This is a genomic window from Dyadobacter linearis, from assembly GCF_907165045.1.
GTDB classification, from domain to species: Bacteria; Bacteroidota; Bacteroidia; order Cytophagales; family Spirosomataceae; genus Dyadobacter; species Dyadobacter linearis.
Window position 1 is genome coordinate 288,357 of record NZ_CAJRAU010000004.1, and the last position, 57,671, is coordinate 346,027.

General features: G+C 45.9%; 49 protein-coding genes and 1 tRNA gene (2 of these 50 cut by a window edge). 19 read left to right on the forward strand and 31 right to left on the reverse strand.

Features of this window, described 5'->3' with window-relative positions; genetic code table 11:
- Together KOD92_RS15790 and KOD92_RS15795 are read left to right on the forward strand one after the other, a co-directional pair.
- Positions 1 to 199, forward strand: partial view of a xanthine dehydrogenase family protein molybdopterin-binding subunit gene (locus KOD92_RS15790; RefSeq protein ID WP_215234544.1) — the final stretch only. Its footprint begins 2,048 nt before the window's first position; only the last 199 of its 2,247 coding nucleotides appear in the window; its start codon lies off the left edge, out of view; it ends in the stop codon at positions 197 to 199.
- Between the two features lie 30 nt (positions 200 to 229).
- On the forward strand, positions 230 to 736 hold the full coding sequence (locus KOD92_RS15795) for a cupin domain-containing protein (protein ID WP_215234545.1): 507 nt from the start codon (positions 230 to 232) through the stop codon (positions 734 to 736).
- A gap of 8 nt (positions 737 to 744) precedes the next feature.
- On the opposite strand, the gene KOD92_RS15800 is transcribed toward KOD92_RS15795, so the two are convergent.
- The 8 genes from KOD92_RS15800 to KOD92_RS15835 all read right to left on the reverse strand — a co-directional run bounded on the left by KOD92_RS15800 (position 745) and on the right by KOD92_RS15835 (position 7,572).
- Positions 745 to 1,767 (reverse strand): chemotaxis protein CheB, encoded by a 1,023-nt coding sequence (locus tag KOD92_RS15800; protein WP_229254698.1) that lies wholly within the window; start codon positions 1,765 to 1,767, stop codon positions 745 to 747.
- A 174-nt stretch (positions 1,768 to 1,941) separates the two neighbouring features.
- A complete protein-coding gene (locus KOD92_RS15805) occupies positions 1,942 to 2,334 on the reverse strand; it encodes a response regulator (protein WP_215234546.1) in 393 nt (130 codons plus the stop codon).
- 19 nt (positions 2,335 to 2,353) lie between these two features.
- Positions 2,354 to 4,963 (reverse strand): PAS domain S-box protein, encoded by a 2,610-nt coding sequence (locus tag KOD92_RS15810; RefSeq protein WP_215234547.1) that lies wholly within the window; start codon positions 4,961 to 4,963, stop codon positions 2,354 to 2,356.
- Positions 4,964 to 5,006: 43 nt separating this feature from the next.
- Positions 5,007 to 5,450 carry a response regulator gene (locus KOD92_RS15815; protein ID WP_215234548.1) on the reverse strand — a complete coding sequence of 148 codons (444 nt, stop codon included), beginning with the start codon at positions 5,448 to 5,450 and terminating at the stop codon, positions 5,007 to 5,009.
- A 7-nt stretch (positions 5,451 to 5,457) separates the two neighbouring features.
- Positions 5,458 to 6,501, reverse strand: a complete 1,044-nt coding sequence (locus KOD92_RS15820; protein ID WP_215234549.1) for a sensor histidine kinase — start codon at positions 6,499 to 6,501, stop codon at positions 5,458 to 5,460.
- Between the two features lie 150 nt (positions 6,502 to 6,651).
- Positions 6,652 to 6,855: a hypothetical protein gene (locus KOD92_RS15825; protein ID WP_215234550.1), complete on the reverse strand. Its 204-nt coding sequence runs from the start codon at positions 6,853 to 6,855 to the stop codon at positions 6,652 to 6,654.
- A gap of 154 nt (positions 6,856 to 7,009) precedes the next feature.
- Positions 7,010 to 7,306 (reverse strand): hypothetical protein, encoded by a 297-nt coding sequence (locus KOD92_RS15830; RefSeq protein WP_215234551.1) that lies wholly within the window; start codon positions 7,304 to 7,306, stop codon positions 7,010 to 7,012.
- A 192-nt stretch (positions 7,307 to 7,498) separates the two neighbouring features.
- Positions 7,499 to 7,572: transfer RNA gene (locus KOD92_RS15835), tRNA-Ile, on the reverse strand.
- 185 nt (positions 7,573 to 7,757) lie between these two features.
- Between KOD92_RS15835 and KOD92_RS15840 the strand changes: the two genes are divergently transcribed.
- The 4 genes from KOD92_RS15840 to lpxA all read left to right on the forward strand — a co-directional run bounded on the left by KOD92_RS15840 (position 7,758) and on the right by lpxA (position 12,360).
- Positions 7,758 to 8,990 (forward strand): HD domain-containing protein, encoded by a 1,233-nt coding sequence (locus tag KOD92_RS15840; RefSeq protein ID WP_215234552.1) that lies wholly within the window; start codon positions 7,758 to 7,760, stop codon positions 8,988 to 8,990.
- An 81-nt stretch (positions 8,991 to 9,071) separates the two neighbouring features.
- Entirely contained in the window at positions 9,072 to 10,112 is a 1,041-nt protein-coding gene (lpxD, locus tag KOD92_RS15845; RefSeq protein ID WP_215234553.1) for a UDP-3-O-(3-hydroxymyristoyl)glucosamine N-acyltransferase, read from the forward strand.
- Between the two features lie 50 nt (positions 10,113 to 10,162).
- On the forward strand, positions 10,163 to 11,554 hold the full coding sequence (locus KOD92_RS15850; RefSeq protein ID WP_215234554.1) for a bifunctional UDP-3-O-[3-hydroxymyristoyl] N-acetylglucosamine deacetylase/3-hydroxyacyl-ACP dehydratase: 1,392 nt from the start codon (positions 10,163 to 10,165) through the stop codon (positions 11,552 to 11,554).
- Positions 11,551 to 12,360 carry an acyl-ACP--UDP-N-acetylglucosamine O-acyltransferase gene (gene lpxA, locus KOD92_RS15855; RefSeq protein WP_215234555.1) on the forward strand — a complete coding sequence of 270 codons (810 nt, stop codon included), beginning with the start codon at positions 11,551 to 11,553 and terminating at the stop codon, positions 12,358 to 12,360. The genes KOD92_RS15850 and lpxA overlap by 4 nt, the downstream gene beginning before the upstream one ends.
- Positions 12,361 to 12,408: 48 nt before the next feature.
- Here the strand turns inward: lpxA and KOD92_RS15860 are convergent, their stop codons facing one another.
- Together KOD92_RS15860 and tsaD are read right to left on the reverse strand one after the other, a co-directional pair.
- Positions 12,409 to 13,206, reverse strand: a complete 798-nt coding sequence (locus KOD92_RS15860) for an MOSC domain-containing protein (protein WP_215234556.1) — start codon at positions 13,204 to 13,206, stop codon at positions 12,409 to 12,411.
- A 30-nt stretch (positions 13,207 to 13,236) separates the two neighbouring features.
- On the reverse strand, positions 13,237 to 14,235 hold the full coding sequence (gene tsaD / locus KOD92_RS15865) for a tRNA (adenosine(37)-N6)-threonylcarbamoyltransferase complex transferase subunit TsaD (RefSeq protein WP_215234557.1): 999 nt from the start codon (positions 14,233 to 14,235) through the stop codon (positions 13,237 to 13,239).
- Positions 14,236 to 14,307: 72 nt separating this feature from the next.
- Here tsaD and KOD92_RS15870 point away from each other — a divergent pair, with 72 nt between their 5' ends.
- On the forward strand, positions 14,308 to 18,906 hold the full coding sequence (locus tag KOD92_RS15870) for a translocation/assembly module TamB domain-containing protein (protein ID WP_215234558.1): 4,599 nt from the start codon (positions 14,308 to 14,310) through the stop codon (positions 18,904 to 18,906).
- Between the two features lie 4 nt (positions 18,907 to 18,910).
- Here the strand turns inward: KOD92_RS15870 and KOD92_RS15875 are convergent, their stop codons facing one another.
- On the reverse strand, positions 18,911 to 19,303 hold the full coding sequence (locus tag KOD92_RS15875) for a hypothetical protein (protein ID WP_215234559.1): 393 nt from the start codon (positions 19,301 to 19,303) through the stop codon (positions 18,911 to 18,913).
- 156 nt (positions 19,304 to 19,459) lie between these two features.
- Here KOD92_RS15875 and KOD92_RS15880 point away from each other — a divergent pair, with 156 nt between their 5' ends.
- From KOD92_RS15880 to pafA (KOD92_RS15890), 3 genes are all read left to right on the forward strand, one after another.
- The gene (locus tag KOD92_RS15880) at positions 19,460 to 22,243 is read left to right on the forward strand and encodes a M16 family metallopeptidase (protein ID WP_406566170.1); all 2,784 of its coding nucleotides are present in this window, start codon (positions 19,460 to 19,462) and stop codon (positions 22,241 to 22,243) included.
- A 124-nt stretch (positions 22,244 to 22,367) separates the two neighbouring features.
- Positions 22,368 to 24,038 carry an alkaline phosphatase PafA gene (gene pafA, locus KOD92_RS15885; RefSeq protein ID WP_215234561.1) on the forward strand — a complete coding sequence of 557 codons (1,671 nt, stop codon included), beginning with the start codon at positions 22,368 to 22,370 and terminating at the stop codon, positions 24,036 to 24,038.
- Positions 24,039 to 24,091: 53 nt separating this feature from the next.
- Positions 24,092 to 25,738, forward strand: a complete 1,647-nt coding sequence (gene pafA, locus KOD92_RS15890; RefSeq protein ID WP_215234562.1) for an alkaline phosphatase PafA — start codon at positions 24,092 to 24,094, stop codon at positions 25,736 to 25,738.
- Between the two features lie 65 nt (positions 25,739 to 25,803).
- Here pafA (KOD92_RS15890) and KOD92_RS15895 read toward each other — a convergent pair whose 3' ends face one another.
- The 3 genes from KOD92_RS15895 to KOD92_RS15905 form a co-directional block, all read right to left on the reverse strand.
- Entirely contained in the window at positions 25,804 to 26,238 is a 435-nt protein-coding gene (locus KOD92_RS15895; RefSeq protein ID WP_215234563.1) for an NfeD family protein, read from the reverse strand.
- 1 nt (position 26,239) lies between these two features.
- Entirely contained in the window at positions 26,240 to 27,157 is a 918-nt protein-coding gene (locus tag KOD92_RS15900; protein ID WP_229254699.1) for an SPFH domain-containing protein, read from the reverse strand.
- 122 nt (positions 27,158 to 27,279) lie between these two features.
- A complete protein-coding gene (locus tag KOD92_RS15905) occupies positions 27,280 to 28,446 on the reverse strand; it encodes an acyl-CoA dehydrogenase family protein (RefSeq protein WP_215234564.1) in 1,167 nt (388 codons plus the stop codon).
- A 211-nt stretch (positions 28,447 to 28,657) separates the two neighbouring features.
- On the opposite strand from KOD92_RS15905, the gene KOD92_RS15910 reads away from it, so the two are divergent.
- On the forward strand, positions 28,658 to 29,974 hold the full coding sequence (locus KOD92_RS15910; protein WP_215234565.1) for a UDP-glucose dehydrogenase family protein: 1,317 nt from the start codon (positions 28,658 to 28,660) through the stop codon (positions 29,972 to 29,974).
- A gap of 36 nt (positions 29,975 to 30,010) precedes the next feature.
- Positions 30,011 to 31,003 (forward strand): UDP-glucuronic acid decarboxylase family protein, encoded by a 993-nt coding sequence (locus KOD92_RS15915; RefSeq protein ID WP_215234566.1) that lies wholly within the window; start codon positions 30,011 to 30,013, stop codon positions 31,001 to 31,003.
- Between the two features lie 87 nt (positions 31,004 to 31,090).
- Here the strand turns inward: KOD92_RS15915 and KOD92_RS15920 are convergent, their stop codons facing one another.
- From KOD92_RS15920 to KOD92_RS15955, 8 genes are all read right to left on the reverse strand, one after another.
- Complete coding sequence (locus KOD92_RS15920; protein ID WP_215234567.1) at positions 31,091 to 31,468, reverse strand: hypothetical protein; 378 nt, start codon at positions 31,466 to 31,468, stop codon at positions 31,091 to 31,093.
- Positions 31,469 to 31,768: 300 nt separating this feature from the next.
- The gene (locus tag KOD92_RS15925) at positions 31,769 to 33,010 is read right to left on the reverse strand and encodes an MFS transporter (protein WP_215234568.1); all 1,242 of its coding nucleotides are present in this window, start codon (positions 33,008 to 33,010) and stop codon (positions 31,769 to 31,771) included.
- Positions 33,011 to 33,158: 148 nt separating this feature from the next.
- Positions 33,159 to 33,929 (reverse strand): 3-ketoacyl-ACP reductase, encoded by a 771-nt coding sequence (locus tag KOD92_RS15930; protein WP_215234569.1) that lies wholly within the window; start codon positions 33,927 to 33,929, stop codon positions 33,159 to 33,161.
- Entirely contained in the window at positions 33,926 to 35,071 is a 1,146-nt protein-coding gene (locus KOD92_RS15935) for a Gfo/Idh/MocA family protein (RefSeq protein ID WP_215234570.1), read from the reverse strand. Before KOD92_RS15935 ends, KOD92_RS15930 begins: the two co-directional genes overlap by 4 nt.
- 41 nt (positions 35,072 to 35,112) lie before the next feature.
- Complete coding sequence (locus tag KOD92_RS15940) at positions 35,113 to 35,937, reverse strand: sugar phosphate isomerase/epimerase family protein (protein ID WP_215234571.1); 825 nt, start codon at positions 35,935 to 35,937, stop codon at positions 35,113 to 35,115.
- A gap of 286 nt (positions 35,938 to 36,223) precedes the next feature.
- Complete coding sequence (locus KOD92_RS15945) at positions 36,224 to 37,609, reverse strand: glycoside hydrolase family 88 protein (RefSeq protein WP_215234572.1); 1,386 nt, start codon at positions 37,607 to 37,609, stop codon at positions 36,224 to 36,226.
- A gap of 87 nt (positions 37,610 to 37,696) precedes the next feature.
- Positions 37,697 to 38,623, reverse strand: a complete 927-nt coding sequence (locus tag KOD92_RS15950) for a helix-turn-helix domain-containing protein (RefSeq protein WP_215234573.1) — start codon at positions 38,621 to 38,623, stop codon at positions 37,697 to 37,699.
- Positions 38,620 to 39,180 carry a DUF4126 domain-containing protein gene (locus KOD92_RS15955; RefSeq protein ID WP_215234574.1) on the reverse strand — a complete coding sequence of 187 codons (561 nt, stop codon included), beginning with the start codon at positions 39,178 to 39,180 and terminating at the stop codon, positions 38,620 to 38,622. The genes KOD92_RS15950 and KOD92_RS15955 overlap by 4 nt, the downstream gene beginning before the upstream one ends.
- Positions 39,181 to 39,318: 138 nt before the next feature.
- Here KOD92_RS15955 and KOD92_RS15960 point away from each other — a divergent pair, with 138 nt between their 5' ends.
- Complete coding sequence (locus KOD92_RS15960) at positions 39,319 to 41,094, forward strand: ABC transporter ATP-binding protein (RefSeq protein WP_215234575.1); 1,776 nt, start codon at positions 39,319 to 39,321, stop codon at positions 41,092 to 41,094.
- Here KOD92_RS15960 and KOD92_RS15965 read toward each other — a convergent pair.
- The 3 genes from KOD92_RS15965 to KOD92_RS15975 all read right to left on the reverse strand — a co-directional run bounded on the left by KOD92_RS15965 (position 41,091) and on the right by KOD92_RS15975 (position 45,736).
- Positions 41,091 to 43,637 carry a penicillin-binding protein 1A gene (locus tag KOD92_RS15965; protein WP_215234576.1) on the reverse strand — a complete coding sequence of 849 codons (2,547 nt, stop codon included), beginning with the start codon at positions 43,635 to 43,637 and terminating at the stop codon, positions 41,091 to 41,093. The two genes, KOD92_RS15960 and KOD92_RS15965, sit on opposite strands and share 4 nt — an antisense overlap.
- 78 nt (positions 43,638 to 43,715) lie before the next feature.
- Positions 43,716 to 44,111 carry a peptide-methionine (R)-S-oxide reductase MsrB gene (msrB, locus tag KOD92_RS15970; RefSeq protein WP_215234577.1) on the reverse strand — a complete coding sequence of 132 codons (396 nt, stop codon included), beginning with the start codon at positions 44,109 to 44,111 and terminating at the stop codon, positions 43,716 to 43,718.
- Positions 44,112 to 44,188: 77 nt separating this feature from the next.
- Positions 44,189 to 45,736, reverse strand: a complete 1,548-nt coding sequence (locus KOD92_RS15975; protein WP_229254700.1) for a DUF5723 family protein — start codon at positions 45,734 to 45,736, stop codon at positions 44,189 to 44,191.
- Positions 45,737 to 46,089: 353 nt separating this feature from the next.
- On the opposite strand from KOD92_RS15975, the gene KOD92_RS15980 reads away from it, so the two are divergent.
- Positions 46,090 to 47,520: a circularly permuted type 2 ATP-grasp protein gene (locus KOD92_RS15980; protein WP_215234578.1), complete on the forward strand. Its 1,431-nt coding sequence runs from the start codon at positions 46,090 to 46,092 to the stop codon at positions 47,518 to 47,520.
- A gap of 118 nt (positions 47,521 to 47,638) precedes the next feature.
- On the forward strand, positions 47,639 to 48,370 hold the full coding sequence (locus tag KOD92_RS15985) for an esterase family protein (protein WP_215234579.1): 732 nt from the start codon (positions 47,639 to 47,641) through the stop codon (positions 48,368 to 48,370).
- Positions 48,371 to 48,409: 39 nt separating this feature from the next.
- Here KOD92_RS15985 and pheS read toward each other — a convergent pair whose 3' ends face one another.
- Complete coding sequence (pheS, locus tag KOD92_RS15990) at positions 48,410 to 49,450, reverse strand: phenylalanine--tRNA ligase subunit alpha (protein ID WP_215234580.1); 1,041 nt, start codon at positions 49,448 to 49,450, stop codon at positions 48,410 to 48,412.
- Between the two features lie 341 nt (positions 49,451 to 49,791).
- On the opposite strand from pheS, the gene KOD92_RS15995 reads away from it, so the two are divergent.
- Complete coding sequence (locus KOD92_RS15995; RefSeq protein WP_229254701.1) at positions 49,792 to 50,190, forward strand: LytR/AlgR family response regulator transcription factor; 399 nt, start codon at positions 49,792 to 49,794, stop codon at positions 50,188 to 50,190.
- Positions 50,191 to 50,354: 164 nt separating this feature from the next.
- On the opposite strand, the gene KOD92_RS16000 is transcribed toward KOD92_RS15995, so the two are convergent.
- Positions 50,355 to 51,065, reverse strand: coding sequence for a porin family protein (locus KOD92_RS16000; RefSeq protein ID WP_215234581.1), 711 nt, complete (start codon positions 51,063 to 51,065; stop codon positions 50,355 to 50,357).
- Between the two features lie 165 nt (positions 51,066 to 51,230).
- Here KOD92_RS16000 and radA point away from each other — a divergent pair, with 165 nt between their 5' ends.
- Complete coding sequence (gene radA, locus KOD92_RS16005) at positions 51,231 to 52,601, forward strand: DNA repair protein RadA (protein ID WP_215234582.1); 1,371 nt, start codon at positions 51,231 to 51,233, stop codon at positions 52,599 to 52,601.
- 2 nt (positions 52,602 to 52,603) lie between these two features.
- Here the strand turns inward: radA and KOD92_RS16010 are convergent, their stop codons facing one another.
- From KOD92_RS16010 to KOD92_RS16020, 3 genes are read right to left on the reverse strand one after another with little or no spacing between them, the layout of a single operon-like run.
- On the reverse strand, positions 52,604 to 53,758 hold the full coding sequence (locus KOD92_RS16010) for a hypothetical protein (RefSeq protein WP_215234583.1): 1,155 nt from the start codon (positions 53,756 to 53,758) through the stop codon (positions 52,604 to 52,606).
- A gap of 50 nt (positions 53,759 to 53,808) precedes the next feature.
- Positions 53,809 to 54,723, reverse strand: a complete 915-nt coding sequence (locus KOD92_RS16015) for a DUF58 domain-containing protein (protein WP_215234584.1) — start codon at positions 54,721 to 54,723, stop codon at positions 53,809 to 53,811.
- 15 nt (positions 54,724 to 54,738) lie between these two features.
- Positions 54,739 to 55,194 (reverse strand): septal ring lytic transglycosylase RlpA family protein, encoded by a 456-nt coding sequence (locus tag KOD92_RS16020; RefSeq protein WP_215234585.1) that lies wholly within the window; start codon positions 55,192 to 55,194, stop codon positions 54,739 to 54,741.
- A 237-nt stretch (positions 55,195 to 55,431) separates the two neighbouring features.
- Between KOD92_RS16020 and KOD92_RS16025 the strand changes: the two genes are divergently transcribed.
- Together KOD92_RS16025 and ychF are read left to right on the forward strand one after the other, a co-directional pair.
- Positions 55,432 to 55,782, forward strand: a complete 351-nt coding sequence (locus tag KOD92_RS16025) for a DUF3276 family protein (protein WP_215234586.1) — start codon at positions 55,432 to 55,434, stop codon at positions 55,780 to 55,782.
- A 161-nt stretch (positions 55,783 to 55,943) separates the two neighbouring features.
- Positions 55,944 to 57,044: a redox-regulated ATPase YchF gene (gene ychF, locus KOD92_RS16030; protein WP_215234587.1), complete on the forward strand. Its 1,101-nt coding sequence runs from the start codon at positions 55,944 to 55,946 to the stop codon at positions 57,042 to 57,044.
- Positions 57,045 to 57,137: 93 nt separating this feature from the next.
- On the opposite strand, the gene frr is transcribed toward ychF, so the two are convergent.
- A protein-coding gene (gene frr / locus KOD92_RS16035; RefSeq protein WP_215234588.1) for a ribosome recycling factor crosses the window boundary here: on the reverse strand, positions 57,138 to 57,671 show its 3' portion. It continues 27 nt past the right edge of the window; the window shows 534 of its 561 coding nt (coding positions 28–561); its start codon lies beyond the right edge, outside the window; it ends in the stop codon at positions 57,138 to 57,140.

Consider the following 57,671-nt stretch of genomic DNA (forward strand, 5'->3'; position numbering starts at 1 on the left):
CGTTCCGGTTCACGCAGACGTTCCTGATATTGATGTGTATTTTGTAAACAAACCCGATCTCCTGGCCGATCCGGTGGGTAGTAAGGGGCTCGGTGAGATTGCCATTATTGGTGTAGCTCCCGCGATTGCAAACGCAGTATTTAATGCCACCGGGAAGCGGGTGCGCGAACTGCCGATCACACCGGATAAGCTCATTTGAAGTTCCATGATATAATGACGAATCAAGTAAATGAAACAGACAGCACAAATACTTAGGATAAGACTAATACTGGCCCTGGTTACGACCCTGCTGGTATACGTAGAAGGTTTTTCACAAAAGAATATTAAGGTTGATGAGAATACTCAACAAGCTATTTTTCCAAAAGGTAAACAGGGACCTGCCGAGAATTTTACAGGAAAGGCATTTAACTATGGGCTGCTTGACAACGACTCGACCTACAATACAGTGATCGGAAATGTGCTTTTCGAGCCAGGTGCAAGGTCCAATTGGCATAAACACCCGGCTGGGCAGATTTTGATCATCACGGCCGGGGAAGGGTTTCATCAAATTAAAGGGAAACCGATTGAAAAAATGCGGAAAGGCGATGTAGTGAAATGTCCGCCGAATGTGGAGCACTGGCACGGAGCGACCCCGGACAGTAGCTTGCATCAGATGTATATTATCCCCAATACCGGAAAAGGGATCGTGGAATGGCTGCAACCTGTTACTGATAAAGAATACAACGCATTCAAATAGGCTACTTATCAGGGTATCTTGATGTCTGTAAGCTGCCCCTGGTTATAAATATAATTGAGCAGTGCCTTGGACCGGTCCCGCAGGATTTCAGCTTTGATCTCAAAAGACCTGGCATCAGTCAGGTTTTCACTTAATTCGCTTCGTGTCACGGCTTGCTCTAAAAACAGGATACCTTCTTCCATCGCGCGCATCGCTTGCCATAACTTCGTTTCAACTAAGTCGGTAATACCCGACCATAATGCGCCTTGGGAAAATGCATGCCCGGTATGGCACCGATAGCGGATTTTTGAACCTTCCTCGAAACCGGTCAATACCCCGCCACAGTCGGGGCAGGTCAAGTCCGTTTTTTCGCCCATCTTGTTGATACCTTTTAATAGGGCGTTCTTTTGCGCAGCGACTTCTATTTCAGCCTTAATCCTTTCTTTAAGTAAATTGTTTTCTATCTGAGTCAGCCCGACAGGCTGACCGACCAGCTGGTTAATAATAGGACCAATCTCTTTTAAAGGCATATTATAATCCGCATCCACATATTCAAGCGCATTGTTAGGCATATCGGGATGAAGAGCATCTTGCGGGCTTTGAACCATTGTAAGTCCGCCAAACTGAGCAACCGACCATAATCCGGAACTTCCGTCATTCAAATATCCGGTGAGTACCACCGCCATTACCCGGCTGCCGTACCAGTAAGCAGCGGACCGCATCAGCGCGTCAATCGATGGCCTGAAATTATTTTCCTTAGGTCCCTTCTTGATTAAAATACGACCATTTTCAATGATCATGTGATGGTCTGGGGGTGCTACATAAACGACGCCTTTCCTGATCTCTTCGCCATCCTGGGGTTGTAATGCGGGCAAGGGCCCGTGATTGGAAAGTATCTGCGGCAGGTAACTGACGTGATCCGCCGCCAGATGCTGGACAACAAACACGCTCGCCGCCAGGTCTTTATCAAATGATTTTACGAGTTCCTTCAATGCAATTACACCTCCGGCAGATGATCCGATAACGACAATGTCGCGAGCATGCATATTCATAATATTTTCTCTTAGTGATTATATTTATGCAAGTCGTACCTGAACGCAAAATGATCATTGTGTTGGAGCAGAATTACATCAGAAATGGTGTGTGTTATTATAATTATGCCACAGTTCCAATTATTAGGATGAACATATCTGTGCCCGAATTATTGGTTTATGCCCGCTGGCGTGTTATAAACTTAACTGTCCCATTGTTTCGAGATTGAGCGGCTTGGGGTAATAGCCCCTGACGAACGGACTCGCAGCGGCTTTCTGGATATCTCCCTGGTCTATCGAAGAAGAGAGAATATAGATTTTGAATCGCTGGTGGATTTTTTCATCCAGGTTCTCGAATGCTTCCAGAAATTCCCAACCGCTCATAGTAGGCATATTTACATCCAGAAAGAGCACATATTCACCCTCTTCAACGCTTTCTCCAAGGGTTTGAACCGTTTCAAGTGCTTTTTCGGGATTTGTAAAAAGCTTGATCTCTGCGTCAGGAGCAAATTTGAGGATGATATGGTTGCATACAAGGTTATTCAGTGGATCATCGTCTACAACTATAAATCGGCTTTGTGGTGTCATCAGGCGGGTTATTAGGCTTCTACAAATTAAATTCGATCAAAAACTCGGTCCCTTTATTTACTTCACTAAAAACTGATATGGATCCCCCCAACATTTCTACCTGGGTTTTGACCATAAAAAGGCCCATACCTTTGCCTTCCACGTGGTTATGAAAGCGCTTATAGAGCCCGAAAAGATGTTCCCGTTTCTTAACCAGGTCTATTCCCAGTCCATTGTCTTTAAAGGATAAAGTGAGCCTGCCGTCTGATACCCTGCTACTGATTTGAATTGAAGGAGCCAGCCCGGCCTGATGATATTTGATGCTGTTGCTGATCAGGTTATGAAATATGCTGTACAGATATGTTTTAAGCGTAAACAATTCGCATGCCCGCTGAAAATCGGTCACAATCCGTACATTTTCTTTGTGTATTACATTTGGTATACTGTCCTTAATGCTGTTAACCAGATCTTCAAAATTGACTGTTTCACTCTTTTCTCCAATTTCTTTTTTGATCTGCAGAATGGAATTTAAGTCCGTAATCACTACATCCAGCCTTTTTACATTGTCCAGAATTCCATTCAAAAAGTCCCTTTTCAACTCCGATGGATAATTTTCATCACTTAACAAACCTGAGAGTCCGATGATATTGGCAACCGGTGCGCGCAGGTTGTGCGAGACCATATATGAGAATTGTTCAAGCCCCTTGTTTGAAAGAGCAAGTTCATTCGAGTATTGATGGAGGTTATTATTTAGTTCATTAAGCTTCTTCTCAGACAGTTTGCGTTCTGTAATGTCTTTAAAAAAGACAGACAAGCCATTTACCGAGGGATATGCACTCACTTCCAGCCATCTGTTCAACGGTTCATAGTAATCCTCAAAATGAACCACCTGACCACTTTCAACAGCATAATTGTATTGTTTGCAAGACTCGGAATCTATGTTTGACGGAAACAGGTCCCAAAGATTTCGGTTAAGCACCTCGCTTTTAGTCGGTCCCAAAAGCCGGGTGGCCTCCTTATTCCAGTAGTTGATCACCCAATCCTTATCTATCGCGAAAAACGCATCTCCAATACTTTCAAGGATGACATTTTTTTCTTCATAAGACCTGAGAACCTCTGATTCTGACTTTTTTATTTTATCAATATCCTGAAAGCTGCCATAAAGGATACAATTACCATTGACCAGTTCAGCTTCGCACATCACACGCACCCAACGCTCATTTCCCTTCGCAGTAACGATCTGAAGTTCTATATCAAACGATGTCTGGTACTTAAGTATCTGGTCCATTGACTGGTGTATAGCTTCCCGGTCATAGCCCGCCTTATAAAAGTTCATGGCCGTTTCCATGTCAGGAATAAAGTTGGCGTCGACTTCGTGGATCTGCCTGGTCATCGGTGACCAGAAAACGAGGTTATTTGCCGGATCCGCCTCAAAGCTTCCTACCCGCGCCATAGTCGTTGCCCTTTCCAGCCTTCGCTCACTTTGTAACAAAAGCTGCTGCGCATATTTCCTTTCGCTGATATCACGAACAATCATGGAAGTATTCGCATTTCCATGCGCATTCTTGAACACGGTTGACGATATCTCACCGGCAAACCTGGAACCATCTTTACGTAAAAGTAAGACCTCTCCATTGGCTTTTCCTGTTCGAAGCCGCTCGTCCAGAAGAGCCGATAGCCTGGGATCGCCAAGATCTGCAAGGCCCGATCTGCCCGCATTGATGATTTCGCTTTCAGTCCTTTGAAAAATGCTGCATGCAGCCTGGTTGGCTTCGAGTACCTTACCATCTTGCGACGTTAAAAGAATACCGTCTATGCTGGTTTCAAACAAAAGCCGGTATTTTTCCTCACTGGCTGTAATAGCATCCTGCGCCAGCTTCCGCTCTGTTATATCCCGAAAATTATCAACAATTCCGTTGACAGCCGGATCATCCAGTAAATTGGTTACAGTTGCCTCGATCCAGCGCCAGCTTCCATCTTTATGGCGCATCCGTCCGGTTTGGCCTTTCATTGTGATTCCGGGATTATCCAGAATTTTCTTGAGCATGATGCTCATATCAAAATTATCCTCAGGATGGATCAGCGTTAAGAGGTTCATACCCAAGACTTCATCCGGATCGTATCCCAAAACATTCTTAACAGAGACCGATGCATAAGTCGGGTTTCCCTGCGCATTTAAGATAATGACACCATCCGCACTGTGCTCGATGAGCGCACGGTAGCGCTGTTCGCTTATGATAAGCTCATCCAGAAATTTCTGATGTTCTTTCTTAAGTCGATATTTTTCAAGTGCATTGAAAATGGCTATTGGAAGCCTGCTCAGACGATCTTTCAGAATATAATCATCCGCTCCCTTCATAAGCAAATCCACCGCCGATTCATCGCTCATAGTAGCAGTGACGACGATAAAAGGAATTTCAAGCGCGGTATGATTTAAGATTTTTAGCGCCTCAATGGAGTTGAACGATGGCAGAGAATGGTCGGCGAGAATGATATCCGGTGAAAACTCCGCCAATGCAGCTACAAACTCGTCCCTGGTGTCGACAACCAGCAACTGGTGTTGAATATCTGCTTTGATGAGCGCCTTTTTCACAAAGAGCGCATCGCTGGGCAGATCTTCAATATGCAGAATTCTCATTGATTTATCCATAGACCAGCAGTTTGCTGTGAATTATGATTTGAAGCGGCGCAGATTATTGCCGCGGTGCATTGTTTACAGCGAGCCAGTAAAATCCAAGTTCGGCGATCGTTTTCGAGAAATTCTCAAAGCCGAGCGGTTTGACAACATAACTGTTGACGCCAAGCTTATGGCTTTCAATAATATCTTTTTCCTCCTTGGAAGAAGTCATCATGACAACAGGTATCATTCTGGTACTATCATCAGCTTTTAAGATCCTAAGCACTTCCAGCCCATTTATTTTAGGCATCTTGATATCCAGAAATATCACCCTTGGCTTGATATCCGGATTTCGATCGGAATATTCCCCCTTCCCGAAAATAAAGTCAACGGCCTGCGCGCCATCAATGAGATGGACCAGGTTATTGGCAAGATTATGTTTTTTAAGTGCCCTGATCGTCAGTGCAGCATCCGACTTATTATCTTCTACCAGCAGGATCTGGATCTCTTGGTTTTCCATTCGTCAGTTAAGTAAGAGGTAATTCAGCGGGGATGGGAATTGAAAAGTAAAAACAAGCGCCTTCGCCCACTTTCCCTTCGGCCCAGACCTTGCCGCCATGCTTGACGATTATTTTTTGCACAATAGCCAATCCCACGCCGGTCCCTTCAAATTCGTTGCTGCTGTGCAGGCGTTGAAACACACCGAAAAGCTTGTCATAATACGTCATGTCAAAACCCGCACCGTCATCCTTAATGTAAAAAGTACAGAAACCGTCTTTTGGAAAACACCCGATCTCAATGTGGGCCAGCTCTTTTTTAGAAGAGTATTTCATCGCATTGGAAATCAGGTTTACATAAACCTGCCTCAGCATACTGGGATCGCCGGTTGCAACGTCAAGCTCTTTGATGTCGAAACTGATTTCGCGGCCAGGCTCTAATTGCCTAAGCTGTGTAATGACCGACTTTACCATTTTGTCAGTATCCACATTGGATACTGAAATTTGCTGTTTGCTCAAACGGGAAAAATCCAGCAGGTTATCGATTAATTGCCCCATTTTATTCGAATTGGCAATAATCTCTGTTAGTAAGTATTGCGCATCCTCACCCAGTTCCTGAATATAATCTTCCAGAAGGATTTGGGTAAAACCATTTACAGCCCTCAACGGAGCCCTTAAATCATGAGAGACAGAATAAGAAAATGACTCCAGTTCCTGATTGGCAGCTTCCAGGATCAAGGCTTGTTTTTCCTTTTCAATGTACTGTAATGCAAGTTCTTTATTGAGCAGATCCAGTTCTACCGACAGCTTCTTGACTTCTGCGTTTTGCAGGGCAAGTTCTTCATTAGCCTTGATTAGTTCTTCTGCCCTTTTTCCCTTCTCAATATTCTGACGCAGCAGTTCCCGGTTCGCTATGATCAGCTCATCTGCCCTTTTTCCTTTTTCCTTATTTTGGAATACCAGTTCCTTGTTGGCGATGATAAGTTCTTTTGCCCGCTTGTCTCTTTCTGTATCTTGAAAGCGTAGTTCATCGGCAGAAACAAGTACCAACTGTGGATCTTCCCATTTGTCCATAAGTCACTGAATATAATGTTGAGGGAACTAAGAAACTGATATAGTGAAAGGTAGACCTAATTAATGGATAGTCAACCTGAATTAATTCGCTATCAGTAGGGAAGTAGTTTATGTAGATGTGCGATCACGAGGCTGAATAATCGCTTTATATTACGGCAGGACGGGAGTAGTCAGATAATATTCATCAATCTGGTTCCAGGAATAACTGTAAATGATGCCACCCACTTCCTGTACAAAATCCCCGGCTTCGCTGTCGGTATAGCCAACGCGCCAGTTGGTAGTGTTTTTGATCCTGAATTTCAATGTGGAATTAGGCGGCGGGAGATCTTTTTTTGCTAATATTTTGATTTTCATACCCGAAGGTAGCCTTTAATAGGCACAGCCAATACTATTCAAGCGCATCCATTACACACTACGAATGTTGTGAAAACTTCCAAGGTATATATTTTTGAGGCAAGCGCTAGCCGAAAAAACTGCGCCTGGCATTCCTGAGCGCGTTTAGACTTGTTTACCAAACGTTGTCCTTCGACGTCGTTAGCATATCCAATACATAATCCGCCAAGGGATCGCCGGGGCGGCGTTCATGGATATAATCATTTAACTGATTCTCCCAATCTAACATAGCTGCTTCGGGGTCTGGTCCGGATCCGAAGATGCCGGTTGTCGGGTCAGGCCCAAGCAGGCAGCAGAATGCGTCCCCTTCTTTATAAACAGTAGGCCTGAATAATTTGATGTTCCTCGTTAATCTGTCATTTTCGTAATCAACCGGCACCTGCATTTCTGGATCTATTTTCATCTGCTCCATAGTAGTAAAAATTTGATACAGGGTGTGTCTTAGCAATGTACGTGCCAGACTAAGCGAAGGTTATGCGATTGCGCAAGGTTTATCAACTGGATAATATCAGATTCGAACCGACAAGCCAATTGCCTAGATAAAAACTATTGCAACCAAAAGAAAAAGCACCTAGCGAATTCTCGCTAAGTGCTTGATTTATAGTGGGCCCACCTGGAATCGAACCAGGCACCTACTGATTATGAGTCAGTTGCTCTAACCGAATGAGCTATAGGCCCCTAAACTTATATTTATGTCAGTTGCTCTAATCGACCGGGCAAACGCTTTGTGAGCTATAGGCCCTCGCGCCATGGGCGTGATTGGAGTGCAAAATTAGCGAAAGCGTGCAATTCTCCAAACGATATTGGCAAGAATAACTTCTTTCCTCCGTTGCTTCTTTTATTACTTTTGAAAAAAAATTGCTTTGAATAAAAGAAAGATAATCAATGACCCTGTCTATGGGTTTATAACGATTTCATCCGATCTGCTTTACGATCTGGTCGACCATCCTTTTTTGCAGCGGCTCCGGAGAATCAAGCAACTCGGTCTTGCCGATATTGTGTACCCGGGCGCATTGCACACGCGTTTTCACCACGCACTGGGCGCTATGCATTTGATGAGCCAGGCACTCAGGGCTTTGCAGGAAAAGGGACATTTGATCTGGGAACCTGAGTTGGAAGCGGCGCAGGCTGCAATTTTGCTCCACGATCTCGGTCACGGGCCATTTTCGCACGTGCTGGAAAGCGTGATGCTGCCTGGCGTGGAGCACGAGTCTATCACACTTGCGATGATGAAAGAGCTGAACCGGCAAATGAACGGGCGACTGGATATTGCCATTCAAATGTTTGAAGGGACGTACCCGCGAAAGTTTTTTCACCAGATGATTTCCAGCCAGCTGGATATGGACAGGATGGATTACCTCAACCGCGACAGTTTTTATACAGGTGTTATCGAAGGTTCCATCGGTGCCGATAGGCTGATTAAAATGCTGGATATCAGCCACGATCAGCTGGTAATAGAGGAAAAAGGGTTATTAAGTATTGAGAACTTCCTGCACGCGAGACGATTAATGTACTGGCAGGTTTATTTACATAAAACCTTATTGAGTGCACAGGCAATGCTCACGCAGATCCTGTTCCGGGCGCGGGAATTGGTACAGAATGGTGAAAAATTATTTGCTACCCCCGATTTTGAACGATTTCTCCATAATGAGTTTAAGCTGGAAGACTTCGATACGCTTCCTGATCTGATGGAGGCTTTCAACGGTTTGGACGATAATGACGTATGGGCTTCTGTAAAAGGGTGGAAAACACACCAAGATCCCGTTCTGTCCGTTTTATGCAGAAAATTATTAAACAGGGACTTGTTTAAAATCCAGTTTTACAAGGAACCTCCCGGTAACGAAGTGCTGGAACCGTTAAAAAAACAGTTGAGAAGCGCCGGCGTGAAGGAGGAAGAATTACATTTTTTTCTGATCGAAGGCGAAACAGCCAACTTGTCTTACGCGAAAGAACAGGACCCGATCCGCGTGAAAATGAAGAACGGAGTTTTGCTTGATATTGCAGATGCATCGGATATTCCGACCATCGAAGCGCTCACTAAGATTGTACGCAAGTACTATGTATGTTGGGCTAAAAATGTATCTTTGCGTGGTTAGTAAGGATCATATCAAGAAGAACCCGTCTTAATAATTTGCGCAACTTACTCGAAATACATTACCCGAAATTAGCCGAAAAATATGAAATTTACTGTCAGCGAGATTGCCCAAATGCTTGATGGAACCATTGTTGGAGATGAAAAAATTACAATAGATTCGGCTGCTAAAATTGAAGAAGGGCGTCCGGGGTGCATCTCTTTTTTAGCCAACAGTAAATACGAACCTTACGTTTATTCCACACTATCTTCCGCGGTTATAGTCAATAAGGATTTTACTCCCAAAAAGGAGGTTTCCACTACATTAATATATGTGGAAAATGCTTACACCGCCTTCACAATTCTTCTTGAAGAATATCAAAAAAGACTTTCCCAGAATAAATCAGGTGTTGAACAGCCTTGTTTTATAGGTGACAACAGCCAGGTCGGCTCGGATGTTTACCGGGGGGCATTCTCTTACATCGGTAAAAATTGCGTGATCGGCGACGGGGTAAAAATTTATCCTAATACTTATCTTGGCGACAATGTGACCATTGGGAATCACACGATTATTCACCCGGGTGCAAGAATTTACGACAATACGATCATCGGTAAAAACTGTGTGATCCTGGCTAATGCAGTTATTGGCGGCGCCGGTTTCGGATTTGCTCCGCAGGCTGATGGTACGTACAAATCAATTCCCCAATTGGGTAATGTAATTATTGAAGACGATGTGAATATCGGCTCCAATACCACGATTGATTGTGCCACAATGGGATCGACGATCATCAGACAGGGAGTTAAAATAGATAATCTGGTCCAAATCGCGCATAATGTCGAGATTGGAAAAAATACCGTTATTGCAGCCCAGTCGGGCGTTTCAGGGTCGACAACCGTGGGTGAGCAATGTGTAATTGCAGGGCAGGTTGGTGTAGTTGGTCATATTACGATTGCAAATAATACCAAGATCGGCGCACAAAGTGGATTGGGAAAATCCGTGAAAAAGGAAGGACTGTCTTTCTCCGGATCTCCGGCACGTGATTTGAACGAACATTTAAGATCCATGGCGCTGGTAAGAAGGCTTCCTGAGATGGAAGAGCGGCTAAAAGATCTTGAAAGGAAACAGGAAACCTCTGATTTTCAGTAGAAAAATCACCAAAATACCCAACAAGCCTTTATGCAGAAAAGGAATTACTAATGAACGAAAAACAACAAACCATTTCCAGATCAGTATCCGTAACTGGAGTGGGTTTACATACAGGTGTAGTTGCGACGATGACTTTCGTTCCCGCAGCAGCTAACCACGGATACAAGTTTCAGCGCGTCGATTTACCGGATCAACCTATTGTAGACGCCGATGTGGACAATGTGGTAGATCTTTCGAGAGGAACCACTATTGAGCAAAACGGAGCCCGTATCCATACAGTGGAGCACACGCTCGCTGCATTGGTAGGGTTACAGATTGACAACGTACTCATCCAGCTTGACGGCCCTGAGCCTCCGATTATGGACGGCAGCTCGATCAAGTTTGTAGATGCGCTGCTGGATGCGGGAATTGAAGAACAAAACGCCTACCGCAACTATTTCGAAGTACCGGAATACGTCCATTACATCAATAAAGAAAACGATACCGAGCTGGCTGCATTGCCGCTTTCGGATTATAGGTTAACGGTGATGGTTGATTACAATTCAACTGTGATCAGCAGCCAGCATGCTTCTTTGAATGATATTACTTTGTTCAAAGACGATATCGCAGAATGCCGCACGTTTGTTTTCCTGCATGAGCTTGAAGCATTGTACCGTCAAAACCTGATCAAAGGCGGCGACCTGACCAATGCGATCGTGATCGTGGACCGCGAAGTGCAGGACGGAGAACTTGATCATTTGTCACAGCTTTTGAACAAACCAAAAGTGAGTGTCAACAAATCGAAAGGGATATTGAATAATGTTGATCTGCATTATCCCAACGAAATGGCCCGGCACAAACTGCTGGATCTGATCGGCGACCTTGCTTTGGTTGGCCGGCCTATCAAGGCACAGATCCTTGCCGCCCGTCCCGGACATGCAGCGAACGTAGCACTTGCCAAAAAGATCAAGAAACTGATCAAATCGGGCAAAGGCGATATTCCGCAATATGATCCGAATAAAGCGCCCGTTTTTGATATCAATCAGATCGGAAACCTGCTGGCACACCGTTATCCTTTCCAAATGATCGATAAGATCATTGCATTGGACGAAAACAGTGTGGTAGGTGTGAAGAACGTGACTATTAACGAGCAATTTTTCCTGGGCCACTTCCCTGGAAACCCGGTCATGCCGGGCGTTTTACAGCTGGAAGCAATGGCGCAAACGGGCGGGATCCTCGTATTGACAAGTGTTCCCGACCCAGATAATTACTGGCCTTATCTGATAGGTATTGACGCCTGCCGCTTCCGCCGTAATGTTTTTCCCGGAGATACCGTTATTTTTAAATGTGAGTTTACTTCTCCGATGAAAAGAGGTATCGTAAAAATGAGTGGCCGTGGATACGTCGCGGGCCAACTGGTATGTGAAGCTGATATGATAGCAAGCCTGGTAAAGAAAAAATGACACCAACCACCTTAGCATATATTCATTCTGACGCGAAAGTCGCTCAAAATGTCGAGATCGAACCTTTTGCCATGATCCACTCAGATGTTGAGATTGGTGAAGGGACCTGGATCGGCTCACACGCTGTAATCAACTCTGGCGCCAGGATTGGTAAAAATTGCCGCATCTACCCGGGCGCGGTCATATCAGCTACGCCACAGGACCTGAAATACAACAACGAATACACACTTACCGTAATCGGCGATAACACGACGATACGGGAATATGCGACGATCAGCCGGGGTACGGAAGAACACTGGAAAACCGTTGTAGGCTCCGATTGTTTGATTATGGCTTATGCCCATATTGCCCACGATTGCCGGATTGGAAACAGCTGTATCGTTGGGAATAATGTGCAAATGGCGGGTCACGTACACGTTGGCGATTGGGCTATTGTGAGTGCATTAAGTGCTGTACATCAGTTTGTTAAAATAGGTATTCACGCATTTGTGTCCGGCGCATCGCTGGTCCGCAAGGATGTACCTCCATTTACGAAGGCGGCACGCGAGCCTATTTCTTATGCGGGTATCAACTCGGTGGGTCTTCGCCGCAGAGGATATAGCAACGACAAGATCGTTGAGATCCAGAATATTTACCGCTACATATTTATGCGCGGGTTTAACAATGCGGAGGCTTTGCAAAAAATAGAACTGGAACTTCCGCCATCAAATGAGCGCGACGAGATTATCAACTTCGTCCGGAATTCAGAAAGAGGTATTATGAAAAGTCCTTTTCAGACCAACGGAGCGAGCGAAACAGAAGCTTAAATTTTTCCACACCTGATATTGATAAGAGCGCCGGATAGGCGCTTTTTTTTATGCGCTAACCGTCACAGAATCTCCTTCACGCACCATACCTAGCGAAGTAGCGACCAGATTTTGGCCAAAAAGGATCTTGTTGTTGACCTTCCGGTAGCCAGCCAGCGTTTTGAGTGGTTCGGGGCCTTTTTCGGAAGTTTCGGGATCGATAGTAGTGAGTACGCAGCGGGCGCAGGGTTTTACAATTTCAAAACTGGCAGCGCCGATATTGATCTGTTTCCAGTTATCTTCTTCAAACGGCGCGGTTCCGGAGATTACAAAATTCGGCCGGAAACGCTTCATTGTGATCTTATTATCAAGCCGGGCGTTGAGGTCTTCCAGTGACGCTTCCGAAATGATCAGGCAGGGATATCCGTCTGCGAAGCTCACGATCTCGCCGTTTTTTGCATATTTAGGATCAGCTTTCCGTTCTGTACTTTCCGACATTTTCACCAATTGAACTGAAAGTCCGAGGCGGGCACTTAGCCAGCTATCTGCTTCTTCGGAAACAGTCAGCGCCTCCACCACATCGTCCCAAATAGTTACTTCCCGCTTTTGTGCGGTTACCGGTTCAAATGGTACTGTTAATATATCCTCAGGTTCATCCCGGTGCCAGATTTGCAGATTGTCTTCATTCAATGCCACTTCTATCAGCGTCATTACTGGTAAAAATCGCTGGGTAACAAACTTGTTATTTTCATCGATCAACATCCAGCGGCGGTCATATTGCAACCCTCTTTCTTCCATTTGCGCTTCGCTGAGCCTGATTCCGCCCAGTGATTTTATTGGATAAATCCAGATTTCAGAGAGTTGCATAAATATTGATCAGTACTGATTGTTATTGGTTCAAAAATCCATTCTTGCCAGCGGACTGACTGTCTGGTCACAAAAATCACTTTCCAAATATTTGTAATGCGCAGCAATAGCGATCATCGCTGCATTGTCGGTGCAGTATTCAAATGCGGGAATGTACACGTTCCAGTTCAAGGTTTGCCCAAGTTCAAGTAAAGATTTACGCAAACCGGAATTGGCAGAAACACCACCGGCTATCGCAATTTCTTTGATCCCCGTTTCCCTGGCTGCTTTTTTAAGTTTTTTCAACAAAATATTAACCAGTGTAAACTGAATGCTTGCGCAGATATCCGGCAGATTTTCGCTGACGAATGCTGGATTCTCACGAACCTGTTTTTGTAGGAAATACATAAACGAGGTTTTAATACCGCTGAATGAAAAATCAAGTCCCGGCATTTCGGGAAGCGGGAATGCGTACGCGCCGGGATTTCCCTCAGCAGCGTATTTATCGATCAGCGGGCCGCCCGGATAGGGCAGGTCGAGCAGTTTGGCAGTTTTATCAAAAGCTTCTCCAACCGCGTCATCACGCGTCTCGCCGATAATTTCCATATCGAGCGGCGACAAAACTTTCACGATTTGCGTATGCCCGCCACTTACGGTTAGGCACAAAAATGGGAAAGCTGGTTTGGGGTCGCTGATGAAATGCGCGAGCACGTGTGCCTGCATGTGGTTGACCTCAATAAGCGGAATGCCAAGCCCGAGCGCCATTGATTTTGCGAAGGAAGTACCTACGAGCAACGCGCCCAATAAGCCTGGTCCGCGTGTAAAAGCAATAGCATCCAGGCCTTTTTTTGTTACTTTTGCATCATTCAGTGCTTTATCTACCACTGGTAGAATATGTTGCTGGTGCGCGCGCGAAGCCAATTCAGGCACTACTCCACCGTAAAGGGTGTGAATGAGCTGCGTAGCAACAACATTGGAGCGGATTTCCCCGTTAGTGATTACGGCTGCGGAGGTTTCGTCACACGAAGATTCGATGGCGAGGATATTCATAAACTATTGAATTATTCACAAAATTAAGCATTAACAACAAGATAAGCAGTATCGCCTGCGAAGCTGTCATATATGTTTAAATTCCTCAGGGCGTTCGGCAATGGTTTGATTGTGGTGATGATCTTCGCGCTGCTTGCGCTCGGTATCCTGACCATTGCGCTCCAGCTTCCCTCCGTGCAGACCTGGGCTGTTCAAACTGCCGCCGACCGGGTTTCCGCTAAACTCGGGTATCCCATTACTATTCAGAAAGTTAATATCAAGTGGTTTGACGTCGTGTCGCTGGAAGGAGTTTCTGTGAAGGACACCAGCGATCAGGATATGATCGATGTCGGTCGCATTGACGTCAATCTTGATCTTGATTATATCATCAATAATTCCTCCAAAGAGATTTATCTGGATGAGGTGAATGTATTCCAGCCCAAAGTTCGGCTTGCGATCGTTCCTGAATCGGGTTACCTGAATATCGACGGCTTTATTGAACGGATCAATGAGCTGACTGCACCCAAAGTTCGCCGGCCGGCAAATGCACCTGAAAACAACATTCCATTTATAATAGGTAAGTCAAAAGTGATCGACGGAACGTTCACTTACGACGATCCGCGCCAGCCCAGATACAAGGGGAAGCGCGTATTCGATTACTCACACTTCAAACTTAATCACCTTTACGGCGACCTGAAAAACTTCCTCGTACAGGGAGATACCATTTCTTTTGTTGCCAAAAACATGAAAACGATCGACGTGCAAACCGGCCTGGAAATGCACGATCTCGATACGCGTTTTTTGTTTTGCCAAAAGAAAATGGAGCTGAAAGAACTGGACGCGCGCATTGGAAATTCCCGGTTGAAAGACGAGGTCATATTCTTCTACAACCGTTCGGGTGAGCTGGGAGATTTTAACCATAAGGTGAGGATGAAGGGGCATTTGGTCGGCAGCCACGTAGATTCGCGTGATCTCGGGCTGTTTTCAAGTTATGTCGATGCGCTGAATGAAACGTGGCAGATCTCTGGGGATTTTAATGGGAAGGTCGATGATTTTGTAGTGACAAATACGGATCTCCGGTTTGGGAATGGAAGCCGGCTGGCGGGAAGTCTGGGTTTCAAAGGCTTGCCTACCATCGAAGGTGTCCAAATGGATATCAAGCTTTCCGCTTCGAAGATTGAGCCGGCAGATATTGTTCAATATTACCCTGAGTGGGATATGCATGCTACGCTGCAAAAATTCGGGTCGACGCTGCTGGACGGAAGTTTTAAAGGAACTCTCGAAGATTTTATGGTCGCGGCGAATGCGTCTTCCGAGATGGGTGAAATCGCGGGCGACCTCGTTTTTCATATTGCGGATGCCCAATCAACTACCTATTCAGGGGAGGTAAAGACGCGCCGTTTTGAGCTGGGTAAATTACTGGATCAGGAAGAAACGTGGCAACAGCTTGATTTTGAGGGTAAAGTTTTTGGGAAAGGACTGGAATTGCAGTTCGCTTCTACGGATATGAATGCGTTGGTTGGCAGGGTAGGTTTTCGCAATTATGATTATAAGAATATCAGATTAAAGGGAAATCTTCAAAATCAGTATTTCAATGGACTTGTAAGTACGAAAGATACCAACCTCGTGTTGAACCTAGAAGGCGAATTCGATCTCTCGAAGGCGCAAAATTCGTTTGATGTTCAGGGAGTTATTGAAAAAGCAAATCTGTCAGCACTTGGTTTTACAGCTGACCCGATCACATTGCGAACTCAGCTCAATGTAAATGTTTCCGGAAATACGGTAGATGAGCTGACCGGCGAAGCTAAGTTGTTGAATACTTATATGTTAATGACAAATCAGGATCGGAATCTTGTCATTGATACGCTCACTTTTTCATCACGGAAGAACGATCAGAACCGGATTTTGAAACTGGAAAGCGAGTTTCTTTCCGCCAAGGTTCAGGGAGATTTTATGCCTACGCAATCGTGGAAAGATCTGGTGCGCTTAATGGATGAATATAAGCTTTACTTTTTTGAAACCGAAGCAAACCGTACGCAGTACTATGCGAGAAAGCCTGTTCAGTCGGTTCAGGACCGCTATCAGATCGAATATGATATTGAAACCAGAAACCTCTCCCGATTTCTCGCATTCCTGAACCCGGATATTTATGTATCTCCCGGAGCACGTGCCGAAGGTATTTTCAGAATGGACAATACCGCAATCCTGACCCTGAACGCAGCTTCTGACACGCTACGATATGGTACAAATCAGTTTGTAAACTCAGAACTGGATGTTACTACCTCCAAATTTGTGAACAATGCCGAGGTACTCGCTTCCATCCTGGTCACTTCCGGCCAGCAGCAAATGAGCGTGCTGGTCCCGACCGAGAAGCTGGAAATGGAAGGAACCTGGGACGAAGATCATATTGATTTCAATGGCGCGGTACATCAGGTAAAAAGTACGAATAAGGCTAATCTGGCAGGGGAAATCCGCTTTCTGGCTGCTGGTTTTGATATTAGTTTCAAAGATTCCAAACTGAGCCTGCTGGATGAAGAATGGGCTGTGCCTTCGCAAAGCCTGATATCCATCGCGGGAAGAGAGGTTTCTTTGTCAAATGTTGGGTTGGTGAGCGGGAAACAGCGCATCTTCGTCAGTGGCACCGCTTCGGAAAATCCTGAAAAAAGTATGTTGCTGGATATCAAGAACTTTCGTTTAAATAGTCTGAACGAAGTTTTAAATACAAAACTGGCGGGTATTATGGACGGTTCTGCCAGGATCAAAGACGTTTACAATAGTGTGATCCTGGATGCAAGTTTCAATGTGGAAAGTCTGGGTTACTCGCAGTACGAATTCGGGAATTTGTCCGGCACCGGCGATTGGGACCAGATTACCAGCGAACTGCAAATCGATGCGCAACTCAGCAAAAATGCACGTCGGGTGTTCAATCTGATCGGCTCCTATCGTCCTAAACTCGATGAAAATACGCTGGACCTCAAAGCGATCTTCAATCATATTGATTTCAAAGCACTCGAACCCTTTACTGAGGGGCTGGTATCGGATATTGGCGGCCGCGCGCAGGGGACTGTTTCTATCAAAGGCGAGATTGATGCGCCGGTACTTGAAGGTTCGCTGATGGTGGAACAGGGACGGATGAAGTTCGACTATTTACAGTCTGTATTCCAATTTAACGACAAGATCAATTTTACAGAAAGTGAAATAACTGTGAACAATATCACGGTGACCGACGGCGATGGCAATACAGCTTCTGTCCGCGGCGGGGTGTTTCATGACAGTTTTAAATACTTCTCACTGGGTTTCAACGCCGATCTGCGGAACTTCAAAATATTGAATACCACTTCGAAAGACAACAGCATATTTTACGGCACAGCTTATGTAACCGGCCCCGTTGCTGTTTTTGGACCTATTAACAACCTGAATATCGAGGCTAACGTAAGTAGTAATAAAGGCACGAAGATCTATATTCCGCTCGATGGGGCAACCGAGGTTGCGACACAGGATTACATTCAGTTTGTAAGTAAGTTACCCGCCGCAGACAGTACAGCCACCAGCAGTTCCGATTCACTGAGCCGCAGCCAGGTTGCGGGTGGTATTAAGATGGACTTCAATTTCAACCTCACACCTGATGCGACTTGCGAGATCATATTCGACAGACAAACAGGAGATATTTTAAGGGGAAATGGATCGGGCAGACTGAGCCTGAACATTGATACCCAGGGAGATTTCACCATGGCGGGGACGTACGAGATCGAGCGCGGCGAGTATAATTTCACACTGCAGAATGTGATCAATAAGAAATTTAGTATCAAGCCGGGCAGCCGCATTGTGTGGTCTGGCGATCCTTACGGGGCGATTCTGGATGTGAAAGCGGGTTATACCCAACTTGTTTCGCTTGCGGGCGTTCTGCCGAATACCAGCAGTTTAACCACAACCAATGATGCGCTTTCGAGGCGATATCCGGTGGAAGTGACGATCGGTTTGTCGGAAAGATTGATGTCGCCTCTGATCCGCTATGATCTCAAAATACTGGATAATCCGTCGTTAAATACGTATCGCGGGCAGCTGGAAGCATTTCAGAACAAACTTAAATCCGACGAGCAGGAATTGAGCCGGCAGGTTAGTAGTTTGCTGGTCGTAAATCAGCTTTTGCCCGAGACCAGCCTCGCGACGGTTGGCAGCCAGAATTTCCTGGGCAGCAGTATCAGCGAGCTCGTTTCGAACCAGATCAGCCGGTGGGCTTCGGGTATTAATGAGAACCTGGAAGTAGGTGTTTCGGGTTTGTCGCTGGATCAGAATGCATTGAATAACCTGCAATTGCGCTTTTCTTACCGGTTTTTAAATGACCGGTTCAGGGTTACGCGGGATGGGCGTTTTACTTCCGGTGCGCAAAATCAGACGGGCGCTACCGCATACGATGCGGTAAGTTTACTCGGAGAATGGACGCTGGAATACTGGCTCAATAGCCGGGGATCGGTGCGGGTGAAAGCTTATAACCGGAATGTCCAGAATCCGCTTTCGCTTAATAATACGGTGACAACTGGCGGGGTAAGTATGCAGTTTACACGCAGTTTCAACCGTTTCAATCCAATAACAAAACCTTCGGTAACCATTCCATACGTGATTCCGGCGGATTCTTCGCGCCAGGATACTACTGCCAAAAAGATGATCTCCGAGAAGAATTCTTCGCGTTAGTACCTCATTCTCCCCGGTACCTTACCGCCAGCCCACTCAGAATATATCCCTCTTTTTTAACACTTGTATAGTACTTGTAAGTCACATTGATCAATGCATCGGCGCCTATTTTCTGTGCTTTGATAACCAGTCTCGCCGTGAGCAGCTCTTTCGTTTTAGGGTCGTTTCCGCGGTACATCATTCTCCGGTCCTGCGTCTGGCGATCGGTTAATGTATCCTCACTTGTAATTTCTACCACACCGATTTCTGAATAGGGCCGCTCCACCGGTTGATTTTCATACAAAACTTCGATCGGATATTTGGTATTGGTAGAGATAGGGATACCACTTGAACAGCCGTTTAGAACTGCGGCGGAAATAGCAAGTAAAAGGAAACTGAGGATTTTATTGAACGTCATTATTCTTTGAACTGATTTTAAAACATATACTCGTAAAGGGTTGCAAAATGTTGCAAATGCCTGCTCGTACCATTTATCCAAAACCCATTGTTTCGCGATATATTCTGAAGTATTTTCAAGCATTGTAAATCTAATCCAATTCATTCTGATATGGTCATGAATTCTAAAAGAAAGATGGTCGGTGTGATGCTGGCTGCACTACTGGCGGTTCCGGCGTTCGCGCAAACGCTGCCAAAAGGGGTTACCAAGGTTACTTCTGTGGAGGGTATCACAGAATACAACCTGGAAAACGGCCTGAAAGTGCTGATGTTTCCCGATCCTTCGAAGGCGACGATTACGGTGAACGTTACGTATCTGGTAGGCTCCCGGCACGAGGGTTATGGTGAAACGGGAATGGCGCATTTGCTGGAACACCTTGTATTTAAAGGTTCTCCCAAACACCCGAATATCCCCCAGGAACTTACAGAGCACGGCGCCCGTCCGAACGGCACGACGTGGTACGACCGCACCAACTATTTTGAGACCTTTTCGGCCAGCGAAGAAAACCTGAAATGGGCGCTGGACCTGGAATCCGACAGAATGGTGAATTCTTTTATTGCGAAAAAAGACCTTGACAGTGAATTTAGTGTAGTCAGGAATGAATTTGAATCAGGAGAAAATAGTCCTTTCGATGTGTTGATGGAGCGTGTGATCTCCGGGGCTTACCTTTGGCACAACTATGGAAAGTCTACAATAGGTAACCGTTCGGACATTGAGCGCGTGCCGATAGAAAACTTACAGGCATTTTATAAAAAATATTACCAGCCCGACAATGCAGTGGTGACTGTGGCGGGTAAGGTGGATGAGGCGAAGACAATTGCGATGGTCAATGAGTATTTTGGTAAAATACCTAAACCAACGCGCGTACTGCCTAAATCTTACACGTCGGAGCCTATTCAGGACGGTGAGCGGTTTGTAGAGCTGAAACGTACGGGCGATGTGCAGTTTTTGATGGCGCTTTACCATATTATGCCAGGCTCACATGCAGATTATCCTGCCATGGAAGTACTTACGGAGCTGCTCACCACGGAGCCGAACGGAAGACTCTACAAAAACCTTGTTGAAAGCAAAAAAGCTTCCTCCCAGTTTGGTTACAGCTTCCAGCTCTACGATCCGGGTTTCGTGCTTTTCGGGGCGGAAATATTGAAGGAAAAGTCTCTGGACGAAGCAAAACAGGCATTGGTTGCGACACTCGATTCTGCTGCGATCCTGAAACCTTCTGCCGAGGATGTGGAACGGGCGAAAACGACGATCCTGAAAAACTGGGACCTGGAATTCAGAAACTCCGAGCGGGTTGGACTAAGTATCAGCGAGTCGATTGCGACGGGTGACTGGCGGCTGGCTTTTATTTTTCGGGACAATATCCGTAAGGTAACTCCCGAGGATGTTTTCAAAGTAGGTCAGCATTATTTCAAACCTTCAAACCGGACGCTGGGAACATTTATGCCTGACGCGAAACCGGTGAGAGCCGAAATTCCTGAGGCACCTAATGTGCAGGAATTGGTGAAAAATTACAAAGGGGAGGCGGTAGTAGCGGAGGGAGAGGCATTTGATCCGTCGCCAGCGAATGTAGAAACGAGGACTGCGAGAACCGAAAAGGCGAATACGATCGAAACTGCTTTTTTACCCAAGACAACAAGAGGAAATGTAGTCGCTGCCCGCATTACGCTGCGTTACGGAGACGAAAAAAGCCTGATGAACAAAGCAGCGATCTCCGATCTGACGGGTTCTATGCTTGATAAAGGTACCAAAACGAAAACGCGGCAGCAGATCAAAGACGAATTCGACAAGCTGAAAGCGAGAGTTAGTTTCTTTGGTGCTAATAATCAGGCTGGTGCGAATATTGAAACTACAAAAGAAAACCTGCCGGCTGTTTTGAAACTGGTAGCGGAAGTTTTGAAAACGCCTGCATTCGATGAAAATGAATTTGAAAAACTAAAACAGGAAGAACTGGCGGGCATTGAATCGCAGCGCAGCGAGCCGCAGATGATCGCATTTAATCAATACCGAAGGATCACGAATCCTTACCCGAAAAGCGACATTCGCTATGTAGGTACTTTTGATGAAGATGTGGAGAGCATTAAATCGACTACAATTGACCAGATCAAGGCATTTCACAAAGATTTTTACGGCGCGAATAATGCATCGGCAACGATCGTGGGTGATTTTGACAAAGCGGCCGCGGAAAAGATTATCAATGCGGAGTTTGGTAACTGGAAAAGCGCGAAACCGTTTACGCGCATCGCCTCTCCTTACCAGGTTGTAAAAGCAGAAAACAAAGCACTGGAAACACCCGATAAGGCGAATGCAATGTTTGTAGCCGGAATGGGAATGCCTTTGCAGGATACGGATCCGGATTATCCCGCGTTGATCATGGGTAACTATATGCTGGGCGGAGGTTTCCTGAACTCCCGGCTTGCGACGCGGATCAGGCAAAAAGATGGGCTGAGCTACGGCGTAGGTTCGCAATTCTCGGCGAGCTCGCTGGACAAGAGCGGTACTTTCATGTCTTACGCCATTTATGCACCTGAAAACGCGCAGAAACTGGAAGCTGCTTTCAAGGAAGAGATTGAAAAAGCTTTGAAAGACGGTTTTACAGCGGAGGAATTAAAGGCGGCAAAGTCGGGCTATTTGCAGTCTCGGCAGGTGGCGAGGTCGCAGGATGCTTCGCTGGCCAATACGCTGACCAACAATTTGTACCTGAACCGGACGATGCAGTGGGATGCTGATTTTGAGAAAAAGATCGCTGAACTGACGCCGGAGCAGATCAAGTCGGCATTTAACAAACATATTGACTATAATAAGCTTGTGATCATCAAGGCGGGGGATTTTGAAAAATCTAAAAAAGGAGCGCCTGCCACAGGTGCGCCGGCCCAGCTGGGAGGAAGTGAGAAAAAATAAATTGTTGTGAAAAACTGATCAGAAAAGCCGGCTGCAAATTGCGCCGGTTTTTCTGCTTTACAAGGCTTACATTTCTAACTTTGCCAAATCTTCTTAAAACTCTCAGTACCGAAAGGAATTGCTCATGAAATGTATTCAGTCCGTCGTTCTCGCGCTTTTATTTGCGGGGATATCCAATATGCCGGCGCACAGCCAGGCAAAAGCAAAATCAGCCGCCCCTTCCACAAAACTTGCCCGCCCGAAGCTCGTAGTGGGTATTATGGTGGACCAGATGCGCTACGATTATTTGTACCGCTATTATGATAAATATAAGGAAGGCGGTTTGAAAAGACTTATGAATGAGGGTTTCAACTGTCGCAATAACCACTATCAATATGCGCTGACCGTCACTGCGGCAGGGCATTCGGCTGTGTACACAGGTTCGCTGCCGGCGATCAATGGGATTATCGGAAATGAATGGTATGATAAGGCACTGAAAAAGGGCGTGTATTGTACCGAAGACAATACAGTAGCTACGGTTGGGAGCAGTAATGTTACCGTTGGAAAAATGTCGCCGCGCAATTTACTCGTGAGCACAGTAACCGACCAGCTGCGGATCGCGACCAATTTTCGCTCTAAAACGATCGGTGTTGCCATTAAAGACAGGGCGTCGATTTTACCGGCTGGTCACGCAGCGAGTGGTGCCTATTGGTTTGATTCAAAAACAGGGAATTTCGTAACAAGTACCTATTATATGGAATCGCTTCCAAAGTGGGTAACTGATTATAACAACCTCAAAAAGCCTGCTGAATATGCTGGAAAAGGCTGGACTACCATGTTCCCGATTGACCAATATACACAAAGCAGCAAAGACGACGCGATCTGGGAAGGTAAGCTCAGCTCCAATGATAAAACCGTTTTTCCGCACGATCTGGTGGGCAACGCGGGTGATGCATTCGGCCCGGTGATCACTTCGCCCTGGGGAAATACATTGACCAAGGAAATGGCGATAGCGGCGATTAAAGGGGAGAATCTGGGGAAAGGCGCGGAAACTGATTTTCTGGCTGTCAGCTTTTCTTCCCCCGATCGCATTGGTCACACTTTTGGCCCCAACTCGGTGGAGCAGGAGGATAATTACATCAAAATGGATCAGGAGTTTGCAGATTTCTTGCAGTTCCTTGACAGCTGGGCAGGAAAGGGAAATTATACCGTTTTCCTGACAGCAGACCACGGAGCGGCCGATGTTCCAGGATTTTGGCAGGATCACAAACTACCCGCCGGAACGATGACCGGGACTATTCTAACCCGCGCTATTGTAAAATCCCTGAACGATGCTTTCGGTGAGGCCGAGTACATTTCGGGATTTGAGAATTATCAGATCTATTTTGATAACAAGGTAATGAAAGAGAAAAAGGTCACAGTTGCCGATGCCTTTCCTGTGATCCGCGAAGCTGTGCTTGCCGTGCACGGAGTGGCGGACGTGATCAACCTGACTGATATTGGAAGAGCTCCCTTGAATACGTATCAACTGGAATTATACAAAAACAATATTAATGCAAGAAGGAGCGGGGACTTGCAGCTGATCATGCAGCCAGGCTGGTTTGCCTCCACTTTTGCCACCGGCACCGACCATGGAACACCCTATAATTACGATACGCACGTTCCATTTCTGCTTTATGGTTGGGGTGTAAATAAGGGCGAAACGCTGCGCAGGACCACTATTGCCGATATTGCACCTACGATCGCCGCATTGCTGCACATTCTGCCGCCAAGCGGAAACGTGGGTAACCCGGTTGAGGAAGCTTTAAAAAAGTAGAATAGCATTGAAGAAGTTCTTTTGAATACCATTTTAATCTAAATCCTTTAAGAGTGAAAAAAATTGTCCTGTGTCTGCTGGTAGCCTTTGCGGCGAATGCGCAAACTGCGAAGAAAGCGGTAACTAAACCAAGTACCATCGCCCGCCCCAAACTGGTTGTCGGGATTGTAGTGGATCAAATGCGCTACGATTACCTGTATCGGTATTATGATTCGTATACTGAAGGTGGATTCAAGCGAATGATGAATGAGGGTTTTAATTGCAGAAATAATCACTATCCCTACGCGCTGACTGTTACCGCAGCGGGTCACGCGTCGGTGTATACCGGCTCAGTGCCTGCGATCAATGGTGTCGTCGGCAATGAATGGTATGATCCTATTGCGAAGCAGGAGATTTATTGTGTAGAAGATAGTACTGTCAAAACGGTCGGCAGCGCCACTGGCAGTGTTGGGAAAATGTCCCCTAAAAATCTTTTAACCAGTACTGTTACCGACCAATTGCGCATTGCAACCAACTTCCGCTCGAAAACGGTTGGTGTCGCGATTAAAGACAGAGGGTCGATACTGCCTGCCGGACACACGGCGAATGCGGCCTATTGGTTTGATTCTAAAACCGGTAACTGGGTGAGCAGTACTTTTTATATGGATGATCTGCCGCAGTGGGCAAAGGATTACAATGCGAAGAAAATGCCTTCTGAATACCTGAAAAAAGGGTGGGACCTGCTATTATCTGCCGATAGTTACGGACAAAGCTCTCCGGACGATGTAGCCTGGGAAGGTAAGTTGCCCGGCTCTCAAAAACCCGTTTTTCCTTACGATCTGGCGGGTTTGGCCGGGGACGCATTTGGCGTGGTGACCGATACGCCGTGGGGCAATACGATCACGAAAGAAATGGCGATTGAGGCTGTTAAGGGTGAAAAACTGGGAAAAGGCGCCGAGACGGATTTTCTGGCGATCAGTTTTTCTTCTCCTGACAAGATCGGGCACAGGGTAGGGCCCAATTCAGTTGAGCAGCAGGATGATTACCTCCGCCTCGACCGCGAGCTGGCCGATCTGTTCAATTTTCTTGACGGATATGTGGGCAAAGGCCAGTATACCGTATTCCTCACTGCCGATCACGGCGTTGTAGACGTTCCCGGTTTTGCGGCCGAGCATAAGTTACCATCAGGATTGGTAGAGAGGAAAGTGCTGACAAAGACTGTAACGGAGGCTTTAAATGAAGCTTTTGGAAAAGAAAAATACATTGTGAGTACAGCTAACAATCAGTTGTACCTGGATCATCAATTGTTAAAAACTAAAAAGCTGACAGTTGCTTCCGTAGCGCAGGTTGTGCGGGAAGCGGCATTGACCGTTCCCGGGATCGCCGATGTGATCGACCTGACGGATATGGGCAAAGCGCCGCTTAATACGTACCAGCTTGAATTGTACAAGAATAATGTGAATGCAAAACGCAGCGGGGATATTCAGATACTGGCGCTGCCGGGCTGGTTTTACGGCACATTCACCGGTACCTCACACGGAACACCCTACAATTACGACACGCAGGTTCCTTTCGTACTTTTTGGTTGGGGTGTAAATAAAGGGGAAACGCTAAAACGCACCTATGTTTCAGACATCGCGCCTACGATCGCTGCATTGCTGCATATTCTGCCTGGTAGCGGGAATGTAGGAAATGCGGTTGAGGAGGCTTTGAAGAAGTGAGTTGGCTGTTGTTTAGCTGTTAGCCTTTAGCGAAAACTAACAGCTAACAGCTAACAGCTAACAGCTCACGATTCTTCAACAATCAAAACAATCCCCTCTGTCTTTTTGATTACTACCTTACTTCCGGCCGGGATGGAACTGTGGTTATTGGCCAGCGCCTTCCATTCTGCGCCGCGGTAGTAAATTTTTCCTTCTCCGTCGTTGGGTATATCCTTGATCACCATCGCTGTTTCTCCCACAAACTCCGTATAACCCGAGTTGCCAGTACGATCAAGCAATTTTCGGGCGTGCTTGCGGAGTACGAGTAAGGAAACAAGCGAAATAGCCGAGAATGCCAGGATCTGACTTTCTGTGGTAGGCAATATGCCTATCACGGTTAGTAACGAAGTCAGCAAAGCTCCGATCGCAAAGAATACGAATACCAGTAAAACACTTACCAGTTCCGCCAGGAGCATAATCAGTCCGACGATAAGCCATATTTGTGGCAACGATAAGTCCATACTATTTTTTCGGTTCTGATGATTTAACAACAGTCAGCGCGGTGGCGATCAGGGAACTGATATCTCCTAAATTAGCCGGCAATATCAGCGTATTTCCTGCTTTGGCCAGTTTACCAAACTGCTCCACATAATTGTCGGCAACCTTCAACTGAACCGCTTCCAGGCCGCCCGGCGTATTAATTGCATTTGCCACTAGTCTGATACTTTCAGCGGTTGCTTCGGCTACCGACCGTAATGCAGCCGCCTCTCCTTCCGCTTCATTAATCTGCCGTAATCTCAAACCTTCCGATTCTAAAACTGCTTTCTGTTTCTGGCCTTCCGCCACATTTACCGCAGCCTGCTTTTCACCATCCGATTGCAGAATTACGGCCCTGCGCTCACGTTCCGCCTGCATTTGTTTTTCCATGGCGTTCAAAACGCTTTGTGGCGGCGTAATATTTTTGATCTCATATCTTAAAACCTTCACGCCCCAGCCAATAGCAGCTTCGTCGATGGATTCTACAACCGCCCGGTTGATCGTCATACGCTCTTCAAAGGTTTTGTCCAGATCCAGCTTTCCTATCTCGCTCCGCATGGTGGTCTGCGCCAGCTGAATCACTGCAAAAGAGTGGTCAGCAATACCGTAGGCCGCCTTTTTAGGATCAATCACCTGAATAAATATCACACCGTCCATCCGTACCTGCACATTATCCCGTGTAATACAGATCTGCTCCGGAATATCTATGGCGGTTTCCTTCAAAGTGTATTTGTATGCGATCCGGTCGAAGAAAGGGATAATGAAATTGATCCCCGGCTGAAGTACTGCATCGAATTTGCCCAATCGTTCAAGTATATAGGCGGTCTGTTGCGGAACTACTTTGACGGTCATCAGGACCGTTAAAACCACGAGCACCAGCAATACAATCAGAGAAGTTGACATAACACGTTAGATTAGGTTCAATGCGAAAATAGCCATTCCGGGATAGCGTTGCAACGGTTCTTGTATCAATGCCACAGAAAGTTGCCTGCCGGTTACCTGAGCGGATGGGTGGTTTTGGATTGTTATTCTTTTAATATTTCTTTTGATATTACCATTTTCTGAATTTCACTGGTCCCTTCACCTATTGTGCAAAGCTTGCTGTCGCGGTAGAATTTCTCCGCAGGATAATCCTTTACATATCCATAACCGCCAAAGATCTGTACAGCCTCGTTGGCGACACGAACCGCCGTTTCGGAAGCATGGTATTTGGCGACAGCACTCGGTAGTGTCACTTTTTGCCCTGCATCTTTTAAATCACCCGCGTGAAATGTGAGTAAAGTAGAAGCCTGAATATCGGTGTACATATCGGCGAGCTTGAATGCAATAGCCTGAAAATCAGAAATTGATTTGCCAAATTGTTTCCGCTCTTTTGAATAGGCCAGCGCAGCTTCGTAGGCGCCCAATGCAGTTCCAATTGATAATGCGGCGATTGATATTCTCCCTCCGTCGAGCACTTTGAGGGATTGTATAAATCCATCACCAATCTCACCGAGTCTTTGACTGTCCGGAATGTGACAATCTTCAAAAATCAGTTCCACCGTTTCGGAGGCACGCATTCCTAACTTATCTTCCTTGCGGCCAGCCGTGAAGCCTTTCGTGCCCTTTTCAATGATAAATGCGGTGGCACCATGTTTGTCGCCGGGCTCGCCCGTTCTCGTAATCAGTACAGTAACGTCGCCCGTTTTTCCGTTGGTAATGAAATTTTTAGAACCGTTAATGATCCAGCCGTCGCCACTTCTCACTGCTGTTGTGCGCATATTGCCGGCATCCGAGCCGGTATTTGGTTCGGTCAATCCCCACGCACCCACAAACTCACCTGTTGCCAGTTTCGGTAAATAGGTTTGTTTCTGACTTTCGTTACCAAACATGCAAATGTGATTGGTACACAATGAGTTGTGCGCAGCCATAGACAGTCCGACCGACGGATCTACTTTTGACAATGCGATTATGGCGGTAACATACTCTTTGTAGCCAAGTGCCGAGCCGCCATATTCCTCCGGCACTAGCATTCCCATTAAACCCAAATCACCTAATTGGTTGAATATTTCCCGTGGGAAAAATTGCTGTTCGTCCCAGATCCTGATGTTGGGCCTGATCTGTGTGGCGGCGAAGTCGCGGACGGTTTCCTGGATGAGCTTGCAGGTCTCTTCTCTTTGCGCGTGTGTTGATTCGGAATCTCTGGTCTCCATATTGTTGATGATTATCTTTGAATTAATCAATGATAATGAGAATTAGATAAATACGCTAGCCATATACGAACAAATCGGCGCTCGTTCGGTGAACATTCATTGAAAAAAATTACTTTTGCAACCGGTTGCGTTGTTCGTACTTGAATAAATCCAATCCAGCACTTTAATAGAATTACTCACGGTATAGGTTATATAACAATTATCACATTTTATGAAAATCGCAGTTGTAGGAACAGGTTATGTTGGTTTGGTTACAGGTACTTGCTTCGCCGAAACAGGCAACCAGGTTACATGTGTCGACATTGATGTTAGAAAAGTAGAGATGTTGCAGAGAGGGGAGATCCCGATCTACGAGCCGGGATTGGATGTGCTTTTCGATCGTAACGTTGCGGAAGGTCGTTTGATTTTTACTACTGACCTTGTTGAAGGTATCAAAGGTGCTGAGGTTATTTTCCTGGCATTGCCAACCCCTCCGGGTGAAGACGGTTCTGCCGACCTTAAATATATATTAAAAGTAGCGCACGATCTGGGCCCTATTTTAGAGCAATATGCAGTAATTGTTGATAAAAGCACAGTTCCTGTGGGAACGGCTGAAAAAGTAAGTGCAGCGATCGCAGCGAATGCAAAAATCGATTTCGATGTGGTTTCTAACCCTGAATTCCTGAGGGAAGGTGTGGCGGTTGAAGATTTCATGAAGCCTGATCGTGTGGTGGTTGGAACAACTTCCAGCAAGGCTAAAAAAGTAATGGAGAAATTGTACGCTCCTTTGGTAAGACAGGGTAACCCGGTTATTTTCATGGACGAACGTTCAGCTGAAATGACCAAATACGCGGCGAACTCTTTCCTTGCCATGAAAATCACTTTCATGAACGAGATCGCCAACCTGTGCGAAAAAGTAGGAGCAAATGTGGATGATATCCGTCGCGGTATCGGTACCGACAGCCGCATTGGCAAGCGTTTCCTTTTCGCAGGAATCGGTTACGGCGGAAGCTGCTTCCCGAAAGATGTTCAGGCTTTGGCTAAAACTTCAAGAGACTATAACTACGATTTCCGCATCCTGCAATCTGTAATGGATGTAAATGATGATCAGAAGAAGAAATTGCTTCCGATGATCAAAGAATATTTTGGCGGAGACCTGAAAGGCAAAACGATCGCTGTGTGGGGATTGGCTTTCAAACCTTACACTGACGATATCCGCGAAGCACCTGCATTGGAAAATATCGAAGCATTCCTAGAAGCTGGCGCAAATGTGACCGTTTACGATCCGGAGGCGATGAACAACGTGAAAGCGATATTGGGCGACAAAGTTACGTTCTGCCACACACCTTATGCAGCACTGGATGATGCGGATGCACTGGCTATCTTCACAGAATGGCCGCAGTTCCGTACACCTGAATTTGAGAAAATGGGTAAGTTGCTTAAAAACCGGGTAATTTTTGACGGAAGAAATCTTTACGAGTTGGATCAGATCCGTGAAATGGGGTACACCTATTACAGCATCGGTCGCGAGAAAGTGGTACCGGCCTGACCAACAATTGTTTAAATCAAACTTAGCTCATTCTTAATGAAACGTGTATTAATTACCGGGGCCGCAGGTTTTCTAGGCTCACATCTTTGCGAACGGTTTTTGAAGGAAGGAATGTATGTGATCGGAATGGATAACCTGATTACAGGCGATATGCGCAATATCGAACATCTGATGCCGAACCCTAATTTTGAGTTCAATCATCACGATGTCACCAAATACGTGCACATTCCCGGGGAGCTGGACTATATCATGCACTTTGCATCTCCTGCCAGTCCGATCGACTACCTGAAAATCCCGATCCAGACACTAAAAGTGGGAGCTATGGGAACGCACAATCTGCTTGGGCTAGCCCGTGTGAAAAAAGCGCGTTTCATTATTGCCTCTACTTCGGAAGTTTACGGTGACCCGCTGGTGCATCCGCAAACGGAAGATTACTGGGGCCACGTGAATCCGATCGGCCCGCGCGGCTGCTACGACGAAGCGAAACGCTACCAGGAAGCTATTACAATGGCATATCACCGCTACCACGATCTGGAAACGCGGATTGTAAGGATATTTAATACTTACGGCCCAAGAATGCGCCTCAATGACGGACGCGTATTACCGGCATTCATCGGCCAGGCTTTGCGCGGCGAGGATATTACTGTCTTCGGCGACGGATCTCAAACCCGGTCTTTCTGTTATGTGGATGATCTGGTTGAAGGTATTTATCGGTTGTTGATGAGCGACTACTCGCTTCCGGTCAACATTGGTAATCCTGGTGAGATCACGATCGGTCAGTTCGCAGAAGAAATTATCAAACTGACAGGTACCGATCAGAAAGTGGTTTACAAACCGCTTCCTCAGGACGATCCTAAACAACGCCAGCCGGACATTACCAAAGCGAGAGAAATATTAGGCTGGGAGCCGAAAGTTTCGCGCGAGGAAGGTTTGCGCATTACTTACGATTACTTCCGCAGTCTGCCAAACGAAAGGCTCTACGAAGAAGCCAATCACAGAGGATTTGAAGGGTTCAGCGCTGAGAAATAGCCAGCAATCAGAATTTAGCTTGATATAAAAAAACATCCCGGGATTCAGACCCCGGGATGTTTTTGGTTTTAAGCTTGAAAAAAGGACTTATTTCACTGTCACAATGCGCTCTACTTTTTCTTCCGATAGTTGGAAAGTTTTTGATTGAACGTCTTTTCCGCTGATAACGTCCAGTTTGTATTGACCAGCTTCCATACTGTCCAGATTCAGGGTGCGACCGAATTTTTGTTGATTCTTACCAACCGTTTCGCGGTAAACGACATCTCCGTTTTCATTTTTAAGCAATAGAACTGTGTTGCAGTCTGCATTGCTCTTGTCTACCAAAACGTTGATCTTACCTGCTTTAGTTGGGTAAATACCTGTTCCCAGGGCTGCTTTTTTAGCTTCTTTGTCTTCTGCGTTTGCAGTGAAGCCAGCTGCTACGAATGCGAATGCTAATGCGAAAGTTTTGAATGAAGTTTTCATGGCTATTTATGTTTATGGCTGTTGTTTTTGGTTTGATTTTCTTTTTGTCTTTGAGGACATAACAAAGGTGCGGCTAAACCTGGTACTATGTATAACAAAGTACAGGAGTGGAAATTTTAGGTAAGTGAATGGTTGATATCTTTCATGAGTAATTGAGTGGTTAAATGCTGTGGACTTATTTGGTCTAATGATGTCTGCGCGAGCTGAAAGTTGCACGCCTGTTTGTTAATAACTGTTAAAAAAAATGGCCGCCCGCGATGCAGACAGCCATTTCTTGGTAAGACAATGATTTGCCGGAACTTATTCTTTCTCGATAAAGTCCATGTCTTTTGTGAATGTTTCTTCCAGATAATACAACGCTAATAACGCTACCGCAGAAGTAGCGACGCCGATCACCAGCGCACTTTGGATTACGCCCAGATCTGGTTTGAAGCTGACAAACAATGCCGCCAGCGGAATGGTGGCGCCGCGTACAAAGTTCGGTACCGTAGTCGCGACGGTCGCGCGGAGGTTGGTTCCGAAAAGCTCGGCCGCGATGGTGATAAACAAAGTCCAGTATCCATTGCAGAAGCCAAGTAGCCCGCAGAGCAGGTAAAACGAGAAAAGATCTGTCATCGGGATCAACAGATACCCTATTACCATTGCCAGTGAAAGGAGGATAAAAAGCCGGATCACCTTCTTTCTGCTTTTTAAATACTGACTCAATAACCCGCTCACAATATCCCCGCCCACCTGGCCCGAGAATGCGATCATTACCGCTTTTCCTGCATTTATACCAATAATACCCTTTGCCGCGCCGAATTCAGGGGAAAAAGTGATCAGGATCCCGACCACAAACCAGATCGGCAGCCCAACCAGGATCGCCATCATATATTTACCAAATCGCTTTCCGTTGGTTAGGATCATCATAATATTGCCCCGGTCAACCGCCTTTTCCTTCACGTGCTTGAACATACCGGACTCAAATACATTGAACCGCAGCACCAGCAGCAGCAAGCCCATTCCACCGCCCACGAAATAGGAGATCCGCCAGGCGAACATATCTGCGACAAAGTAGGCGAGGATAGCGCCCATTACGCCAAGAGTAGCAACCAGCGTAGTTCCATAGCCGCGTATTTCCTTTGGTAGCACCTCCGTTACCAGCGTAATACCGGCCCCAAGCTCGCCCGCCAGACCTACGCCCGCAATAAAGCGAAGTATCGCATATTGATCCAGTGAGGTCACAAAACCGTTACCGATATTAGCGAGCGAATACATGATAATTGAACCAAAAAGTACCGAAAGGCGGCCCTTTTTATCTGCAATAACTCCCCACAAAACGCCACCGATCAGCATACCGGCCATTTGATAATTGAGCAGGGTAATTCCTTCGGTAAGTAACTGATCATCGGGCACATTCAAGGCTTTCAAACTCGGAACGCGCACTACGCTAAACAAAAACAGGTCGTACATATCGACCAGGTAACCCAGCGCCGCCACGATAACCGGCACCTGCATTAACTGCGAAAGAAGAGAAGGACGGGAAGTAGGAAGTTCGGACATTTTGGGAGCTTTTAGTTTTTAGCTATTAGCAGTTAGCCTTTAGCCCTTAGCTATTGTGAAAAAATTATCAAAGACAATACTTAAAAGCTTATAACGAACAGCTAATAGCTAACAGCTAACAGCTTTTAGCTACCAGCCAACAGCTCAATCACAATCTATCAATCAACATCCCGCCGTCCACACCGATCACCTGGCCGGTGGAGTAGGGGAAATCGCCCCGGGTTAAGGAGGCTACCGCTTTACCTACGTCGTCGGGTGTGCCCCAGCGGGGCTGTAATGCAATGCCGCTCTGGAACAGGTTATCGTATTTTTCCTGGACTTTGGATGTCATATCCGTCGATATAATACCTGGCCGGATCTCGAAAACGGGGATATTGAATTCGGCCATTCTCACGGCGAAAAGCAGATTTGTCATCGCCAGTCCTGCTTTGGAAACGCAGTATTCTCCGCGATTAACAGAAGCGACCGTCGCCGAAATGGACGTTACAAAAATGATCGTGGCTTCAAAGGCGTGGTTATTCTGCTTCGTATGCGCCATTCTTTTTGCAATCGCCTGCGTAAAGAAAAACGGTCCCTGCAAATTGGTCGTCATTACTTCTTCGTAGTTCTCAATGGTAGTTTCAAGAATGTCAAGCCGCACGCGGGGAGCGATTCCTGCATTGTTAACCAGAATATTGATCTCCCCCAGAACAGAGTATGCTTTTTCTATAATTTCCTCACGGTCAGCGGCGGAGGCAATACTTCCCTGGCAGTAGACTGCTTCGGCGCCGAGGCTTCTAAGTTCGTCCAACGCCTCGGTAACGCTATCTTCATCGCGTACGCCATTAATCGCCAGGTTATATCCTTCTTTGGCCAATGCTTTTGCAATGCCAAAACCGATCCCGCGACTTCCTCCCGTAATTAGAGCGGTCTTTTTCATAGTTCGTCAATATCAACCCAGGCGCGTTTTGCCCAGCTTTCCAAACCTTTTTCTGCCAGCTGTACCCCGCGCGCACCTGCTTTCAAATCCCATGGAAATGGCGTGTCCTTTACAATATGTTTCAGGAAAAGCTCCCACTGCGCCTTGAATGCATTGTCAAAAAGCTCTTGCTCAGGTACTTTCGACCAGCCTTCATAAAATGGGATCGGTTGTGGAATATCCGGGTTCCACACTGGCTTCGGCGTATTTCCGTAATGCTGAATGTGGCAATCTCGCAAGCCAGCTACTGCTGAACCGTGCGTTCCGTCTACCTGTAACGTCAAAAGATCGTCGCGGCGAACGCGTACCGTCCACGATGAGTTGAATTGCGCGATCACGTCGCCTTCCAGCTCAAAAGTCGCATAGCAGGCATCGTCGGCAGTTGCTTTGTATGCGTTACCGTTTTCGTCGATGCGCTCGGGAATATGTGTGGCACCTAGGCAGGATACTGATTTTACTTTTCCGAACAGGTTATCCAATACATATCGCCAGTGGCAGAGCATATCTACGATAATACCGCCGTCATCTTCCTTACGATAATTCCACGAAGGCCGCTGGGCAGGGATACTGTGCCCTTCGAAAACCCAGTAGCCGAACTCGCCGCGAACGGAAAGGATTTTACCAAAAAAACCATTTTCCATTAAACGCTTCAATTTCAGCATTCCCGGCAGCCAGAGTTTATCCTGGACCACACCGTTTTTCAATCCAGCAGCTGTCGCCAGCTCATACAGCTCCAATGCTTCCTCCGTAGTAGTACCCGTTGGCTTTTCACAATAAATATGCTTTCCAGCCAAAATTGCTTTCTTCACGGCGGCAGCGCGGCGACCTGTAACCTGAGCGTCGAAATAAATGTGATAATTTGGATCAGACAACACCGAATCAAGATCGGTCGTGTACTTCTGTACGCCCGATTGCTTGCAAAGTGCCTGCAATTTGGATTCGTTCCTGCCCACCAGAATAGGATCGGGCATGATCACTTCGTCCGCAGAAATCTTTACACCACCCTGTTCTCTGATTGCTTTGATCGAGCGCAGCAAATGCTGGTTCGTTCCCATGCGGCCGGTTACGCCGTTCATGATAATGCCGATGTTATGTGTAGTCATTGTATTAAGCTTTTGGCTGTTAGCTATTAGCAGTTAGTTTTTTATACTGTTTTTAAAAATGCATTTGTGATCTCTTCCAGGAAAATGTTCTGGTCTTTGGCCCAATGGATATTTGAAAATATTTCCACTTCACAAAAACCATTGAATCCGGTCGCTTCCACCCAGCTTCTGATCTTTTTCAGGTCAATGCAACCTTCGCCCATTAAGCCGCGGTCGTTGAGGAGATCAATGGTATTCACTTTCCAGTCGCAGACGTGGTAAGCAAGCAGGTTGCCATTTGCGCCGCATCTTGCAATCTCTTTTTCCAGATCCCCGTCCCACCATAAATGGTAAACGTCCACGGCAACTCCTACAAAAGGCGATTTGAAATACTCCGCAAGATCATTCGCCTGCGCCAACGTATTGATCGCCGAACGGTCGGCAGCGTACATGGGGTGCAGCGGCTCGATCGCCAGTTTTACATTCAGTTTTTCGGCAAGAGGTAATATCGCCTGGATCCCTTCTTTGATCTGCTCTCTCGACTTTTCGAGCGACTGGTCAGGCGAGGCTCCGCAAACGAGTACGATCATCGGCGCACCTAATGCAGCGGCTTCTTCAAGCAGTTTTTTGTTATGATCGATCGCCTGCGCGCGGCCTGCACTGCTTGTATGCGGAAAAAAACCGCCGCGTACGTAGGAAACAATTTCAAGACCGGCAGCCCGGATCAGCTCTCCGGCATGTCGAGGACCGATCCGCTCAATTGAACTCTGCCAGACGCTTATTCCTTTGACCCCAGCCGCCGCATACTTTTCCACCGCCTTCGAAAGTTCCCAGGGTTTGGTGGTAATGGAATGAATGCAGCAACGGTCAAGTGTTATATTTTCCAAGGTTAATTCGGATTTTTTAAATGGTCATTTGTTGTCATTGGTGGTCATTTTTAGTCACTTATTGTCATTGGTTGTCATTTGGTGGTCATTTTTAGTCACTTATTGTCATTGTTAGTCATTTTAGTACATTAAATTAACCTCCAACTTATTCCTCCATTAACAACAAATGACCTAATGACTACAAATGACCAATAGTGACAACAAATGACTAACAGTGACTACAAATGACCAATAGTGACTACAAATGACTAATAGTGACAACGAATGACTAACAATGACAAAAACGTTATTCCTTCACCGCACCCAAATAGCTGTAATAAGGCTGCCCTGCATTAATGCGGTGCAGATATAATGCTACTTCCCGTGCGTGATAATCCCCCCACATGCTCGATTCGCCGCAGGGTATTTTCTGGCCTGCGGGTATGTTGTCCCAGCCATTTGGCCGGTGGTAGATCGAATGCAATATCAGCCCCTGGTGGGTTGGGTCAGTAGATAAATAAGGTTCGGCAAAAAGCGAATCCACTGCGGTTAAGCCTGCCTGCCAGTATTTTTTGCCTTCTTCCTGCTGCCCTTTTGCTTCAAGATATTTACCCAATCGCAGTAATCCCTGTGCACCGATTGCAGCAGCCGAGCTGTCGATAGGCTCGAATTCGTTGTATGGATCGGAAGTGCGGTTTGTATAATCGCCTAGTTTGTGAATTTGCGGCGCGCCGGTATCCCAATAAGGTATGCCGTCGGCGGCTGTATTTTCGATATAAAAATCACACGTTGCTTTGGCGGCTTTGAGATATATTCTTTCTATTTCTGCTCTTCCACCTAGTTGCGACAGTTCTTCGTCTGAAAAACTTGCCAGCGATTCCAGTTGTTCGGCAAAACCGAGCATTGCCCAGGCAAGCCCGCGCGTCCAGGTTGTGAATCCTGAAAAACCTTGTTGTGAATTAGGACAGCGATAATTGCCGTCATTCGTATTAAAAACACTTTCATGCGCCGTGCGGCCCCAAAGATCGTAACTGTCGCGGCCTTCACCGTAATAGACTGAATAGTTGGCCGTAGCAATTGAATGCAGTGTTCCGCGTTCGAGCAGACTGGTTTTTACATCATTCTCACCCATTAATCCATGCCCCATCAAATGCGAGACCATCAATGCACGAACCGAGCGGATCGTATCAACAAATAAAGAATGCGGTCCGTTAAATGAGTGAATAAAACCCTGGCCATTTTTAGTATTTGTCCAGCGTTTGGCCTGCACTGCCCCTGATATTTTTAAAGCGATCTCATAAAAGTTGCGTTCCCATTCATTTTCAGGAATGCGACCTTCATTCATCAATCTCAAAAGATTGCCGTAGGTACTTACATTGTTGAAACCATGATCATGCACACCAAAATGGCCCACGTGCGACGCCATGTAATTGACGGTATTTTTTCTGGCTGAATCCAAAAATCTGGTATCGCCGGTTGCGTCAAACTGCAAAACTTCCGCGCCATATTGAAATCCCTGCGTCCATTCTGTCCAGCCTCTGAGCGTGTATTTTCCATTGACGGTAAACACGGGCGTACCTTTCGAGTTGTCGTATTCCCTGTTGATGAGGTCGATTTTCTCGGCGGAAAGCTGCCAGAGTTTGTCGATTTTTGGTTGAAGCGCCGCGGCGGTAAGGTCGTTCCTAATCTGCATAATATCCGGATAGTATTATTTAGTATTTTAAATATAGGATAATACAAAGATATAATGGCCGAAAAGCCAGATCAAGGTACAAATCGGCTAATGGATGGTACTTTTCCGTACTTGATCCCGGTACTCGTTTGGGGTAAGTCCGGTTTTCTTTTTGAAGATCCGACTGAAATAGGAGGGGTCGTCGAGATGAATGTGATAGGCTATCTCTTTGCTGCTCAAACTGGTAAAGACCAAAAGGCGTTTGGCTTCAAGCAGCAGTTTGTCAAGGATATATTCCTGCGAAGGGGTACCGAGGTATTTTTTAGTGATTTTACTCAGATAGTCGGGAGATACTGACAGCGCATTTGCATATTGCTGCACCTCATGCATTTGCCGGAAGTTCTTTTCCACTAACTCCTGAAACCTGCCTACGAGTTCGGGAAGTGTCTGTGTTCCTGCGTCTTCCGGCTGCACATTGCGCTGACTCAACAATGCGCATTTTTGTAAAAACACCCCCAGATATTTCCCGATCAATGCCTGATCCGCGTCTTCGTTCAGATGGTCGGAAACCATATTTTCCAGGATATTATGAAAATAGCGTTTCTCGGTTTCAGATAGTGTAATAATAGGTTGCCGACGCGCGGGCTGGAAAAAAGGCAGCTGCGAGAGCGGTTGACCAACAGGATTATAAAACGTGTAAAAATCTTCGGAAAACGCGACTATAAAACCCTGGAAAGAACTTGAAAAAGTAAGCAAATGCACCTGTCCGGGCGTTAGAAAATGTACGCCCGCTCCCTGGACTGCATAAGAGTGGAAATCGATCTCGTGAAAGCCCTGACCTTCTTCTACGAACAAAATTTCGTAGTAAGTATGCCGGTGCGGAGTGTCGGTGGGCAGGGGAGTGATCGGTAAAGGAATAGCCAGCTCCCTATTGATCTCAATGCTGTTTTTAAAACGGAATATCTTTAATGCAGGAACCTGGCTGGGTGTTTTCGGCAGTGAATGAATAGGTATTGCGTCTGACACTGGAATCATGAGCTGCGTTTTTTCAATTTCGACAGTTTCCTGAAAAGCCAGAAAAACAGCAAACCTACCAGCGCAATGGCGATAACCGGCAGAAAAATAGCCAGGCCGGATATTGTAAATGAAGCAACATTTTCAGCAGTGGAAACAACCGGATTTCCTATTCCGGCGGTGGTTTTGGAGGATAATAGTCTTAACGCGCCGGTGCCCAGCTGAATAATGCCTGCCGTGCCGCCACCAATGATCAGTCCCAGTCCCCAATGTACTACCGGGCTGTCGATCTCGATCACGGAAGTTGTGAGCAATGTACCTGCGATCACTGCCGCCGGCGTGGCGATGGTATCGAGCAGGTTATCGATAAAAGGAATGTAATAGCCGCCGATTTCTAATACAGTGGCGCTGAGGAGCGCGAAGAATGCCGGCAAGGTTGTGAGCCAGGCGAACTGTTCTCCCGGTGTGATCCAACCGTTCATAGCCGCGATATTGGCGAGGAGCATTGGCATAAATACCCTGAAACCGCAGCTCGCGCTGAGCCCGATCCCCAGACAAATACTTAAAAACAGCTCCATTCAGTTTGTGATGATACGATGCAGGTATTCAGAAAGATACACCCGGCAGGGCAGTTTTTTCAAATCGTTGGTGACATTTTTTAATTTTACTTTGTTGACCAAGAACACCAGTCAAGAACCAATCCAAACCAATACCAGGTGAATCAGGAAACCAAAAGCGGCCAGATATTCGATCTACCTACATTAAGACGTTTATATACTTTCGTTCGTCCCTATGAAAAGCAGTTTTATCTGCTGATCGGAATTATTTTATTAAATGCCCTGCTCGCGCCGCTTACTCCGGTTTTAATTAAATATACAATTGATACTCCAATTGCGACCGGCGATTACAAGCAGCTGACTATCATGCTGATCGTGATGGTGATCGTGACGATTTTTCAGGGTATTGCTCAATTTTGGAATACCTACATGTCGGGCTGGCTGGGGCAATACATTATCCGGGATATTCGCGTGGAGCTTTACCAGAAGATCATTGGTTTGCGGTTAAAATTTTTCGATAACACACCGATAGGGCGGCTGGTAACCCGCACGATTTCAGACGTCGAAACACTTTCGAATGTGTTCAGCGACGGAATGGCGGCTATTGCGGGGGATATTCTGCAACTGATCCTGATCATCGCGGTCATGTTTTATATGGACTGGAAATTGTCCCTGATCAGCTTGTCGATGATCCCGCTGATGCTGATCTGTACCTACATTTTTAAGGAAAAAATCAAAGACTCATTCAATGAAGTGCGCGCGGCTGTTTCTAATCTCAACTCGTTTGTTCAGGAGCATTTGACAGGAATGGGCATTGTACAGATTTTTAGCAGTGAGGATATTGAGTATAAAAAATTTAGGGAGATCAATAAAGTACATCGCAACGCGAACATCCGGTCAATTCTGTATTACTCGATCTATTTCCCGGTTGCCGATGTGATCGCTGCTGCGGGTACCGGTTTGGTAGTGTGGTATGGATCGAAGCAAATACTTGAAAGTGAGGTCACATTTGGTACGGTAACAGCATTCGTGATGTTTATCAACCTTTTCTTCCGCCCGATCCGCCAGCTTGCCGACCGTTTTAATACGCTGCAAATGGGGATTGTGAGCACAGACCGCATTCTGAAAGTACTCGACAGCGAGGAATATACATCCAACGAGGGCACCTATGATCCGCCGCTGATCAAAGGTAATGTCGACTTTAAAAACGTCTGGTTCGCCTATAATGACGAGGGATATGTTTTAAAGGATATCAATTTTAGTGTTAAAGAAGGTGAAACGATCGCGCTTGTGGGAGCGACCGGCGCGGGTAAGTCTTCCATTATCAATCTGCTGACCCGGTTTTACGATATTAATAAAGGCAATATCTATGTTGATGGGGTAGAAGTGCACGAGTTCGAACTGAATGCACTTCGGCGGCATATCGGGATTGTGCTGCAAGATGTTTTCCTCTTTTCGGATACGATTGAAAATAATATCCGACTGGGAGATTCTTCCATTACACATGAAAAGATCGTCGAAGCAGCAAAGCTGGTTGGCGTGCACGATTTCATTGAAAGACTGCCCGGCGGCTACACCTATAATGTAATGGAACGCGGTGCGACGCTCTCAGTTGGCCAGCGTCAGCTCATTTCGTTCGTTCGTGCGATGGTTCACGAGCCAAAAATCATCGTTTTGGATGAAGCGACGAGCTCGGTAGATAGCGAGACGGAAGAGCTGATCCAGCACGCGATCGAAACACTTATGAAAGGCCGCACTGCAATCGTTATCGCGCACAGGTTATCCACGATCCAGGAAGCCGACAAGATCATTGTCGTTGACAAAGGGCAGATCGTCGAAGAAGGAAACCACGAGCAGCTACTGGAAAAAGAAGGGTTTTACGCGAACTTGTACCGAATGCAATATAAAGAGGTGCACAAGATCGGTAACGTCTAATTCCTCCTTCCGGTATCCAATGGAATCGGCGGCGGCCCGATCAGGAATTCGTCTTCGGCGCTTCGTCCGGCCGGGGTGCTATCACCTTCTATACCAAGTGAATCGCTCATGCTCGGCAGGTAAAGTGTCGGGCAGTTGTAGTTTTTCTCGATCTTAAAACTCGGTTTCGGAAATGGTCCGGTTTCGTAAGCCAGCGATTTATCCCTGTATATTTTTTCCAGGAAGCTACCCACAATAGGTAATGCGGTTTTTGCGCCTTCTCCCAGATTCGTTGTCCGGAAGTGAATGCTCCTGTCGTCGCCGCCTACCCAGGCTCCCACAACGAGGTCGCGCGTAATGCACATAAACCAGCCGTCAGAGTTGTTGGAGGTCGTACCCGTTTTTCCGCCCAGTTCGTTCCTGTTTTTGGTTACATCAAATTTCCAGCGGATACTTCCAGAAGTTCCCCCCGGCTCTTCTACGCCTGCTTTTAGCATTTGCGTCATCAGAAATGCAGTTTCCGGGCGTATTGCCTGGCGGTGCTCTGCCTGGAATTCCTCTATTACTTTACCGTTACTGTCTTCAATTTTTGTTACCAGGATCGGCTTTGTGTAAGTACCATTGTTCACAAACACGCTGTAAGCTGCGACCATATCATAAAGGGACACATCAAAAGGTCCCAGACCGATGGAGGGAAGTCCTTTCAGCGGCGTAGTGATACCCATTTTCTTAGCGTAACGCGCCACATTATCAGCTCCGATCTGGTCGGTAAGCTCGGCGGTGACCGAGTTTATTGATTGTGCGAGCGCCCTGCGGAGTGTCATGCTTGCATAAGTGTAGGTGCCGGTTGCATTGCGCGGCCGCCACTCTTTCTGCTCACCGTCCTCCATGTATATCTTTTCAAACGGCTTGTCGACGATCTCGTCGCAGGGGGACATATTGAATGTAGAATCGTCGATCGCGGCGGTGTATACGAACGATTTGAAGGTCGAGCCGGGCTGTCTCTTTCCTTGCTTTACCGCATCGTATTTGAAGTAGTTGTAATCCAAACCACCTACCCACGCTTTAATCTGGCCACTTTGCGGGTTCATCGCCATCATTCCGGCACGCAGGATCCGTTTGTAGTAATCCAAAGAATCCATCGAACTCCAGTACTTTTTCATCTCGCCGCTATTCTTCCAGTCGTAGACGGTCATCGTGTCTTTCTTATTCAGATAATACGTGATGCTGTCCGGGTTGTTCGGGAATTTCGCTGCGAGCGATCTGTATTTGCTGGTACGTCTTACTACGGTTGGTAAAAAGTCGGTGATCTCTTTCCCCTGCTCGTCAACCCAGGGATTCTGGTTGCGCCAGTGTTCTTCAAAAACGCGCTGCAACTGCTTCATTTTCTGCGTCATCGCTTCCTCAGCAGCTTCCTGCATGCGCGAATCGATGGTCGTGTATATTTTCAGACCGTCGGTATAAAGGTCATATCCCTGCTCGTCACCCCATTTCTTCACAAAATCCACTACTGCATTCTTGAAATAATTGGCATTTCCGTCGTAGGGAGTTTCAAATTTGGTTTTCAGCTCAATGGGCAATGCGCTGAGCGAATCGGCTTCCTTGGGGCTGAGATAACCATATTTCTGCATTTGCCCGATCACCACATTCCGGCGTTCCTGCGAGCGTTTGATATTCCGGATCGGGTTATAAGTGGTTGTCGCCTTCTGCAAACCAACCAAAACTGCCGCCTCCTGTACATTAAGACTATCCGGCGACTTACTGAAATAGGATTGCGCCGCTGTGTTGATCCCGTAGGTATTATTTCCGTAGTCGACGGTATTGAAGTACATCGTCAGGATCTCTTCTTTCGTGAAGTTCCTTTCCAGCTTAATGGCAGTCAGCCACTCTTTTGTTTTATAAATTAATATACTGAATCCCGGAATATAGCTCAGCAAGCCGCGCGCACCCGATCTTCTGGTTTTAAATAGCTTTTTAGCTAGCTGTTGCGTAATGGTACTACCGCCTCCACGGTCCGTAGCGCCCGTTGCAATGCCAATCGCCACGCTGGCCATTGCTTTGTAATCAATACCTGAATGTTTGTAAAAACGAACGTCCTCTGTCGCGATCAATGCATTCACGAGGTTTGGCGAGATCATTTTGGAAGTTACCGGTGTGCGGTTTTCAGTATAAAACTTCCCGATCATCACACCGTCGGAAGTATATATCTCAGAGGACTGGGCTACTTTGGGATTTTGAAGGTCTTCTACGCTGGGCATGCTGCCCATGAGGTACAGGAAATTGGTTTCAACAGAAAAGATATAAAGTGCAAGTGCTACGAACCCATAAGCGAATGTTTTCCAGATGATCATCACCGGGCGGTAGAAAGGCGATTTTGTGTCCACATTTCTTTCCCACCAATCGTTTAGCGATCTCTTTTTGTCCCGGTAAGATTGGAATAATCTGTCAGCGCGTTTTTTACCTGTAAAAAGCGATGTAAGCTTGTATGCAATACGGTTGATGAGGGAGGCAATGAATCTGAATACTGCCCTTATTTTATTAAAAAACGATCGGATAACTTGCATCAAACGTTATGGTTCGTAAGAATTCAAAGATAAGAAAAGCCGGACATTTCTGACTGAGTCCGGCTTTTGAGGTTAATGTTATTCGGCTTTATCAAATTTCAATGCGGCGCCATTCATGCAATACCTGAGCCCGGTTGGTTTTGGTCCGTCACTGAAAACGTGCCCCAAATGTCCGCCGCAAGTTCTGCAAACAACTTCCGTCCGCACCATCCCGTGGGTTTTGTCAACGATCTCTTCTACATTTTCCTTTGCAATAGGCTGAAAGAAACTTGGCCAGCCTGAACCGGATTCATATTTGGTTTCCGAGCTGAACAATGGCGTTCCGCAAGCTGCGCAAACATAGGTCCCTTTTTCTTTATTGTCATTATAAGGGTGTGAGAATGGCCGCTCAGTTCCTTTTTCAAAAAGAACAAAACACTGCTGGCCGGTCAGTTCCTGTTGCCACTCCTCTTTTGTTTTTTGTATCTCTCTCATTTTTACTTAAAGTTTTGAAGATATATCTGGTACCGGAAAAATTGTACCGTATCCAACTAATAACGCAGTGGCACTATTTATCGTTTAGTGAAAATGCGCCGCAACCACGAATCTTCCCGGGGCCAGCATTGATTGGGCGATTCCGGCGATCTTCTGAACAAGCCAGCCGACAGACCGAAATACAGGTTAAATGCTTTCGGGTTACCGATATTCAAAAGTCCCGTAAGATGGTCGGTACCGATCCAAAGCGGCCCTGCGCGTCCTACAAGCCCTATTGCGGGCGATCTGTACCTGTTCATAAGCGAAACCGGGACCGACAATTCGTACCACTTATGCTCAATCCTGGGTGTTACACCAATATACGATTCAGCTTTCATTCCAAATGCACCCTGGGAGATCAGATTTTGAACCCAGAGTCCGCTCACGTAGATTTTTTCTTTTACGTGATAATCCACACTTGCCTGAAATGCCATCGGTAATACCGACTTAAAATTAGGAGCAATAGGAGCGCCGCCGTCGAGCGACGAGTTGATCGCATTGAAAAGCCCCTCCGATCCTTCCAGCTTCTGAAACGAATCGTAGCGAAACTCCTTATTGACAGTACGGGTTTCCTGCTGCAAAATGTAGGAAGGATTTTTGAAATGTACGCGCCCGATATCGGTCAGCGAAACTGCTACGCGGTACAGATATTTGTTTTTGGAAGCATCCCTTTTCCGCTCGCCTTTCTCGGTATAGGTGTATTTATTGATGTTTGGCCGGTATTCGTAAACAGCCCCGATATCAAATCCCCAGCCGCTGCCCGGAGGTGCGCCGCCCAGAAGCCAGGCCGGCGAAGGCTTGATATTCTGAAAACCTTCGTCACGTGTAATCGCGTATTTGACATTGGCTTCCTGTACATTGATAAACTGGCGGCGATTTTCATAAGCCTGGTCGGGCTGCAAATCGTAGCTTGAACTTTCTACGATCGCGTGTGCATTATACAGTCCGATCAGCCTTTTAACCGTAAAACCAACCTTGATAAATTCGGTCTCATTATCGAGAGCGATTCCTCCGAAAGTCAGGGCTATTTCACCTAATCCATTGAAATGCAGCTGTCCGGACTGGTTCTGAAAAGTCTGTCCCTGTAATTCTTCCAGCTGCGCCGTTTTGCTGATCAGTCGCGCCATTGGTTCGGTAAGCTGCGAAGCATTGAGGATATAACGTGCCCGCGTAGCAATTCCGATCCCGGCCCTTCCTTTCAAGATATTGAACATAATCGACGGAAGCCGGGTATCTCCTCCTGCGTTGATGTATTTGGAATTACCATTCAACCTTTCTGTCAAATAGGCACGTGGGAAGCGTAAAACGCCTCTTTCGGTCCTGTATTGATCGTCGACCGTGTTGGTTATCAGGCTCAGAAAGGAAAATGGAGCTGCGTATTTGACGTGATTGTCGCCGGTATAAAACTGGGAACCGACAAAATTTACGTAAACCGAATACCGGCTGTCAGCCACGAAGGCCGGGTTATGGTAGAGTGCCTGAGTACCCGCAAAGTTTCCCATGGCAACGCCCGGCATATGCTGAGTCAGGCCTTTGCAGGCTGTTCCCAGTACAATGATGAACGTGAGTAATAAACTTTTGGGCATAGTCACTAGAAAACGTTGAATAAAGGAATTTTATATTAGTGTACAAAGAAAAGCGGAACTGCACGGAGTTGCAACGAATGTTTTTAGGAATAAGCGATTTATTGTTACCGGGAAGCGGCATGATTTTAGTGAACTCTGAAATCCTGCCTCAGGAGTAGTGTATAAGATAATACTAAGATAAAATAGGTAGTGTTCAATAATTCGAAAACTGCCAGCATACAATAAGTGCTTTACCGGCGGCCCAACGTCAGATTGGACGCACGCTCGATCCTTTGATCGTTTTGTTAATTGAAACATTGACCATATATTGTTTTGATAAACTCGGGTATAGACTTATTCAAATTTTGTATTGTATGAATTTTTCATTTTCAAATTATCAAAGCGAAAATTTCTTTGACGAAATGTTTTCACCAGAGGGACAGATCCGTCCCGGCTATGAACATTTGAAAAGCAAATTCGAAAATCTGACACACGAAGACCTCACGAACAGGCAGCTTGCTACCGAGCGTGCACTGCTTTCGATGGGGATCACATTTAATGTATATTCTGAGGGGGAGGGAACGGAGCGGATCATGCCGATCGATATTATCCCGCGTGTGCTGTCCAATGCGGAGTGGAAGTGGCTTGAAAAAGGGCTCAAACAGCGCATTAAGGCATTGAATATGTTTATTGACGATGTTTACAATGAACAGAATATCCTCAACGACGGAGTTGTTCCACGCGAGCTAATCGAATCAAGCAAATGCTTTTTGAAACCTTGTCTCGGCCTGAAACCGCCCAAAGGAATATGGTGCCACATTACGGGGACTGACCTGATCAAAGGCGACGATGGTACTTTTATGGTATTGGAAGATAACCTGCGCTGTCCTTCCGGGGTTTCGTATATGCTTGAAAATAGAGAGTTATCGAAGCAAATTTTTCCTGATGTATTGGCAAGAACAGGTGTTCGGCCGGTATCTGATTATCCTACCCGGTTGCTGCAAATGCTGCAACACCTCGCCGATCGCCCCAATCCGACGGTAGCTGTACTTACTCCGGGGATATATAATTCCGCCTATTTCGAACATTCATACCTTGCCCAGCAAATGGGTGTGGAACTTGTGGATGCGCGGGATTTGGTTGTTTCTGACGGTTATGTGAAAATGCGGACTACCAACGGTTTGCAGATCGTGGACGTAATCTATCGTCGTATCGACGATACTTTTATGGATCCGGAGGCATTCAATCCGGACTCGCTGATCGGTATTCCGGGGATATTTGAAGTGTATAAAAAAGGAAGGGTAGCGCTCGCCAATGCTCCCGGAACGGGCGTGGCTGACGATAAGGTAGTGTATGCTTATGTTCCACGGATCATTAAATACTATCTGAACGAAGAGGCGATCATCCCGAACGTGCAGACTTACATTTGCGGCGAGGAAGAAGATTTCAATTATGTGATCGAAAATATCGCGCAATTGGTTGTAAAAGAAGCCAACGAAGCAGGAGGCTACGGAATGCTGATCGGCCCGAAAGCGACGGAAGAAGAGCACGAGCTTTTCAGACAAAAAATTCGGGATAATCCCCGGAATTATATCGCGCAGCCTACTATTTCGTTGTCGCGTGTTCCGTGTATGATCGAGGGGCACGCAGAAGGAAGGCACGTAGATCTGCGGCCTTACATCCTGTATGGAGATGATATCAGTGTCATTCCAGGTGGATTAACGAGAGTTGCGTTGCGTAAAGGGTCTCTGGTTGTAAACTCGTCACAAGGTGGCGGGGGCAAGGATACCTGGGTTTTGTATTGACTTATCATGAACAGTTACTGGCAGGCTGTTTGTGATGAGGGTTAATGAAATTTCATTGACAACGATTTGCTAATATGCCTAAATAAATAGAATTCAGTAACTTAAATGCTAAAAAACGATGCAACGCGAGGTCACCGGTTGGTTTAGTCCGGCGCTTAACGAACACATGAATATTGCAGTTTACGGACACTACGGATTTGCGCTTTTGCTGATTCCTACCGCCGCTTCCGACTATCTGGAATATGAACAAAACGGATTAATTGAGAGTATCCGACCTTTTATTGATGCAGGGAAAGTAAAAGTTTACTGCATTAACAGTATCAATTCGGAAAGCTGGCTGAATCCATATATGAACGGATATGAGAAGGCAGTGAGACACCAGCTGTTCAATGATTATGTAATTAAAGAGGTAATACCGTTTATTAAGGAGAGTACAAGTCCAAATAACGAAATCATCGCAGGCGGTGCTTCTTTTGGTGCAATGCACGCAGCAAACCTGTTTTTCAAGCACCCGGATTATATCAACGGCATCATCGCGATGAGTGGCTGTTATGATCTGAGCGTTTACACGGACGGATATTATGATGATAATGTGTATTTCAATTCTCCGGTGCACTATTTGCCGCAATTAAAAGCGGAGTGGCATTTGTCTATGTACAGGGATAGTCGCCACATTCATTTTGTGACAGGCTCAGGTGCCTATGAAGTGCCGGATTACTCGAAGCATATCTCTGCGATCCTGGCCTCTAAAAATGTTCCGCACGAATTGGATATCTGGGGCAGCGATATGCCGCACGAATGGTGGGTTTGGAGAAAAATGCTTCCGCATTACCTGGAAACAAGATTTTGATCTATGAAAAAGGGGCAGTGTTTGGCTGCCCCCTTTTTATTAAGCTCCTTCGAATTGCCGCAGAAAGCGTACATCGTTTTCTGTAAATAACCGGAGATCATTGATCCCGTATCGCAGCATCGTAATCCGCTCAATGCCCATTCCGAATGCAAATCCGGTATATTCTTCACTATCGATCCCGCAATTTTCAAGCACATTTGGATCAACCATACCTGAACCTGCGATCTCTACCCAGCCACTGTATTTGCATACATTGCAGCCTTTTCCTTTACATATAAAACACGTTACGTCAATTTCCGCACTCGGTTCCGTAAACGGAAAGTAAGAAGGACGCAACCGGATTTTGGAATCTTTGCCGAACATTTCCTTGGCGAAGTGGTACAAAGTGTCTTTAAGATCCTTAAAACTCACATTTTTATCAACGTATAACCCTTCCACCTGGTGAAAAACGCAGTGCGCGCGCGCTGAAATCGCCTCGTTCCGGAAAACCCTTCCCGGCATAATGGAGCGGATCGGTGGCTTTTGTTTTTCCATTAACCGCACCTGAACATTCGAGGTGTGCGTCCGCAGCAGCACATCGTCTTTTACTTCACCTTCACTTTTCGATATAAAGAAAGTATCCTGCATTTCACGCGCAGGGTGGTTATCGGCAAAATTCAATGCGCTGAAATTGTACCAGTCCTTTTCAATTTCCGGTCCGTAGGAAACGTTAAAGCCCATTCGCTCGAAAATCTCAATGATCCTGCGCCGCACAATAGTCAGCGGATGCAGGCTGCCTTGTAAATGGGGAGCAACCGGCAGCGTAAGGTCAATAAGCATTTCCGGATTTGCCGCTTCTGTATTTTCAAGCGTAGCAGAAAATTCCTGAAAACGATTCTGCGCCAGGTTTTTAAGTGTATTCAATTCCTGGCCAACTGCGCGGCGATCCTCCTGGGGAATATTTTTAAGTCCGTCAAAAAGCTCGGTTACCGCACCTTTTTTACTGATATATTTCAACCTGAATGCTTCCAGCTGTTCTTTGCTGGTCACTGAGGCCGCCTCAATTTCGGATACTAATTCCTTTACCTTTTCGGTAATCATAACGCATTGATTATTGGTGGTAACGATACTCAAAATTGCCACTCCGAGCTGAGCAGGGCGACAAAATGCATTCAAAGATAATCAAAGTTAGGAGGTGCATTAAATGGTGACGATAGCTACGTACCGTTTTTAGTCGATTTTTTCCTGCAAGCGACGTTTTTCGGACTACGTAAAATTACGCATTTTGCTAAGGTCGGTTACGCTTTCTGCTTTTCGAATAAAAGGTAACTATTTGATATTAAGAGTATTATATTTTTATACGTACTTTTACGTATTTTATTTGAGGTGCACTATTGACTAATTTTGAATCAACCAATCAAACATATTAGTCATACGTTCCCATGAAAAATTACACACCATTTATCCGCACCAACTTGGTCGAAAGGACTTACAGCGACAGCCGTTCTTCAATTTCAGTACAATCAATGGGCCGCACCATCTATTTGACTCCCGACGTAATCACTTTCCTGGAAGGTGAAGGAAACTATACATTTATATATACGAACACCGGAAAGAAGTATCTGGTATCCAAAACTTTAAAATCATTAGCTGAGCTGCTCAATCCAAATTTCATGCGCGTTCACAAATCCTACTTAGTGAATGCCGATTACATCGTTGAAAGAATGGAGGATGACAGAATGCTGAAATTATCCTGTGGTAAAGAGGTAGCGGTTTCGAGAAGAAAGATCAAAGAGGTTTCCGGATTTCTGGATCACACTTCGCTCCAAATCAGCGCATAGATCTTGTGAATTAAATTAGTGGGTTATTCATAAAAACAGCAGCCATCGCTTGATCGAAGGCTGCTCGTTTTGTTTAAGGGCAATAATTAAATGATTGAATGATTGAATGATTGAATGACTGAATAATTTAACATTCAATCATTCAGTCATTCAGTCATTCAAAATTAAAAAATCTTCAACCCCAGCGTCACCTGCCAGGAACTGATCTTCTGCTTCACATCGCCACTGGCATTTGCGCCGCTCGTTTCGAATGAAGCTATATTGGTAAAGGAACCTTCCTTTCTTACGTCCAGACTAAAACTCCCCAGATCAAGGCCGGCGCCCAGTTGGTAACCGAATGTTGCCTGAGATAAAGAATTGTTAAGATCTGATGTGTAGTATTTGAAAGCATCTCTCAATTTCTGATTATCGCCGATACGGAACGAAGTTACCGGGCCAGCCAAAATCCGGAAAGGTCCGCCTTTCAGACCAATCAGTAAAGGCACATCGATATTGCTGTATTTAATATTAACTGTTTTAGTAACCGGCTGTTCCTTGCCCATTTCGATAATATCAAAGGAGCCGCCTTTTGTAGAAACCAATACTTCCGGCTGGATAAAAAGCGTGCGGCCAAACCTTGCATAAACCCCACCTACTGCACCTGTTTTTGTATTAAAGCTTTGTTTTAAATTGTCTTTCACCTCCTGGCCGTTATATCCCAGATATGGATTGCCGGCATCGTCATAACGCGTCGTAAAAACATCTCCCATGGTTAAGCGCGATAGATTTACGCCTCCTTTGATCCCAAATGCAAACCCTTTTTTCTGTGCCTGTGCCGACCCGACCGCTGCAATGCATAACAAACAAATACAAGCTACTTTTGTCAGTGTGTTCATGGATAATATCATTATTTAAGTAAAACCGGATAATAACGCCAAAAAATAAAAAACTATACCTTACCTATATTTTTTTTGATTTTGTGGTAGAAACATCCAAATATTCAGGTAAAAGTCTGCATTATTCGTTAATCAGCATATAATTATAAATTAGATTATTCTATTATGGCCAAAGCCAAGACTGCCTACTTCTGTCAGGAATGCGGGTATAATTCACCCAAATGGGTCGGAAGATGTCCATCCTGCGGAGAGTGGAATACTTTCGTTCAGGAGGTAATTGAAAAGGAAGATCCAAAAACCGCCGTTGCCTGGAAGTCTGTCAACCTGGCCAGCCGGCCGCGAGCAATTGCAGAGATCGAATACCAGAATGAGCCAAGGATCACAACTTCTGACCACGAGCTGAATCGGGTATTGGGTGGAGGTATTGTGCAAGGTTCATTGGTATTGATTGGCGGCGAGCCCGGTATCGGCAAATCCACGCTCATGCTGCAAATCGCATTGACACTTGCCAATAAAAAAGTGCTGTACGTTTCCGGCGAAGAGTCGGACCAGCAGATCAAAATGCGGGCTGAACGAATGTCCGCAAAAAGTGAAAACTGTTTTATTCTCACCGAAACACATACTCAAAACATCTTCCGCCAGATCGACGATTTCAAGCCGGATGTTTTGATCATCGATTCAATACAAACAATGCAGTCAACCTTCATCGAATCCGGGGCCGGCAGCGTTTCGCAGGTACGTGAATGCACGGCTGAATTCATGAAGTATGCCAAAGAAATGGGCGTTCCGGTGTTCCTGATCGGGCATATTACCAAAGATGGTTCCATTGCCGGGCCCAAAGTCCTGGAACATATGGTCGATACAGTCTTGCAATTCGAAGGCGACCGGCACAATACTTACCGTATTTTACGTACTGCGAAAAACCGCTTCGGCAGCACTTCCGAGTTGGGTATTTACGAAATGCACGGATCGGGGCTTCGCCAGGTCAGTAACCCTTCGGAGATCCTGATCTCCCAGCGCGACGAACCGGTCAGCGGCATCGCGATCGGTTCGATGATGGAAGGTAACCGGCCGCTTTTGATTGAAATTCAGTCACTTGTAAGCGTTGCAACCTATGGAACGCCGCAGCGAAGCAGCACCGGCTACGACGCCAAACGATTGCAGATGTTACTGGCCGTACTCGAAAAAAGAGGAGGTTTCAGATTAGGCACGCAGGATGTATTCCTGAATGTAGCGGGCGGACTAAAAGTAGAAGATCCAGCAATAGACTTGGCCGTAGTGGCGTCACTTGTTTCTTCTTATGAAGATAAATACATCCCGCCTTCGATCAGTTTCGCTGCGGAAGTAGGGTTAGGAGGTGAAGTGAGGGCCGTAAATCGCATTGAAAACCGTATTTCAGAAGCAGAAAAGCTGGGGTTCAAGAAAATCTATATTTCGAAATACAATAGCAAAGGTTTGGATCTAAAAAGAAACAGCATTGAAATTATTCCGGTAGCGCACTTGGACCAGCTTTTCATGTCGCTTTTCCTGAACTAGGATTAATATTTTGCGTAAAAGCTTTTGAGCTTGCTGGTCAATCTTTCGTAAATCGGTTTACTGAATTCCACAAAAAGTTGCTGAGGGTCAGGAGGTAACAGCTCCTGACTCTTCGATTTCCGGAGTTGGGCCGGGGTTAAGGCACGTTCGTCGCCGTTGAAAGTAGCCCATTCACACATCCAGTTATATTCTCCGTTAAACTTCTCCCGGTTGACTACTTGTTTGGTACTAAAATCGGTAATCTGCATATCCAGCAATCCGCCAGAAAGTACCGTCTTCCGTATTTGTGTAAATTTTGCAGTCACTTTTCCATATATCGGCACCTTTGTTCGGCCTACCGTCTTTTCGCCTACTTTGACCGTATCCTTGCTGGTAAAAGTCTCCGTATTCTTTTCAATCATCGTCTGGCCCACCACGAAATCGTCGAACTGAAGTTTGATTACGTGATCGGGTTTCAGGTCAATATCGGCGGCTTCTTCCGGCAAGTAGAAGCGGACGAATTTGTTAAGCCGCTTGTTCGTTTGGAGGTATTCATTCACCCGGTCCTGGAAATACTCATTGCTAAGCTGGTACCGCTTCGAAGTCACAAGTACCTGTTCCACCACCACCTTGAACGATGCCAGTTCGTAAGCTACTTCCAATTTCTTTTTGTTGTCGTTAAACTCCGGAAGCAGTTCGTCTACTTTCTCAAAATGCGCGTAGGCGAGCCTGGCATTTTCGCGATCGCCTATTTTCAAATAGCTGGTACCTTCTTTATATCGCACACTCGCTGCATTATGCCTGGCCAGCTTTTCGTCATTTGTAAAATCAACAGGAGTGACCACACTGACACAAGCAGCACAGGAGCTGATTTCGCGGTAAAGTCTGTTGAGTTTGACGTATGTTTCCAGCTGAGGTTCCCAGTGAAATATATCTTCCGATGTTTTGTGTACTTCAATCACTTTTCGGTGCTGATCGACGGCCAGCGGATACGCTTGCCTGAGTGCTTCGAGGGAAGCGCCGTGCGAAGGATTACTTTTTATTTTATCAACCGCCCGCAATACCGATTCATCGAACTCACCTTTTTTGAGCGACTTTTCAGCTGATTTACAATTGATAAGTAAGAAAATAGAGAGTAAAGTAAGCGTGAGATAGCTGAGCGTAAATTTTTTTTTCATAGAGATAGCGGAACCGAAGAGAGGAATTTGCTATCAAATTACTTAAAAAATCACCTCATTTTGGAGTGTTTCACTAAATACGCCATTAGAATAGGGTCGAAGCCTTTTGCAATATCCGCCTCAATGAAATCGATCTTGTACTGGCCGCATTTCAGTTTGAGTTTTGTGTAAAAATCGCTGACAAATTCTTTATAAGACGCTCTGACCTGATCGGGCTGTACCTTCACTTTTTCACCCGTTTCAAGATCAATAAATTCATAAGGCCGGTTTTCGAAAGCAAAATCTTCCTCCGTCTTCTTGTCCGTTACGTGGAAGAGTAAAACTTCGTGGAGGTTATGGCGCAAATGCTGAAGTGCAGAGAAGATCTTGTCCGCATCTTCCAGATTATCGAACATATCACTGAAAATAACGACCAGTGAACGTTTGTGAATTTTCTCGGCGATCTGGTGCAGAATTTCCGAAACCGAGGTTTTTTGAAGTGGGCGTTTTGCCGCCAGCTGATTTTCCAGTTCCAGCATGATCTTGTGAACATGTGAAGGCGTGGATTTAACGGCGGTCTGAATTTCTATTCCTTCTGAAAAGGTACAGAGACTTACCGCATCTTTCTGTCTTTGAAGCAAATAGGTGAGACTGGCAGCTGCCATTACGCTGAAAGTCATTTTGCCATAACTTTCTTCCGGGTAATACATGGAAGAAGAAGTGTCTAGCAAGATATGGCAGCGGAGGTTGGTTTCTTCTTCATACCGTTTGACGTAAAGCCGATCGGTTTTCGCGAATACTTTCCAATCTATATTACGGGTAGATTCTCCCGTATTGTAAAGCTGATGTTCTGCAAATTCGACTGAAAAGCCGTGAAACGGGGATTTGTGTAATCCGGTAATAAATCCTTCGACGAGCTGTTTAGCGAGAAATTCGAGGTTCCCGAATTCTCTGACTTTGGCTAAATCAAGCTGCCGGTTACTCATTGAAAAAAGTCAGATTTATTGTTTACCGCGCATTGCGATCACTTTTCCGGATTTTGGGTCAATATGTTCGTAGGATTCAAGTAAGACCATTCCTTCCATTCCTACAACCCTTACAGATACATTGGCGACGCCCTGAGTAACTATTCCTAATAATCTTGCTGCTTCTTTGCTTAGGTCGACAATCCTGTTCTTTGCAAATGGGCCTCTGTCGTTAACTCTGACAATTACTTTCTCATCATTATTCAAATTCGTCACTTCTAGCATTGTATTCAGTGGATAACTTCTGTGGGCGGCGAGCAGCTGGCTGCTTTTGTGCACTTCTCCAAAAGAAGTCTTCTTTCCATTGAACCGGCTTGCATAATAAGAAGCATTTCCGGTTTCCGTTTTGCCTAGTTTAACCTGGGCAATTGTTTCAGGCGCTGCTGCTGCGAAAGCTAACAAGATGAGAATCAGAGTCCGACGATAAGTCATATCTCAGGATTTAAGTGGAACATAATAAGGAATACAATCCTTATTTGATACGCTTTACCGGATTATTCGTGGGAATTGAATACCCCGGAATTTCAAAAGTAATATAAAAAACGAAGAACCGAACAAAAACTATGGTGAAAGTGCAAACGAAATATAAAATAGTATAAATCTCAGTCGGGGCAGCGCTAATATGTCAGCGTTTTTTTGTTCGCAGCAATAAACTTTATATTTTAGCGTTTGGAAACCTATTTAAAACTAAGCATAGTGGAAGACAGAGAGCAAATCTACTCCAAAAGGGTTAGGGCAGGAAAACGGACTTACTTCTTCGATGTTCGCTCTACGCGATCTAACGATTATTATCTCACCATTACAGAGAGCCGCCGCCATCCTCAGGGAGACGGATTTACGTACGAAAAGCACAAGATGTTTTTGTACAAAGAGGACTTTGATAAGTTCGTAGATGCCTTGAAGGAAGCCGTAGATCACGTGAAAACAGAGCTGATGCCGGAAGTTGACTTCTCTCAGTTTGAAGCCAAGGCCGACGAGGTTGACGCAGTAGTAGGGGAGTCGGATCTTAAGTGGGACTAAAATTTTTACTTTAATATAAAAAGCCTTCGCAATCAATTACGAAGGCTTTTGGTTTTTGTACTCGCTAAATGGTAATTTTGCAAAAAATTTAATTTAGCAGTCAGGAGTTCTTTGCTTTACAATAAGAAGAGTGCCTGCTATTCACTGCATACTTCTAATCTATGAGTCTTCAATGCGGGATCGTTGGGTTGCCAAATGTTGGGAAATCCACTCTCTTTAATGCCATTTCTACCGGAAAAGCCGAAGCTGCCAATTATCCATTCTGTACTATCGAACCCAATGTGGGCGTCGTGACCGTACCCGACGAGCGCCTGGAAATTCTTACCAGCCTTGTCAAGCCTCAGAAAGTAATCCCTACCATTATTGAGTTTGTGGATATTGCCGGCCTCGTGAAAGGTGCGAGCCAGGGCGCAGGCTTGGGGAACAAATTTTTGGCCAATATCCGTGAAGTCGACGCTATCGTGCACGTTGTTCGCTGCTTTCAGGATGAAAACGTGGTGCACGTAGAAGGTCGTGTGGATCCTGTTTTCGATAAAGAAATCATCGACGCCGAACTTCAATTGAAGGATTTGGAATCGGTTGACAAGAAAATACAACGTACAGAGAAAGGCGCACGCGCCGGTGATGCCAAAGCGAAGGCTGAATTGGAATGGTTGAAAAAATATAAATCGACCCTCGAAGCGGGAAATAATGCAAGAAGTCTGGAAATTGACGACGAGACCAAGGAAGCTGTGATCGGCGACCTGCAACTGCTTACTGCCAAGCCGGTATTGTACGTAGCCAATGTGGACGAAGGTTCAATGCTGACAGGCAACGAATATTCTGAGAAACTGAGAGAAACAGTTAAAATGGAAGGTGCGGAAGTAATTATCCTTTGCGCCGCTATCGAATCTCAGATCTCTGAAATCGAGGATCCGGAGGAGCACGAGATGTTTTTGGGTGAATATGGTTTGAAGGAATCCGGTTTGAGCAAACTAATCAAAGCTTCCTATTCACTTTTGAACCTGATCACTTACTTTACTGCCGGCGTGAAAGAAGTACGTGCCTGGACGATCGAGAAGGGATGGAAAGCACCTCAGGCTGCGGGCGTGATTCACAGTGATTTTGAAAAAGGATTTATTCGTGCAGAGGTTATCAAAATTGCTGATTATGAGCAATATAAAACTGAGGCCGGCGTGAAGGAAGTTGGCAAAATGGCTGTGGAAGGAAAAGAATATGTAGTTGCCGACGGAGATATTATGCATTTCCGGTTCAATGTCTAAAAACCGGATTTTGTTTTAAATAGAAGCTATAAAAAATGCCCCCAAAAAGTAAAAAACTGATTGGGGGCATTTTTATATACAAGCGAATTGGGACTAGACTTCCATTATTTCTTTTTCCTTGGCAGAATAAATTTGCTCCACTTTTGCAACAAATCCGTCGGTCAATTTCTGAACGCGGTCTTCGCTTAACTTTATCAAATCTTCTGCAACACCTTCTTTAGTCAGCTTTCTAAGCGAGTTATTAGCATCCTGACGGATATTACGGATATTGATCTTCGCGGTTTCGATTTCGTTCTTCGCTCTTTTCGCCAGTTCTTTCCTGCGTTCTTCGTTCAGAGGCGGCACAGATATCCGGATCATTTCCCCATCGTTTGAAGGCGAAAAGCCCAGGTTTCCATTGCGAATAGCCTTTTCGATCTCGTTGATGATTTTTTTCTCAAAAGGCTTGATCGCAATCGTCCTTGCGTCAGGCGTATTGATAGTAGCCACATTTTGCAAAGGAGTCATTGAACCGTAGTATTCGATCTGAAGACCTTCCAGCATTTGCGGCGACGCTTTTCCGGCCCGTATTTTACCCAACTCAATGATGAGGTGTTTGATAGCGCCTTCCATGGTTTCTTTGGCGTC

What these genes read in the sequence shown, in the direction of transcription:
- KOD92_RS15880 (WP_406566170.1), top strand. Translation starts at nt 19,460, where the DNA reads ATGAATTCTAAAAGAAAGATGGTCGGTGTGATGCTGGCTGCACTACTG.
- KOD92_RS15805 (WP_215234546.1), bottom strand. Translation starts at nt 2,334, where the DNA reads ATGACACCACAAAGCCGATTTATAGTTGTAGACGATGATCCACTGAAT.
- KOD92_RS15935 (WP_215234570.1), bottom strand. Translation starts at nt 35,071, where the DNA reads ATGACTACACATAACATCGGCATTATCATGAACGGCGTAACCGGCCGC.
- pheS (WP_215234580.1), bottom strand. Translation starts at nt 49,450, where the DNA reads ATGATTACCGAAAAGGTAAAGGAATTAGTATCCGAAATTGAGGCGGCC.
- KOD92_RS15800 (WP_229254698.1), bottom strand. Translation starts at nt 1,767, where the DNA reads ATGAATATGCATGCTCGCGACATTGTCGTTATCGGATCATCTGCCGGA.
- KOD92_RS15875 (WP_215234559.1), bottom strand. Translation starts at nt 19,303, where the DNA reads ATGACGTTCAATAAAATCCTCAGTTTCCTTTTACTTGCTATTTCCGCC.
- pafA (WP_215234561.1), top strand. Translation starts at nt 22,368, where the DNA reads ATGAAATGTATTCAGTCCGTCGTTCTCGCGCTTTTATTTGCGGGGATA.
- KOD92_RS15795 (WP_215234545.1), top strand. Translation starts at nt 230, where the DNA reads ATGAAACAGACAGCACAAATACTTAGGATAAGACTAATACTGGCCCTG.
- KOD92_RS15870 (WP_215234558.1), top strand. Translation starts at nt 14,308, where the DNA reads ATGTTTAAATTCCTCAGGGCGTTCGGCAATGGTTTGATTGTGGTGATG.
- tsaD (WP_215234557.1), bottom strand. Translation starts at nt 14,235, where the DNA reads ATGAATATCCTCGCCATCGAATCTTCGTGTGACGAAACCTCCGCAGCC.
- KOD92_RS15910 (WP_215234565.1), top strand. Translation starts at nt 28,658, where the DNA reads ATGAAAATCGCAGTTGTAGGAACAGGTTATGTTGGTTTGGTTACAGGT.
- KOD92_RS15965 (WP_215234576.1), bottom strand. Translation starts at nt 43,637, where the DNA reads ATGCAAGTTATCCGATCGTTTTTTAATAAAATAAGGGCAGTATTCAGA.
- KOD92_RS15915 (WP_215234566.1), top strand. Translation starts at nt 30,011, where the DNA reads ATGAAACGTGTATTAATTACCGGGGCCGCAGGTTTTCTAGGCTCACAT.
- KOD92_RS15815 (WP_215234548.1), bottom strand. Translation starts at nt 5,450, where the DNA reads ATGGAAAACCAAGAGATCCAGATCCTGCTGGTAGAAGATAATAAGTCG.
- KOD92_RS16000 (WP_215234581.1), bottom strand. Translation starts at nt 51,065, where the DNA reads ATGAACACACTGACAAAAGTAGCTTGTATTTGTTTGTTATGCATTGCA.
- msrB (WP_215234577.1), bottom strand. Translation starts at nt 44,111, where the DNA reads ATGAGAGAGATACAAAAAACAAAAGAGGAGTGGCAACAGGAACTGACC.
- KOD92_RS15830 (WP_215234551.1), bottom strand. Translation starts at nt 7,306, where the DNA reads ATGGAGCAGATGAAAATAGATCCAGAAATGCAGGTGCCGGTTGATTAC.
- KOD92_RS15985 (WP_215234579.1), top strand. Translation starts at nt 47,639, where the DNA reads ATGCAACGCGAGGTCACCGGTTGGTTTAGTCCGGCGCTTAACGAACAC.
- KOD92_RS15950 (WP_215234573.1), bottom strand. Translation starts at nt 38,623, where the DNA reads ATGATTCCAGTGTCAGACGCAATACCTATTCATTCACTGCCGAAAACA.
- KOD92_RS15900 (WP_229254699.1), bottom strand. Translation starts at nt 27,157, where the DNA reads ATGTCAACTTCTCTGATTGTATTGCTGGTGCTCGTGGTTTTAACGGTC.
- ychF (WP_215234587.1), top strand. Translation starts at nt 55,944, where the DNA reads ATGAGTCTTCAATGCGGGATCGTTGGGTTGCCAAATGTTGGGAAATCC.
- KOD92_RS16020 (WP_215234585.1), bottom strand. Translation starts at nt 55,194, where the DNA reads ATGACTTATCGTCGGACTCTGATTCTCATCTTGTTAGCTTTCGCAGCA.
- KOD92_RS16010 (WP_215234583.1), bottom strand. Translation starts at nt 53,758, where the DNA reads ATGAAAAAAAAATTTACGCTCAGCTATCTCACGCTTACTTTACTCTCT.
- KOD92_RS15920 (WP_215234567.1), bottom strand. Translation starts at nt 31,468, where the DNA reads ATGAAAACTTCATTCAAAACTTTCGCATTAGCATTCGCATTCGTAGCA.
- KOD92_RS15825 (WP_215234550.1), bottom strand. Translation starts at nt 6,855, where the DNA reads ATGAAAATCAAAATATTAGCAAAAAAAGATCTCCCGCCGCCTAATTCC.
- KOD92_RS15945 (WP_215234572.1), bottom strand. Translation starts at nt 37,609, where the DNA reads ATGCAGATTAGGAACGACCTTACCGCCGCGGCGCTTCAACCAAAAATC.
- KOD92_RS15955 (WP_215234574.1), bottom strand. Translation starts at nt 39,180, where the DNA reads ATGGAGCTGTTTTTAAGTATTTGTCTGGGGATCGGGCTCAGCGCGAGC.
- KOD92_RS15930 (WP_215234569.1), bottom strand. Translation starts at nt 33,929, where the DNA reads ATGAAAAAGACCGCTCTAATTACGGGAGGAAGTCGCGGGATCGGTTTT.
- lpxD (WP_215234553.1), top strand. Translation starts at nt 9,072, where the DNA reads ATGAAATTTACTGTCAGCGAGATTGCCCAAATGCTTGATGGAACCATT.
- KOD92_RS15905 (WP_215234564.1), bottom strand. Translation starts at nt 28,446, where the DNA reads ATGGAGACCAGAGATTCCGAATCAACACACGCGCAAAGAGAAGAGACC.
- radA (WP_215234582.1), top strand. Translation starts at nt 51,231, where the DNA reads ATGGCCAAAGCCAAGACTGCCTACTTCTGTCAGGAATGCGGGTATAAT.
- KOD92_RS15975 (WP_229254700.1), bottom strand. Translation starts at nt 45,736, where the DNA reads ATGCCCAAAAGTTTATTACTCACGTTCATCATTGTACTGGGAACAGCC.
- KOD92_RS15980 (WP_215234578.1), top strand. Translation starts at nt 46,090, where the DNA reads ATGAATTTTTCATTTTCAAATTATCAAAGCGAAAATTTCTTTGACGAA.
- KOD92_RS15860 (WP_215234556.1), bottom strand. Translation starts at nt 13,206, where the DNA reads ATGCAACTCTCTGAAATCTGGATTTATCCAATAAAATCACTGGGCGGA.
- KOD92_RS15895 (WP_215234563.1), bottom strand. Translation starts at nt 26,238, where the DNA reads ATGGACTTATCGTTGCCACAAATATGGCTTATCGTCGGACTGATTATG.
- KOD92_RS15810 (WP_215234547.1), bottom strand. Translation starts at nt 4,963, where the DNA reads ATGGATAAATCAATGAGAATTCTGCATATTGAAGATCTGCCCAGCGAT.
- KOD92_RS15820 (WP_215234549.1), bottom strand. Translation starts at nt 6,501, where the DNA reads ATGGACAAATGGGAAGATCCACAGTTGGTACTTGTTTCTGCCGATGAA.
- KOD92_RS15925 (WP_215234568.1), bottom strand. Translation starts at nt 33,010, where the DNA reads ATGTCCGAACTTCCTACTTCCCGTCCTTCTCTTCTTTCGCAGTTAATG.
- KOD92_RS15850 (WP_215234554.1), top strand. Translation starts at nt 10,163, where the DNA reads ATGAACGAAAAACAACAAACCATTTCCAGATCAGTATCCGTAACTGGA.
- KOD92_RS15995 (WP_229254701.1), top strand. Translation starts at nt 49,792, where the DNA reads ATGAAAAATTACACACCATTTATCCGCACCAACTTGGTCGAAAGGACT.
- lpxA (WP_215234555.1), top strand. Translation starts at nt 11,551, where the DNA reads ATGACACCAACCACCTTAGCATATATTCATTCTGACGCGAAAGTCGCT.
- KOD92_RS16015 (WP_215234584.1), bottom strand. Translation starts at nt 54,723, where the DNA reads ATGAGTAACCGGCAGCTTGATTTAGCCAAAGTCAGAGAATTCGGGAAC.